Source organism: Thermorhabdus hydrogeniformans (genome assembly GCF_049310025.1).
In the GTDB taxonomy this organism is placed as follows: Bacteria; Bacillota; Thermosediminibacteria; order Thermosediminibacterales; family Tepidanaerobacteraceae; genus JBJYKD01.
The window spans coordinates 57,672-114,646 of sequence record NZ_JBJYKD010000002.1; the positions used below are offsets into that span (position 1 = coordinate 57,672).

70 protein-coding genes and 1 pseudogene (2 of these 71 cut by a window edge) are annotated in these 56,975 nt (G+C 42.7%); 1 reads left to right on the forward strand and 70 read right to left on the reverse strand.

What is annotated here, in order from left to right; genetic code table 11:
* The 9 genes from spoVAC to ACKX14_RS01275 form a co-directional block, all read right to left on the reverse strand.
* Nucleotides 1-286, reverse strand: the 5' portion of a protein-coding gene (gene spoVAC, locus ACKX14_RS01235) for a stage V sporulation protein AC (protein WP_422443851.1). 164 nt of this gene lie to the left of the window's left edge; the window shows 286 of its 450 coding nt (coding positions 1-286); it begins with the start codon at nt 284-286; its stop codon lies off the left edge, out of view.
* 55 nt (nt 287-341) lie between these two features.
* Nucleotides 342-554: a dodecin family protein gene (locus tag ACKX14_RS01240; RefSeq protein ID WP_422443853.1), complete on the reverse strand. Its 213-nt coding sequence runs from the start codon at nt 552-554 to the stop codon at nt 342-344.
* 275 nt (nt 555-829) lie between these two features.
* The gene (gene sigF, locus ACKX14_RS01245; protein ID WP_422443854.1) at nt 830-1,552 is read right to left on the reverse strand and encodes an RNA polymerase sporulation sigma factor SigF; all 723 of its coding nucleotides are present in this window, start codon (nt 1,550-1,552) and stop codon (nt 830-832) included.
* 5 nt (nt 1,553-1,557) lie between these two features.
* Complete coding sequence (spoIIAB, locus tag ACKX14_RS01250; protein WP_422443856.1) at nt 1,558-1,998, reverse strand: anti-sigma F factor; 441 nt, start codon at nt 1,996-1,998, stop codon at nt 1,558-1,560.
* Between the two features lie 4 nt (nt 1,999-2,002).
* Entirely contained in the window at nt 2,003-2,344 is a 342-nt protein-coding gene (gene spoIIAA / locus ACKX14_RS01255; protein ID WP_422443858.1) for an anti-sigma F factor antagonist, read from the reverse strand.
* 185 nt (nt 2,345-2,529) lie between these two features.
* Nucleotides 2,530-3,702 (reverse strand): D-alanyl-D-alanine carboxypeptidase family protein, encoded by a 1,173-nt coding sequence (locus ACKX14_RS01260; RefSeq protein WP_422443860.1) that lies wholly within the window; start codon nt 3,700-3,702, stop codon nt 2,530-2,532.
* A gap of 119 nt (nt 3,703-3,821) precedes the next feature.
* A complete protein-coding gene (gene xerD / locus ACKX14_RS01265; protein WP_422443862.1) occupies nt 3,822-4,709 on the reverse strand; it encodes a site-specific tyrosine recombinase XerD in 888 nt (295 codons plus the stop codon).
* 112 nt (nt 4,710-4,821) lie between these two features.
* Complete coding sequence (gene spoIIM / locus ACKX14_RS01270) at nt 4,822-5,448, reverse strand: stage II sporulation protein M (RefSeq protein ID WP_422443864.1); 627 nt, start codon at nt 5,446-5,448, stop codon at nt 4,822-4,824.
* A gap of 136 nt (nt 5,449-5,584) precedes the next feature.
* Entirely contained in the window at nt 5,585-6,124 is a 540-nt protein-coding gene (locus tag ACKX14_RS01275; protein ID WP_422443866.1) for an NUDIX domain-containing protein, read from the reverse strand.
* A 76-nt stretch (nt 6,125-6,200) separates the two neighbouring features.
* Here ACKX14_RS01275 and ACKX14_RS01280 point away from each other — a divergent pair, with 76 nt between their 5' ends.
* Nucleotides 6,201-6,329, forward strand: a complete 129-nt coding sequence (locus ACKX14_RS01280; RefSeq protein WP_422443868.1) for a hypothetical protein — start codon at nt 6,201-6,203, stop codon at nt 6,327-6,329.
* 14 nt (nt 6,330-6,343) lie between these two features.
* Here the strand turns inward: ACKX14_RS01280 and ACKX14_RS01285 are convergent, their stop codons facing one another.
* The 61 genes and pseudogenes from ACKX14_RS01285 to sigK form a co-directional block, all read right to left on the reverse strand.
* A complete protein-coding gene (locus tag ACKX14_RS01285) occupies nt 6,344-7,066 on the reverse strand; it encodes a copper transporter (protein WP_422443870.1) in 723 nt (240 codons plus the stop codon).
* A 16-nt stretch (nt 7,067-7,082) separates the two neighbouring features.
* Nucleotides 7,083-8,204: a putative cytokinetic ring protein SteA gene (gene steA / locus ACKX14_RS01290; RefSeq protein WP_422443872.1), complete on the reverse strand. Its 1,122-nt coding sequence runs from the start codon at nt 8,202-8,204 to the stop codon at nt 7,083-7,085.
* A gap of 213 nt (nt 8,205-8,417) precedes the next feature.
* Nucleotides 8,418-9,200, reverse strand: coding sequence for a sporulation transcription factor Spo0A (gene spo0A / locus ACKX14_RS01295; protein ID WP_422443874.1), 783 nt, complete (start codon nt 9,198-9,200; stop codon nt 8,418-8,420).
* Between the two features lie 89 nt (nt 9,201-9,289).
* Nucleotides 9,290-10,597: a SpoIVB peptidase gene (spoIVB, locus tag ACKX14_RS01300; protein WP_422444073.1), complete on the reverse strand. Its 1,308-nt coding sequence runs from the start codon at nt 10,595-10,597 to the stop codon at nt 9,290-9,292.
* A 129-nt stretch (nt 10,598-10,726) separates the two neighbouring features.
* Nucleotides 10,727-12,454, reverse strand: coding sequence for a DNA repair protein RecN (gene recN / locus ACKX14_RS01305; protein ID WP_422443876.1), 1,728 nt, complete (start codon nt 12,452-12,454; stop codon nt 10,727-10,729).
* 12 nt (nt 12,455-12,466) lie between these two features.
* Nucleotides 12,467-12,913 carry an arginine repressor gene (locus tag ACKX14_RS01310; protein WP_422443878.1) on the reverse strand — a complete coding sequence of 149 codons (447 nt, stop codon included), beginning with the start codon at nt 12,911-12,913 and terminating at the stop codon, nt 12,467-12,469.
* 29 nt (nt 12,914-12,942) lie between these two features.
* Nucleotides 12,943-13,806 carry an NAD(+)/NADH kinase gene (locus ACKX14_RS01315; RefSeq protein WP_422443880.1) on the reverse strand — a complete coding sequence of 288 codons (864 nt, stop codon included), beginning with the start codon at nt 13,804-13,806 and terminating at the stop codon, nt 12,943-12,945.
* Nucleotides 13,807-14,328, reverse strand: a complete 522-nt coding sequence (locus ACKX14_RS01320) for a PD-(D/E)XK nuclease family protein (RefSeq protein ID WP_422443882.1) — start codon at nt 14,326-14,328, stop codon at nt 13,807-13,809. It abuts the gene before it with no gap.
* Between the two features lie 45 nt (nt 14,329-14,373).
* A complete protein-coding gene (locus ACKX14_RS01325) occupies nt 14,374-15,174 on the reverse strand; it encodes a TlyA family RNA methyltransferase (RefSeq protein ID WP_422443884.1) in 801 nt (266 codons plus the stop codon).
* An 8-nt stretch (nt 15,175-15,182) separates the two neighbouring features.
* Entirely contained in the window at nt 15,183-15,830 is a 648-nt protein-coding gene (locus ACKX14_RS01330) for a hypothetical protein (protein ID WP_422443886.1), read from the reverse strand.
* Between the two features lie 798 nt (nt 15,831-16,628).
* Nucleotides 16,629-17,519: a polyprenyl synthetase family protein gene (locus ACKX14_RS01335; RefSeq protein ID WP_422443888.1), complete on the reverse strand. Its 891-nt coding sequence runs from the start codon at nt 17,517-17,519 to the stop codon at nt 16,629-16,631.
* Nucleotides 17,512-17,754 carry an exodeoxyribonuclease VII small subunit gene (xseB, locus tag ACKX14_RS01340; RefSeq protein ID WP_422443890.1) on the reverse strand — a complete coding sequence of 81 codons (243 nt, stop codon included), beginning with the start codon at nt 17,752-17,754 and terminating at the stop codon, nt 17,512-17,514. Before xseB ends, ACKX14_RS01335 begins: the two co-directional genes overlap by 8 nt.
* Nucleotides 17,738-18,967: an exodeoxyribonuclease VII large subunit gene (xseA, locus tag ACKX14_RS01345; protein WP_422443892.1), complete on the reverse strand. Its 1,230-nt coding sequence runs from the start codon at nt 18,965-18,967 to the stop codon at nt 17,738-17,740. Before xseA ends, xseB begins: the two co-directional genes overlap by 17 nt.
* A gap of 27 nt (nt 18,968-18,994) precedes the next feature.
* Nucleotides 18,995-19,405 carry a transcription antitermination factor NusB gene (gene nusB, locus ACKX14_RS01350; RefSeq protein WP_422443894.1) on the reverse strand — a complete coding sequence of 137 codons (411 nt, stop codon included), beginning with the start codon at nt 19,403-19,405 and terminating at the stop codon, nt 18,995-18,997.
* Between the two features lie 14 nt (nt 19,406-19,419).
* The gene (locus tag ACKX14_RS01355; protein ID WP_422443896.1) at nt 19,420-19,638 is read right to left on the reverse strand and encodes a DUF2273 domain-containing protein; all 219 of its coding nucleotides are present in this window, start codon (nt 19,636-19,638) and stop codon (nt 19,420-19,422) included.
* 11 nt (nt 19,639-19,649) lie between these two features.
* Nucleotides 19,650-20,243 (reverse strand): alkaline shock response membrane anchor protein AmaP, encoded by a 594-nt coding sequence (gene amaP / locus ACKX14_RS01360; RefSeq protein WP_422443898.1) that lies wholly within the window; start codon nt 20,241-20,243, stop codon nt 19,650-19,652.
* Nucleotides 20,240-20,632: an Asp23/Gls24 family envelope stress response protein gene (locus ACKX14_RS01365; RefSeq protein WP_422443900.1), complete on the reverse strand. Its 393-nt coding sequence runs from the start codon at nt 20,630-20,632 to the stop codon at nt 20,240-20,242. The genes amaP and ACKX14_RS01365 overlap by 4 nt, the downstream gene beginning before the upstream one ends.
* An 80-nt stretch (nt 20,633-20,712) precedes the next feature.
* Complete coding sequence (locus ACKX14_RS01370) at nt 20,713-21,261, reverse strand: SpoIIIAH-like family protein (protein WP_422443902.1); 549 nt, start codon at nt 21,259-21,261, stop codon at nt 20,713-20,715.
* 21 nt (nt 21,262-21,282) lie between these two features.
* Entirely contained in the window at nt 21,283-21,876 is a 594-nt protein-coding gene (locus tag ACKX14_RS01375; RefSeq protein WP_422443904.1) for a stage III sporulation protein AG, read from the reverse strand.
* Between the two features lie 2 nt (nt 21,877-21,878).
* A complete protein-coding gene (spoIIIAF, locus tag ACKX14_RS01380) occupies nt 21,879-22,493 on the reverse strand; it encodes a stage III sporulation protein AF (protein WP_422443906.1) in 615 nt (204 codons plus the stop codon).
* A 4-nt stretch (nt 22,494-22,497) separates the two neighbouring features.
* Nucleotides 22,498-23,661, reverse strand: a complete 1,164-nt coding sequence (gene spoIIIAE, locus ACKX14_RS01385) for a stage III sporulation protein AE (RefSeq protein ID WP_422443908.1) — start codon at nt 23,659-23,661, stop codon at nt 22,498-22,500.
* A gap of 12 nt (nt 23,662-23,673) precedes the next feature.
* Nucleotides 23,674-24,060: a stage III sporulation protein AD gene (spoIIIAD, locus tag ACKX14_RS01390; protein ID WP_422443910.1), complete on the reverse strand. Its 387-nt coding sequence runs from the start codon at nt 24,058-24,060 to the stop codon at nt 23,674-23,676.
* A gap of 11 nt (nt 24,061-24,071) precedes the next feature.
* Nucleotides 24,072-24,269, reverse strand: coding sequence for a stage III sporulation protein AC (gene spoIIIAC, locus ACKX14_RS01395; protein WP_120765550.1), 198 nt, complete (start codon nt 24,267-24,269; stop codon nt 24,072-24,074).
* Nucleotides 24,270-24,289: 20 nt separating this feature from the next.
* Entirely contained in the window at nt 24,290-24,811 is a 522-nt protein-coding gene (spoIIIAB, locus tag ACKX14_RS01400; protein WP_422443912.1) for a stage III sporulation protein SpoIIIAB, read from the reverse strand.
* Nucleotides 24,801-25,832: a stage III sporulation protein AA gene (gene spoIIIAA, locus ACKX14_RS01405; protein WP_422443914.1), complete on the reverse strand. Its 1,032-nt coding sequence runs from the start codon at nt 25,830-25,832 to the stop codon at nt 24,801-24,803. The genes spoIIIAB and spoIIIAA overlap by 11 nt, the downstream gene beginning before the upstream one ends.
* Before the next feature lie 103 nt (nt 25,833-25,935).
* The gene (locus tag ACKX14_RS01410) at nt 25,936-26,352 is read right to left on the reverse strand and encodes a CD1247 N-terminal domain-containing protein (RefSeq protein ID WP_422443916.1); all 417 of its coding nucleotides are present in this window, start codon (nt 26,350-26,352) and stop codon (nt 25,936-25,938) included.
* 18 nt (nt 26,353-26,370) lie between these two features.
* The gene (gene efp, locus ACKX14_RS01415; protein WP_422443918.1) at nt 26,371-26,928 is read right to left on the reverse strand and encodes an elongation factor P; all 558 of its coding nucleotides are present in this window, start codon (nt 26,926-26,928) and stop codon (nt 26,371-26,373) included.
* Between the two features lie 31 nt (nt 26,929-26,959).
* Nucleotides 26,960-28,036: a M24 family metallopeptidase gene (locus ACKX14_RS01420; RefSeq protein ID WP_422443920.1), complete on the reverse strand. Its 1,077-nt coding sequence runs from the start codon at nt 28,034-28,036 to the stop codon at nt 26,960-26,962.
* Nucleotides 28,037-28,203: 167 nt separating this feature from the next.
* Nucleotides 28,204-28,311, reverse strand: a pseudogene (locus ACKX14_RS01425) (type II 3-dehydroquinate dehydratase); the annotation flags it as partial.
* Between the two features lie 110 nt (nt 28,312-28,421).
* On the reverse strand, nt 28,422-28,940 hold the full coding sequence (locus ACKX14_RS01430) for a shikimate kinase (protein ID WP_422443922.1): 519 nt from the start codon (nt 28,938-28,940) through the stop codon (nt 28,422-28,424).
* Between the two features lie 275 nt (nt 28,941-29,215).
* Nucleotides 29,216-30,103, reverse strand: coding sequence for a shikimate dehydrogenase (gene aroE / locus ACKX14_RS01435; RefSeq protein WP_422443924.1), 888 nt, complete (start codon nt 30,101-30,103; stop codon nt 29,216-29,218).
* Nucleotides 30,104-30,202: 99 nt separating this feature from the next.
* Entirely contained in the window at nt 30,203-31,084 is an 882-nt protein-coding gene (gene aroE / locus ACKX14_RS01440; protein ID WP_422443926.1) for a shikimate dehydrogenase, read from the reverse strand.
* Nucleotides 31,085-31,439: 355 nt separating this feature from the next.
* Nucleotides 31,440-32,921, reverse strand: a complete 1,482-nt coding sequence (locus ACKX14_RS01445) for a tripartite tricarboxylate transporter permease (RefSeq protein WP_422443928.1) — start codon at nt 32,919-32,921, stop codon at nt 31,440-31,442.
* Between the two features lie 24 nt (nt 32,922-32,945).
* On the reverse strand, nt 32,946-33,431 hold the full coding sequence (locus tag ACKX14_RS01450; protein WP_422443930.1) for a tripartite tricarboxylate transporter TctB family protein: 486 nt from the start codon (nt 33,429-33,431) through the stop codon (nt 32,946-32,948).
* 75 nt (nt 33,432-33,506) lie between these two features.
* A complete protein-coding gene (locus ACKX14_RS01455) occupies nt 33,507-34,541 on the reverse strand; it encodes a Bug family tripartite tricarboxylate transporter substrate binding protein (RefSeq protein ID WP_422443932.1) in 1,035 nt (344 codons plus the stop codon).
* Between the two features lie 162 nt (nt 34,542-34,703).
* Nucleotides 34,704-35,084: a cupin domain-containing protein gene (locus tag ACKX14_RS01460; protein ID WP_422443934.1), complete on the reverse strand. Its 381-nt coding sequence runs from the start codon at nt 35,082-35,084 to the stop codon at nt 34,704-34,706.
* 176 nt (nt 35,085-35,260) lie between these two features.
* Entirely contained in the window at nt 35,261-37,003 is a 1,743-nt protein-coding gene (locus ACKX14_RS01465) for a thiamine pyrophosphate-binding protein (protein WP_422443936.1), read from the reverse strand.
* Between the two features lie 97 nt (nt 37,004-37,100).
* Nucleotides 37,101-37,886 (reverse strand): type I 3-dehydroquinate dehydratase, encoded by a 786-nt coding sequence (gene aroD, locus ACKX14_RS01470; RefSeq protein ID WP_422443938.1) that lies wholly within the window; start codon nt 37,884-37,886, stop codon nt 37,101-37,103.
* Nucleotides 37,870-38,805, reverse strand: coding sequence for an isocitrate lyase/PEP mutase family protein (locus ACKX14_RS01475; protein ID WP_422443940.1), 936 nt, complete (start codon nt 38,803-38,805; stop codon nt 37,870-37,872). Before ACKX14_RS01475 ends, aroD begins: the two co-directional genes overlap by 17 nt.
* Before the next feature lie 312 nt (nt 38,806-39,117).
* On the reverse strand, nt 39,118-39,387 hold the full coding sequence (locus ACKX14_RS01480; RefSeq protein WP_422443942.1) for a MoaD/ThiS family protein: 270 nt from the start codon (nt 39,385-39,387) through the stop codon (nt 39,118-39,120).
* Nucleotides 39,384-41,258, reverse strand: a complete 1,875-nt coding sequence (locus ACKX14_RS01485) for an aldehyde ferredoxin oxidoreductase family protein (RefSeq protein WP_422443944.1) — start codon at nt 41,256-41,258, stop codon at nt 39,384-39,386. The genes ACKX14_RS01480 and ACKX14_RS01485 overlap by 4 nt, the downstream gene beginning before the upstream one ends.
* 318 nt (nt 41,259-41,576) lie before the next feature.
* Nucleotides 41,577-42,503 carry a DMT family transporter gene (locus ACKX14_RS01490; protein ID WP_422443946.1) on the reverse strand — a complete coding sequence of 309 codons (927 nt, stop codon included), beginning with the start codon at nt 42,501-42,503 and terminating at the stop codon, nt 41,577-41,579.
* Between the two features lie 227 nt (nt 42,504-42,730).
* A complete protein-coding gene (locus ACKX14_RS01495; protein WP_422443948.1) occupies nt 42,731-44,140 on the reverse strand; it encodes an aldehyde dehydrogenase family protein in 1,410 nt (469 codons plus the stop codon).
* Between the two features lie 64 nt (nt 44,141-44,204).
* A complete protein-coding gene (locus tag ACKX14_RS01500; protein ID WP_422443950.1) occupies nt 44,205-45,170 on the reverse strand; it encodes a hydroxymethylglutaryl-CoA lyase in 966 nt (321 codons plus the stop codon).
* 473 nt (nt 45,171-45,643) lie between these two features.
* Complete coding sequence (locus ACKX14_RS01505; RefSeq protein WP_422443952.1) at nt 45,644-46,429, reverse strand: IclR family transcriptional regulator; 786 nt, start codon at nt 46,427-46,429, stop codon at nt 45,644-45,646.
* A gap of 319 nt (nt 46,430-46,748) precedes the next feature.
* Nucleotides 46,749-47,312: a hypothetical protein gene (locus ACKX14_RS01510; protein WP_422443954.1), complete on the reverse strand. Its 564-nt coding sequence runs from the start codon at nt 47,310-47,312 to the stop codon at nt 46,749-46,751.
* A gap of 101 nt (nt 47,313-47,413) precedes the next feature.
* Nucleotides 47,414-47,668 (reverse strand): PilN domain-containing protein, encoded by a 255-nt coding sequence (locus tag ACKX14_RS01515; RefSeq protein WP_422443956.1) that lies wholly within the window; start codon nt 47,666-47,668, stop codon nt 47,414-47,416.
* On the reverse strand, nt 47,659-47,961 hold the full coding sequence (locus ACKX14_RS01520; protein WP_422443958.1) for a hypothetical protein: 303 nt from the start codon (nt 47,959-47,961) through the stop codon (nt 47,659-47,661). The genes ACKX14_RS01515 and ACKX14_RS01520 overlap by 10 nt, the downstream gene beginning before the upstream one ends.
* Nucleotides 47,962-47,964: 3 nt before the next feature.
* The gene (gene pilM / locus ACKX14_RS01525) at nt 47,965-48,960 is read right to left on the reverse strand and encodes a type IV pilus assembly protein PilM (protein WP_422443960.1); all 996 of its coding nucleotides are present in this window, start codon (nt 48,958-48,960) and stop codon (nt 47,965-47,967) included.
* The gene (locus ACKX14_RS01530; RefSeq protein ID WP_422443962.1) at nt 48,960-49,244 is read right to left on the reverse strand and encodes a late competence development ComFB family protein; all 285 of its coding nucleotides are present in this window, start codon (nt 49,242-49,244) and stop codon (nt 48,960-48,962) included. Before ACKX14_RS01530 ends, pilM begins: the two co-directional genes overlap by 1 nt.
* Before the next feature lie 39 nt (nt 49,245-49,283).
* Nucleotides 49,284-49,754 (reverse strand): prepilin-type N-terminal cleavage/methylation domain-containing protein, encoded by a 471-nt coding sequence (locus tag ACKX14_RS01535; RefSeq protein ID WP_422443964.1) that lies wholly within the window; start codon nt 49,752-49,754, stop codon nt 49,284-49,286.
* Nucleotides 49,729-50,091, reverse strand: coding sequence for a type IV pilus modification PilV family protein (locus tag ACKX14_RS01540; RefSeq protein ID WP_422443966.1), 363 nt, complete (start codon nt 50,089-50,091; stop codon nt 49,729-49,731). Before ACKX14_RS01540 ends, ACKX14_RS01535 begins: the two co-directional genes overlap by 26 nt.
* Before the next feature lie 9 nt (nt 50,092-50,100).
* Entirely contained in the window at nt 50,101-50,592 is a 492-nt protein-coding gene (locus ACKX14_RS01545; protein WP_422443968.1) for a GspH/FimT family pseudopilin, read from the reverse strand.
* A 49-nt stretch (nt 50,593-50,641) separates the two neighbouring features.
* Nucleotides 50,642-51,379, reverse strand: a complete 738-nt coding sequence (locus tag ACKX14_RS01550; RefSeq protein WP_422443970.1) for a prepilin peptidase — start codon at nt 51,377-51,379, stop codon at nt 50,642-50,644.
* A 46-nt stretch (nt 51,380-51,425) separates the two neighbouring features.
* Nucleotides 51,426-51,749, reverse strand: a complete 324-nt coding sequence (locus ACKX14_RS01555) for a type IV pilin protein (protein ID WP_422443972.1) — start codon at nt 51,747-51,749, stop codon at nt 51,426-51,428.
* A gap of 151 nt (nt 51,750-51,900) precedes the next feature.
* On the reverse strand, nt 51,901-53,076 hold the full coding sequence (locus ACKX14_RS01560; protein WP_422443974.1) for a type II secretion system F family protein: 1,176 nt from the start codon (nt 53,074-53,076) through the stop codon (nt 51,901-51,903).
* A 43-nt stretch (nt 53,077-53,119) separates the two neighbouring features.
* Nucleotides 53,120-54,166 (reverse strand): type IV pilus twitching motility protein PilT, encoded by a 1,047-nt coding sequence (locus ACKX14_RS01565; protein ID WP_422443976.1) that lies wholly within the window; start codon nt 54,164-54,166, stop codon nt 53,120-53,122.
* Nucleotides 54,163-55,848 carry a GspE/PulE family protein gene (locus ACKX14_RS01570; protein ID WP_422443978.1) on the reverse strand — a complete coding sequence of 562 codons (1,686 nt, stop codon included), beginning with the start codon at nt 55,846-55,848 and terminating at the stop codon, nt 54,163-54,165. The genes ACKX14_RS01565 and ACKX14_RS01570 overlap by 4 nt, the downstream gene beginning before the upstream one ends.
* Nucleotides 55,849-55,958: 110 nt before the next feature.
* Nucleotides 55,959-56,168 carry a hypothetical protein gene (locus ACKX14_RS01575; RefSeq protein ID WP_422443980.1) on the reverse strand — a complete coding sequence of 70 codons (210 nt, stop codon included), beginning with the start codon at nt 56,166-56,168 and terminating at the stop codon, nt 55,959-55,961.
* Nucleotides 56,169-56,216: 48 nt separating this feature from the next.
* Nucleotides 56,217-56,738, reverse strand: coding sequence for a YqeG family HAD IIIA-type phosphatase (locus ACKX14_RS01580; RefSeq protein WP_422443982.1), 522 nt, complete (start codon nt 56,736-56,738; stop codon nt 56,217-56,219).
* 54 nt (nt 56,739-56,792) lie between these two features.
* Nucleotides 56,793-56,975, reverse strand: the 3' portion of a protein-coding gene (sigK, locus tag ACKX14_RS01585; RefSeq protein ID WP_422443984.1) for an RNA polymerase sporulation sigma factor SigK. 537 nt of this gene lie beyond the right edge of the window; the window shows 183 of its 720 coding nt (coding positions 538-720); the start codon falls outside the window, past its right edge; the stop codon is at nt 56,793-56,795.

Sequence of the window (56,975 nt, forward strand, 5' to 3'; positions counted from 1 at the left end):
TGATTGGCACTATCGAACCCGCACCCGCCCGTTTACCGATCTTGTCGTAAATCCCCAAGCCTGTCAATAACGCTCCCAAAAATACCATAATAGCGGCCGTAGGGGCTCCCGCTTCTTTCTGGCTCATACCGGTGGAGATAAAAAAATTCATCACCAACTGCCCTACAACACAGATTAACCCGCCGATCAAAAAAGCCATTATTATATTCTGGAGGTAGGGTGGTTTCGGCCGTTTTTGTTTGACAAAATTTTTGTAGTCCTGTTGCTCTTTTGTGAGTTTAGACATGCTGCCCTCCCCTTTTGTTTTTCACTCTAAAAACGAGCACTTTATGTGCCCGTTTTTAGCTTTCTGTAGTTCCGTCGACTTTAAACGCTATGGCCACGTCGGCCTTGTATTCGACAATTTTGCCGTTGTTCACATTGGCGGTGTTATTTAAGACTTCCACCCCCGTGATATTTCTGATGGTTTTACTGGCATCCCTCACGGCATTTTCCACAGCTTCCTGCCAGCTGTTCTTTGATTCTCCTACAACTTCAATAACTTTCACAGTCATCTTAACGTCCCCTCCTCATTTATGGTTACAATTTTATTTTCCCCTATTAGACTGTCCTTATTCTCCAAATACAAGACAAGTTTGGCGCTTTTGGGCACGCGATTTTTGTAAATTTTTACGGCTACAAAAAGGCTTGACGCTACAGCAAATAAAAAAATGAGCACTACAATCAGCGTTTTTCTGTTTAATGAAAGCACGGCATGTATCACCTCTAGTTTATTATTGTATGGCTTGGTTTTTTTTATGCAAAAAAAAAGCCCTGGAAAAGGCTGTTTTTAGGATATAAGTTCTTTTATTTTGTTTAGTATCTTTCGCTCTAATCTGGAAACCTGAACCTGTGTCATGCCCAGGATACCGGCCACTTCCATTTGGGTCTTGTCCTTGAAATACCTCAGTATTATAATCTGGCGCTCTTCTTTGCTTAGCTTTGCAAGGGCTTCTTTTAAAGCTATTCTGTCAAGCCACTGATTCTGCCGGTGTTCATCAGCCTCTATCTGGTCAATGTAGTAAATTGGTGACCCGTCGTCCTGATAGGCTATATCGTTTAGAGAAATCAAAGACTGTTGGGATTCCAAGACCATTACCACTTCTTCCGGTGAAAGCTTCGTCTCCTCGGCCAGTTCATTGATCGTCGGCTCTCTATCCAGCGTTTTTATGAGCATCTCCCTGGCTTGTTGAATTTTCCCGGCCATCTCCTTAAAAGACCTGGCTACTTTTACCGGGCTGTCATCTCGTAAAAATCTGCGAATCTCGCCCATTATCATGGGTACCGCATACGTGGAAAACCTTACGTTGTAATTGAAATCAAATTTTTCGATGGCCTTGAGCAGGCCAATACTTCCTATCTGAAATAAATCCTCCAGTTCATAACCTCTATTGTTGAACCTCTTTACAATGCTCCAGACCAGGCCGAGGTTCAGGGATACCAGTTCATCTTTGGCCTGTTTGTCCCCCTGCTTTGCCCTTTTTAAAAGCTCCATTGATCTGTTTAAATCCATAACCTCTACCTCGTACCCGTACGGTGTCTAAAATTCTTTACCATTTTTACGGTTGTGCCCTTTCCGGGTTCGGATTTCACTTCTAGCTCATCCATAAAATTTTCCATAATGGTAAAACCCATTCCCGACCGGTCCAGTTCTGGTTTGGACGTCCACAGCGGCTGCCTTGCTTTTTCTATATCCTCAATACCTTTTCCCCAATCCTGAACCCAAATGTCGATTCTGCCCTCATATAATTTAGCCTTTATCCTTATTGTACCCACCGTATCTTCATAGCCATGAATAATGCTATTTGTGACAGCTTCGGAAACCGCCGTTTTGATATCCGCCAGTTCGTCCAGAGTGGGGTCCAGTTGAGAAGCAAAAGCAGCCACCACCACTCTGGCAAAACCTTCATTTTGAGACTTGCTTAAAAAATCCACCTGCATTTCGTTCAGTATTTCCATATAATCACTCCTTTAATTTGTCTATGGCTTCCTTTTCATCATTATAGCAGGCTACAATGCCAAAAAGCCCTGCCATTTCAAAGATTCTCTTTACCCGGGCGTTCAAACCGGCTACGGCGACTTTTCCGCCCGTTCTTTGAAGGGCTTTGTAACGGCCTATTATCATTCCAATTCCGGAACTATCCATAAAAGATACGTTCTTAAAGTTGAACAAAATTTTTTTAATAGGAAATTTCATCATATTTTCTTCCATCTGACTTTTCACTAAAAAAGCCGTATAATGGTCCAGTTCACCCCTTAGATTTACTATCATTATGTCTCCCAATACTCTGATGCTTGAGCTCATTTTATCCCCCCTTTACATTACAGCTTATATTAAGTTCTACAACAAAAAGGAAAATCCTGCTAAAATAAAAGAATCTTCCCTTTAAATACCTAAAAAACTGTAAGGTTTTAAAGGGCAGATTCTTTTGGTTCTAATAAATTTTTTTCACGTAAAGGCGAGCGTCAAGCAATTGGCAGCAGCGGGTTTTAAAAATTAATCCATCGGGCCAGCACCCTTTTAAGGATATCAAACATACCCGCTTTTTTTACGTCTTCCGATACCACCAGGTCCGTTTGGCCAACGGTCCGGCCATCTTGTTCCGCTATGAGAATTCCCACTTTTTGGCCCTTTTCAAGAGGGGCGAACAATTTATCCGGAAGATTTACCCTGGTGCTTATGCCCTGTTCCTTGCCCTTTTCTGTCAAAATGCTCAAATCCGACGCCGCCACAATATTTACTTCTTTCAAAACACCTTTTTCTACCGGGATAGCCCTCTGAACCGAGCCCTTTTTTGCAATTACAATCGAATCATAATGTCCAAAGCCATAATCCAGAAGTTTGATCGTATCTTCAAACCGCTGTTTGGAATTCTCCGCATTTAGAACCACGGATATAAGCCTGAAATCGCCCCGTTTTGCCGTGCCCGCAAAACAGAAACCGGCTTTTTGATGGAAACCCGTCTTGAGGCCGTCAAGACCTTCATATTTCCCCAACAATTTATTGGTGTTCGCCAGCATGGTGGCATCTCTTTTTTTATCGGTATGCTCCAGGTAGTCCATCCATACGGTTGACCATTCAAATACTTTGGGGTGTTTCACCAGTTCTTTTGCCATCAGAGCTACATCGTAGGCGCTGGTGTAGTGATTGGGGTCGGATAGGCCGTGGGGGTTTACAAAGTTTGTATTTTTCATTCCCAGGGCTTTTGCCCTGTCATTCATCATTTTGACAAATCCCTCGACACTGCCGCCCAGATACTCGGCCACGGCGACCGATGCATCGTTGGCAGATGCTATGGTTATGCATTTAAGCAATGTCTCAAAGGTCTGTTCTTCTCCAGGCCCCAGAAATACCTGGCTTCCTCCCGTTTTCCATGCCCTTTCGCTGATTTTAATCGTATCGCTCATCTTTACCTTCCCGGAATCCAACGCCTCAAAAGCCAAAAGCAGCGTCATGATTTTCGTAATACTGGCCGGTTCTAATTTTTCATGAGCGTTTTTTTCAAAAAGTACTTTTCCCGTGCCGGCGTCCATCAAAATAGCCGAAGGAGACTTTACGTCTGGTTGGGGTTGGGCCATGGCGGGATTTAAAATACTAAGCAGGTTGAAAATAATCAATCCCGCAATAAGTATTATTAACCTTTTTTTGCTGGTCAGAACCATAAAAAATCTTCCTCCCTTCATCTTTAGTTTTCCATCGGGGAGGAATGTTATGCAATTTAAATTTTGAGACCTTTTTTCAGTGAGGCATAAAGCCATTATTACAAAAAATTTATATCCGCTTACGCCCTGGGATGGGTCCTGTCATACACTTCCTTGATCCTGCTCCTCGTAATATGGGTGTAAATCTGTGTCGTGGAAATATCTGCATGCCCGAGCATTTCCTGGACGGCCCTCAAATCCGCCCCATTTTCCAGGAGATGGGTGGCAAAGGAGTGCCGCAGGGTATGAGGGGTTATTTCCTTATTGATACCGGCCTGCCGTGCATATTTTTTTATGATCTTCCAGAAACCCTGCCTGGTCAGACCTTCTCCCCGGTGATTAATAAATAATATATTTGTCTCCTTGTCTTTGACCAGTTGCTTTCTTGCTTCATTTATGTACCTTTCAAGGTAATTTAAGGCGACAGAGCCTATGGGCACAATCCTTTCTTTTGAACCTTTTCCGAAGCAGCGCAAAAAACCCATTTCAAGATTGACATCTTCAACCCTTATGGAAATCAGTTCGGAAACCCTTATTCCTGTCGCGTAAAGCAATTCCAGCAGCGCCTTATCCCGCAACCCCCATAAATTTGTGACATCAGGTTGGTTTAACAGGTCTTCCACTTCTCCTACCGTTAACACGCGGGGCAATCTCTTTTCCAATTTGGGGGTATCCAGATTAATGGTTGGGTCTTCTTTAATGCGCCTTTCCCGGACTAAAAAGTGGTAAAAGGATTTAATGGCAGCGCAGGCCCTCGATATGCTGCTGCTCGCCTTCCCTTTTTTTTGCATCAAGAGCAAATACGAAACTATAACGGTCCTGGTCGTGTGGTTTATGTCATTTATTTTTTGCAGCTTTAAAAAATTTATGTAACTTCTTAAATCCCTCCTGTAGGCGTCTATGGTATTCCTTGACAGCCCTCTCTCCACCGACAAAAAGTCCAGGAATTCCAAAACCAGGTCCTCCATAAAATATCCTCCCGTTTCCGGTCTTAATAAAATATTCCATAAAGGATTCCCCAATTCCTTCTTAAAAGAAAAAGCTCCCAAAATAATTTGTCTTGGAAGCGCTGTAAATCTTTTACACATACTGGGTTAACATTTTTATAAAAAGCGGGGAAACGTAGCCTTCAATCAAGCCCGCCAGGACCAGCATAATGCTGAAAGTCAAATTGAACAGCATATAACCCATTAAAAGCTGCGTATAGTTTTCCGACGGTAGTTTCCTGCGGTTCTTTAACACCGTAATGGAAAAGGTAATACCGGCTACGCCCATCGATAAAATCGCCGGGATTATGATTATATTTTGCGGTAATATGGACAAAAGCGAAAAAATTATTCCCTTTATTCCCAGTTCGCCTATGAAAAACCCTACCGTAAATCCAAGTACAAACCCGCGAAAAAAAATTAAGGCCAGGATTAGCGGTAAACCTATTACCGTTAGGCCCAGAACGCACAGTGCCAGAGCCGTCTTCAGGTTATTGGACATAGATATATAAAATATCGTGGAAGAATCCACGTCTATATTTTTTATGTTGGCGAAAAATCCGTTGATAAAATCCAGAAGATCTTTCATCTGGTTTTCGGACATCATGTTTACCTCAACGCTTCCAAAGACAATGCCGGATATAAATACGGCGGAGAGCAATGCGTATAATCCTATATTTTTTTTAAAATAATCCGTTAAAAGCCTGGGGAAATAATTCAAAAGGATCCCCTCCCGTCCCATTTCATAAAAATATTTATGCCGGAAGAGAGGGGAATATGCTAAATTAATATCTTCCCGTAAAAACCTCCGCCGACCGATTTGAGCTTCAACTCGCCCTGCCTGCCCTCCATTTTTGTTAAGCCCCTTCTATGAAACGGTAAGCCAGCAGGAGTCCCACTATGGTTTTTGCGTCCCTGATTTGGCCAGTATAAACTTTTTCAATGGCCTCTTCAAACGGAACTTCTTCCATCTGGATGTACTCATCTTCGTCGGCTTCTTTGGGTTTACTCTCAAGATCCCGTGCCAGGAACAGATGCATTATTTCGCTGGAGAACCCGGGAGATGTATAAAAATCGGTTAAATGCCGCAGATCCCGGGCAAAAAAACCGGTTTCTTCCATCAATTCCCTCTGGGCGCATTCCTCTTTATCTTCGCCTTTTTCCAGCTTTCCAGCGGGAATTTCAAGGAGGACGCTCTCCACGGGCTTTCTAAACTGCCTTACCATCAACACTTCTTTTTTTTCGTTCATAGCCACCACCGCCACTGCGCCAGGATGGTCTACAATTTCCCTGGTAGAGGTTTTGCCGTCGGGAAGCCTCACTTCCTCGATCCGCAAGTTCAATATCCTGCCTGAAAAAACGGTCTTGGAGTTTAACGTGGTTTCAAAATACTCCATTTTCTCATCTCCCAATTGTAATAAATTTTTATGGGGCACATATAATATTTTAGGACAAGTCAGGGGGGTGGTAAAGATGGAATACATAATTTTTAAAAACGGATTTTACCTGGTGGGCAAATTTCAAGACATACTCAGATTTTTGAGGGAGAAAGCCAGATTTTACAAGACGGTCAAGGATATGATAAGGTCGGAGCTGAACTGAACCTTTCGCATATTTTACATGGTTTTATCTAACAAAAACGCCATTAGTCTGTACTTGCCCATGATGGTGTCTATATCGTCGATGTATATAAAATTTTTCTGTTCCCTTATTTTTGCGGGGGTTGAACTCGACTTCTGAACCAATGCCACCGCTTTATTGAGTTGGAGTAACCTGTCAGCCATTGCCTCTATGGTCGGGTGGTCCACGTCCCTCACTATGATAAAAAAGTCAGCCGGCTCCCGGGGTATGCCCTCGAATTCGGGGGCTGCAGCGCCCTGAAAAGAATTAAATTGCTTCATGTCTTCCGAATCTAAAACCCCGGCTATTTCTTTATTTAAATTTTCACTTACAATATCGGGACTTACTGCGGTTATATAACAAACCTGGGCTCCCGTCTTTTGTAAATAATTCACAATATCTTCAGAGTCCTTTTGAGCAACCGGTTCCACGATCGCTACCTTTTTCCCCGCCAGTCTGTCTTTGAAGAACATCTCAAAAAATTCTTCCAGAAACTTGTAATCATTTTCTCTGATTTTTTTTATTTTTTCAAGCTCGCGCTCTCTCGTTCTATTTTCATTCTTAAGCTGATGAAAATCCTGCTCGAGTTTATCGATGGTCCTTTTTTGCTGTTCCACCAGGACTTTATCGCTGTTTGCCGTAAAACCTACGGCGATGCCTATCCCCAGCGATAGAAAAACCGCCGTCAGCAAAATCGCAAAATGTTTAAGGTTGTACACGGAAATCACCTCCGGCCTATAACATTCCCAGCATTGACCTTACCTGAAGCAGCATCAATCTCAGGAGATGTTGAAATACCGGGGAGGTGGTGCCCAGGACCAGCAGGGGGAAAAATGCCGCAAAGCAGACTGCGGCTAAGTATTTGATCTTTAAGTTACTTCTGTAGAGCTTATTTACTCCCTTCGCGTCAATCAAAATATGTCCCACTTTTAACCGAACCAGAAATGTGGACGCCATGCCATGCCTCCCTTTTTCCAAAAAGTCGATTATATTTGTGTGAGTGCCCACCGCCACAATCAGGTCGGCCTTTTTTTCGTAAGCTAATAGCAGCGCCGCATCTTCGCTGGTTCCCGGCATGGCAAAGATGTGAGGAGTTAAACCCTTGTTTTGAAGTCGTTCAAGACCCGGCGCTCTGCCGTCCATATAAGCATGTATCACCAGCTCGGCCCCGCACAAAAGACCTCTATCGCTTATGCTATCCATATCCCCCACAATCACGTCGGGTTTTAAGCCGAATTCCAGTAGCGCATCGGCTCCACCGTCCACCCCTATTAAAATCGGTTTCATGTCTTCAATATAAGAAGCCAGAGCCAAAAGGTCTTTTTTATAATCCTTACCTCTAACTACAACCAAAACCTGCCTGCCCTCTATTCTGGTTTTGAGATCCGGGACCGGGAAACTTTCGGATAAAATGTTTTTCTCCATGCGTATAAATTTCATGGTGTTCCTGACGAATTTTTCCAGTTGAATACTATAATTCTCCTTTGACTCATTCATTTTCAAATCGATGAATTTTTTATCGATCAGCTGCCCCTTACAAAACAATTTTTTATTGACAAATATTGAAGCGTCGTCTCCTATTTCTATAAGATCTCCTTCCTTAATGCCGCGGAATCCTCCTTCCACATCGACTATAGGAATGCCGTAATCACATAAAATTTTCGGTCCGTAGTTTAAAAAGGTTCCGCTGATAGACGGTTCAAAGTTTACAACCGCTTTAACCTTATTTTTTATCATTTCTTCGGCCGCCAGTTCATCGATGTCTTTATGGTTGATTACCGCAACTTGACCCGGCTTAATTCTCTTCAAAAGATTTTTTGTCTTTCTGTCCACGACAGCACGTCCGGCAGCAATCATATAAACACCTCTAAGAGGTTACTAAAATTATTATTCCATTTGAGCCTTTAAAAATACAAACGAAAAAAATTATAATATTTATTCAATAAATAAACACCTCTCTTTCGTAACAACGAACAAGAGGTGTTTGGCTGAAAAATTTACAAATGCCGGTTGGAAAACGCCATTTTTAAAACGGCCGACGCATATTGTTAAAACCCCTGATAAATCCGGCTAACAGACTTTCCTTTCCATTCTCAATTTGTCCGAAATCATGGCAATAAATTCGGAATTGGTGGGCTTGCCTTTATCCTTCGGGATGGTATAACCGAACAGATTATTTATGGTCTCAATACACCCCCTATTCCAGGCCACCTCTATGGCATGCCTGATCGCCCTTTCAACCCTGCTGGGCGTGGTGTTGTACTTGTTCGCTATGGTTGGATAAAGAACTTTCGTAACGGCCGAAAGCAATTCCACATTATTGATGACCATATATATGGCCTCTCTCAAGTAAAAATAACCCTTTATGTGAGCTGGAACGCCTATTTCATGGATGATATTTGTAATCTCAATTTCCAGGTTATTCTTCTTTTCTGCGGGGGCTGCAGGCATTTTATGTTTTTTGACAACGGTATTCCCGTCGGCCAGTTCGCGCACACGGTCTATAAGTATGTTTAAATCAAAGGGCTTTACAATATAGTATTCGGCTCCAAGGCTGATAGCCTTTTGCGTAATCTTGTCCTGACCCACAGCCGAAAGAACTACAATTTTCGGCTTTTTGGGATTACTGGCTAATTTTTCTATAACCCCCAGACCGTCGAGATTGGGCATAATGAGATCCAGTATCAACACCTGCGGAGACAGCTCCTCAACTTTTTCCAGGACTTCCAACCCGTCATAAGCCATTCCAATCACTTCCATATCGGCCTCGTTCTGAAAGAACTCACACAGCATGTCACAAAATTCTTTGTTGTCATCGGCTATTAATATTTTGATTTTTTTTGAACCGTTCATAAAAGACCCCCCTACATTTTTGTTAAATTTTAATATTTTTTATATTCGACAAACAATGGAATAATCCTCCTATAATACCAAAAAATGTTTCAAAAATTAACTAAAACCTGATGTTCCGAGTTGAGTTTTGATATTTCCTCCAGCATCCATTCGGCAAAGACTCCGTATCCCCTTGTGGGGTCGTTGACAAACACATGCGTTACGGCCCCAACCATGTAGCCGTTCTGGATGATGGGACTGCCGCTCATGCCCTGAATAATGCCCCCGGTCTTTGCTATGAGTTCCGGGTCGGTAATTTTTATTATCATTCCCTTGCTGCTGGGATACGATTGCTTCATAATTTTTTGTATTTCTATGTCGTATTCCTCGATTTTTTCTCCTTCCACCACCGTCAACATTTTCGCACTGCCTTCGCGGACCTGTGAAATAGGAGCTATCGCCATCATCGGGTAACGGGGGTTTTGAATGGGTTTATACACCTTTCCAAATATACCAAATGAAGTATTGGCCAAAATATTGCCCAGGATTCTTTCTTCGTGGACAAATACACCTCTCTTTTCTCCCGGCTGGTTTTTTCGACCCGGCGTTATTGAGATTACTTTAGCCCGTATAATTTCACCTTCACCCACTTCAATGGCCCTGCCCGTATCGGCATCGGATATTATATGGCCCAGCGCACCGTAAAACCCCGTGCCGGGGTCGTAAAAAGTTAACGTCCCTACTCCTGCCGCGATATCTCTAACCCACAGACCCAACTGGTAAACACCCGTATTACTTTTGACAGCACTGAGTTTGGTTTCAAAGACGCTGTCGTTTCTCTTGACGGAAAGGGTTACAACCCTGTCGCCATCTTCGTTGACCACTTTGGACATATCTTCTGCCTGAAATATTTTTTTATTATTTACCATATATATTACATCGCCGACTTGAATACCGGCTTCCTGGGCAGGGTAATGTCTTTGTCCATTTTGGTCTATTACCGACGCCAGGCCGACGACTATTACCCCGTTGGGCCTGAGTTTCACTCCGACGGAATGTCCGCCGGGAACCACCCTTATTTCGGGCAATACGTGTACCTGCATTTTTTTAACGGGTATAATTCCCAAAAACCTGAATTCCAGGTTGTAGGTCCCGGTTTTGGAAGAATGCAATATCAGCGGATTTTTCAGGTTAACGGTAAGTCTTTTTTCAGGAGAAAAGCCGTTTATCGTCAAATATCCTTTTTGTCTGCATGATAGATTAAAGGTCAAAGGCACATTTAGCTCAATTCTCTGTTCCCTGCCCTCCAAAATTCGAATCTCAGCGGGAAAGTCATAAAAACTGTAAAAATCAAGGGCAAATGCCGCAATTATTATTCCCAGAGCTATTAAGATGCCCAGGGTTTTTTTGGCTCTCATATTTTGCAAGATGTTCACTCCCTGTTCTTAATAAAAAATGGGGTCTGAAAAATAAGATAACCTTTCTGTATGTTTTTATACCGCTGAGGGTAAAGCAAATTTTACAAAAAAAAATAAGCCATAATAGGCTTATCGAGCGTTTTTTATATTGTCGGCCAACTTTAGCATTTCCCTGGCGTGAGCCAGCGTGTTGCCGGTTATTTCGGCTCCACCCAGCATTCGAGCCAGTTCGTTTACCCTGTCTTGACCCCTGATTTCCGAAACTCTGGTATATGTTTTTCCTCCCAGAGTTTCCTTTTTTATTAAAAAATGAGCGTCTCCAAGGCTGGCAATTTGCGGGGAGTGGGTTACGCATAATACCTGATGACTTTTTGCTATCCTTGACAGCTTCTCCCCCACAATCTGAGCTGTCCTTCCACCGATGCCCGCATCAATTTCGTCAAATATAAGGCAGGGTATATTGTCGACTTTCGCCATTATATTTTTTAACGCCAGCATTATCCGGGATGCTTCGCCGCCCGAAACAATTTTTGCCAGTGGCTTTAGCGGTTCTCCGGGGTTTGTGGATATTAAAAATTCCACCCGGTCAAACCCGTCTCTTGTTATTTTATATCTCCTGCCGTTTACTTCTAACCCCGAATCGTCTTCTTCCCACTTAAAGTTAACTGCAAATTGAATTCCCTTCATGCCCAGATCCTGTAATTCTTTAGAAATATCGCGTTCCAACCTGGCAGCTGTCTTTTTTCTTGAATTATGCAGGGCTAGAGCCTTCTCAACAAGAGATTTGTTGGTAATTTTTAACTCTTCCTCCAATTCTGCGATTTCGTCATCGATATTTAAAACATCATCCAGTCTTGCCGCAGCTTCTTCCTTATACTTCAACAACTCCTCAATGCTCATGTTGTACTTTGCCTTTAGCCTGTCCAGCAATTCCAGTCTTGATTGTATCTCGTTTAACATTTCCGGGTCAAATTCCACGGATTCCTTGTAATTTCTGATGGCCGACGCTGCGTCCTGGAGCTCGTAAAGCATGTTTCTTAAAGTCTCGGAAAGAGAGTCTGCGGGTTTAAAATATTTTTTTATTTCTTCCAGATGGCTTATTATTTTGCCCAGATTATCTATAATCGAAGGGGCTTCATCCCCAACATATAATAAGGAATATGCGAGCTCCAGTGCCGCAAAAATCTTCCCGGCGTTTTCCAGCACCCGCCTTTTTTCTTCCAGTTCCTCATCTTCACCGGGTGTTAAACGGGCTTTTTCTATTTCGTCTATTTCATATTTTAATATATCTTTATGTCGGCGGAGTTCCTCGCGTTTTTTAACCAGGTCCTCTACTCTTCCAGCAAAGGTTCGTGACAGTTCATAAATCCGGGTTACATCCTCTTTTGCCGTTAAAACCTCTTCTCCGCCCAGCAGATCAAGAAGTTTCATGTGAGTCTCGCTTTCCAGCAGCGATTGATGCTGGTGCTGGCCGTGAATGTCAATTAAATATCTCCCCAGTTTTTTAAGGACCGAAACCGGTACACTTCTGCCGTTGGCCCTGCAATAGTTCCGGCCCTGTTCGGTTATTTCCCTGGTTATGATAATTAAGCCGTCTTCCGCCTCGATTCCATACTCTTTAAGCAAATCCCCCAAGGCTTCGCCGTCGCAATCAAAAACGGCTTCCACCACGGCACTTTGCTTTCCGGTTCTGATGTATTCGCTGGAGGCCCTTTCCCCGATTATCATATTCACGGCATCTATTATTATTGATTTGCCGGCCCCCGTTTCTCCGGTTAAAATATTCAACCCGCCCTTAAAATCGATCTCCAGGTCATCTATCAAAGCGAAATCTTTGATATGGAGTTTAAGGAGCATGGAGCCGCCTCCTTATCTCATGATGTTTTCAAACTTTTCCATTATCTCTTTGACGGCCGCTTTTGACCTGGCTATTACCAATATGGTGTTGTCCCCCGCAATGGTGCCTATTATTTCTCGCCAATTGAGGCCGTCAATGGCTTCCGCGGCGGCTGATGCAGTCCCCGACAATGTCTTTATGACGATGAGGTTCTCAGAAGATTCCATGCCTATTATAGATTCTTTAAACATTCTGAGAAGCTTATCTGAGATAAAAGATGTTCTCTCGGGTTCAGCATAGCAATAATGTTCATTGTCCCTTAAAACTTTTATCAGCCTCAATTCTTTTATATCCCTGGAGACCGTCGCCTGAGTGACATTGAAGCCCTGTTTTCTAAGTTCTTCGGCCAATTCCTCCTGAGTCTCGATGGGCTTTTCTTTAATTATTTCTCTGATTTTCATATGTCTCTTGGCTTTCAAGTATCCACCTCCTCCGGCTTAAAAATTCATCAATCATTGAGACTGCTTTCCGTCAGCTTTTTTCTCAATACATCATAAAAACTTCTATTTTTTAACCTGATGAGTTTGGTATAGCAATCGGATTTCTTTACTACCACTTCATCGCCGGGAAGCAGTTTATATCCCTGCTGTCCGTCTACCGTCAGCATGATATCTGGATTTTCAGCCACTACCTGCACTTTTATGATATCATCCTTTGAAAGCACGATAGAACGGCTCTGAAGGGTATGGGGGCATATGGGAGTCAGCAACAAGACCTCCACATTTGGATTAATAATAGGGCCTCCGGCGGAGAGGGAATAGGCCGTGGAACCCGTCGGCGTAGAAATTATCAAACCGTCTGAAGGATAGGTATCGATATAGGCGCCGTTGGCGGTGGTCTTCAGCCGAACCAGCCTTGCAAAAGGGCCCTTGGTCACCACCACGTCATTTAAAGCTAGAAATCCGGCCAGCTGGCGGCCTTCCCTAATCACATTGGCTTCAATCATCATCCGCGTATCAATAAAATATTTTTTTGATTTTAACCGCTCCAGATCAACGTATAAATCTGAAAGCTCTACTTCAGTCAAAAAGCCCAGGTGGCCGATATTGATCCCCAAAATGGGAACGCCGTAAGGCGCAAGCCGCCTGGCCACATTGAGTAATGTGCCGTCTCCGCCGAGGGTGACGGCCAGATCCACATCTTTTAACGGATCCTCAAAGCCTTTTGACAGATCGGGCATATCTATGACTTTCGCAGCTTCTTCCGGCAGCAGTACATCGAACTTGTTCTCCAACAGCCAATGAACGATATTGCGGACGATGCCGGTGGAATTTTTTTTGGACAGGTTTGGAAATAAGCCCACCTTTGTCATTTAATCACCTCTTGTCAAAAACCCGACGATAAAACCTAATAACAGGATGCCTGCGTACCACACAAAGCGATGAAGTGAAATCAAAGTTTTCTTCTCAAGGATGGAGTATTCCACTTTTTTTATTTCTTCATTTTCCATATCCACAAGGAGCAAACCATCGGGCCTGTACACCATATAATATTCCAGCAGTTGGCGGCGGGTAGCAGGAAATCTGGGTGAAGGGGCTTTTTCGCCGGTTTTAACTTCCGCCACATAAATCTTATTTCCCTTCTTTACTATAAAATCCGCCTTTACACTGGCCTTATAAGGTCTACCGTCAACCAGAAGGATATAGGATACCTCCTTTTGGAGGTCAATGACTTCAAAGCCCTGCTTCTCAAGCAATTTAGCAGCCCTGATTTCACTTTTTTTGGCCTTCCGGATCTTTCTTTTCAGTTTCGCTTTCCGAAGAAGATTTAAAATAACTACTGTACAGGCCGCTCCCAGAACAGCCCAGAAAAAGCCCACAGCTACATGATCCATTTCAAACCTCTTTTTTACTATTCTATAAAAAATTTAAAATTCCTCTCAAAAAAGTTCCATATGAGCTTCCCGGACAACCTTTTCTACATCGGGCAGCGAACAGGCCGGGCGTTTCTTAAACCAGGCCAGAAATTCTATATTGCCTTTAGGACCTGTAATAGGCGAAAATGTAAGACCCCATACAAAAAAATTTACCTCACCTGCGCTGGAAAAAACGTTTGTTATTGATTTTACATGTAAGTCCCTGTCTTTGACAACACCCTTTTTCCCCACTTCCTCTTTGCCCACTTCAAATTGAGGTTTAATGAGAGTTATCAGATCTCCGTTGTCTTTTAATAAAGAATAAAACGGCTCGAATACCTTTGAAAGAGAAATAAAAGACAGGTCTGCGGTAATAACGTCAGCCAGTTCACCTATATCGTCAAACTTCAGATAGCGGGCGTTCTTTCGCTCCAAAACCATGACACGCGGGTCTTTTCTCAAACGGTAATCCAGCTGCCCGTATCCCACGTCCACCGCGAACACTTTTCTTGCTCCGTGTTTTAAAAGGCAATCGGTAAACCCCCCTGTAGAAGCTCCGGCATCTATGGCCACTTTTTCTTTAACATCGATACCAAAGGTGGACAGCGCCTTTTCCAATTTCAGGCCACCCCTGCTGACATAGGGGATGGTTTTCCCCTTGACGGAAATGGAACTTTCCGTGTCGACCATGGTACCGGGTTTATCCACCAGCCTGTCGCCCACATAAACATTGCCTGCCATTATTTCCACTTTTGCTTTTTCCCTGCTTGGGAAAAAACCTTTTTTTACCAATAATACATCCAGTCTTTCTTTGCAGCCGTTCACCCTATAATTCACCTCCTGGACGTATCTCTTTTTCCGCTTATACCGGCAAGGATGTCAAATCCAAGTCGCTGCTTTATCGTGAAAACGACCAGGGCCACGTTATGCACAACTTTTTTTGAATTATTTATGGCAATCCCTTTGCCGATGGCCTTGCCGCCTATGGTAAGGGTAGATATAATTCCAGCCATTAAAATGCTCAGTGCCGTTTCATTTATATGTTTTGCCATTGCAAGAGCCTTTAACACAATTGCCGCCCCCGCCGCGCCGCTCAGGATACCACAGATATCTCCAACCACGTCGTTGCAGAAATTTGAAACTATGTCGGCGTTTCTTATAAGCTTAACGGCTTCTTTGCCTCCGGGCACCCTGTCGGCCGCCATGGCATGAAACGGTGTTTCGCTGGCTGAGGTAACGGCTATACCTATTATATCAAAGATTATGCCGATGGCAATTATGACCAGTAAAACGAAAATTGAAATAAATATATTAAATCTATCCATTAACGTTTCCGATATAAAACTAAAAAAAACGGATAACACAAAAGCCAGCAAGAACACCCTGTATACCCATCTGGCTTTTATGCTCCCGTTATTCTCAAAGTTTTTTCTCCTATTCGTCATCTCATGTTTATTTTTTTTTCGCGAATCGGAGTTCAAATTTTTCCCTCCGGTATTTTTATCCGAAAACAGGTGGTAGTGAATTGAGTAAATTTTGTGGCTTAGGTCTAGCTGGATTTCCCAGGCAGACATCCCATCGTCGCCGACAGGACGGTTCCCCTTTAAGTCTGCCTCTGCCATGTTGCCACTGGCAGGGCTAGATTACCACTTAGTCCACACTGTAATCCTCAATTCACTTCCTTACGGAACAGTCTAGGAGCTTTCCTCACCAAAATCACTCTTCTCCTAGCCTCTTTTGCAAAAAGGGTTTCAAAGGGTATTCTCCGGAAACTGAATCGGCCAATTCAATTTCCGGCCCAATGCCTTTTTCCACCCTTTCCGCTCAAGGCAGGCTACACTGCACCCAACATCTAATCGAATGCAGGTTAACCCCCCAAGCCGTAACTCAAAATCAACAATCTTGTGTCACGAACTTGGGTCTCCACGGGAGTAGGGTCAACGCCTACATGCCATTGTAGATCGCCCCATCTCCCTTACTCCCAGCACCAACCCCCGACTGGGCGTCGGCAGCCAGCACCAGGAACTTCATCGATGTGCCCTCGACGGATTTTTAGCCCCGCCTTCAGAGAAGCGATTTTGACTAGAATACTGCACCACCTGTTTTCAAGATTCGAAGTTTATTATAGCACAAAAGATACTCCGCTTCAAATCCCCCGCCGGCCGCTACAAACCAAAAAAGATTGCCTTGCGAGATTAAAGAAGATTATGCACAAGTAATATTCTAAAGCTATTTATTGATATTTACTTTTAGGCCGCACCGGTTGACAGTAAAATGTTCTAGTATTGCCTGCTTACAAAAAAGTCTACCAGCTGTACAAAAAAATCGCTGTTTTCATACGCCGAAATTAAATCTTTGGCTTCCGCTGAGAGTCTTTCAACCAGTTCAACCGACCTGTCCAAACCGTAAATGTGCGGAAAGGTGCTCTTTTTGTTTCTCAGATCGCTGCCCACGGGTTTGCCCAGCAGTTTTTCATCACCTTTTAAATCCAGAATATCGTCCACTATTTGAAAAATCAAACCCACCTTCTCACCATAATCTTCCATGATTTTCAGGTCATCGGCAGACGCTCCCGCCAGCCGGGCGCCGGACCAGAGTGAAACCTGTATCAAACATCCGGTTTTATGAAGGTCCATATAAAATAATGTTTTTTCATCAATCATCTCACCCGATGACTCTATATCCACCACCTGACCTCCAACCATGCCGTAACTGCCGGCCGCTGTGGAAACCTTTTCGATGACGTCTATGACGGCTGACGGAGACACGCCTTCTATATGGGAGTTTTGTGCTATAACCAGAAAGGCATGGGTCAACAGGGCGTCTCCCGCCAGCAAAGCTATGGCATCCCCAAAGACCTTATGGCAGGTGAGTTTACCCCGCCTGTAATCGTCATTGTCCATCACCGGCAGGTCGTCGTGTATCAGAGAGTAGGTATGTATCATCTCTATGCCGCAGGCTGTCGGCAGGACCTTTTCATACGGCAAACCGAAAAGCTTTGCCGCCTCGATTACCATGATGGGCCTGATGCGTTTTCCGCCGGCCATGGCGCTGTACCGCATGGCCCTGTGGATTTTTTGGGGAAAAGTATCTTCTCGCGGAAGGTAGTGGTCCAGGGCGGACTCAATTATCCTTGCCTTTTCTGTCAGACTGCGTTCAAATTCATTCAATTTTTTCCTGCCCTCCATCGTAGTCTTTAAATACCAGGTTCCCATTTAAGTCCTTCATAAGAATCTCAATTTTACCTTCGGCTTCATCCAAAATTTTTGAGCATATCTTTGTCAGTGCTATGCCTTCTTCAAAAAGCGTCAGAGCCTCTTCCAGCGTCAAATTCCCTTTTTCCAGCCGTTCAATAATCTGTTCCAGACGATTTATGGCTTCTTCGTATTTATATTTGGATGCCACGCTTAGCCCCCCTTTTTTCGGAACCCTTTACTTCGCATATCAGGTTGCCGTCCGAAAGTAAAACCCTTACCATATCCCGGTCTGCCACATCCTGTATTTTCGTTACAATCTTGTCAGTACCTGCAATCTGGCAGATGCTGTAGCCTCTCTCCAGTATGGACAGCGGATTTAAGGCCTGCAACTTGCCGATGTGATTTTTAAACAACAACCGGCGGCTGTCTATCAAAATCTTAGTTTCTTTTAATAGTCTTTTTGACAGCATATCAAGGGTCAGCCGGAAGTTTACAATAAGATTTCCCGGGCTGGTAAATACTGCGGAGCGCCTGGCATATTCAAGCTGCTGCCTTTTTATGTTTACAAACCCCACGGCGGCATTTATCAATCTTGCCCGCAAGCGCACAATATCGTTTTGCAACCTGCTTTTTTCCGGCACCACCATTTCCCCTGCTGCGGAAGGTGTCGGCGCCCTTTTGTCAGCCACGAAGTCAGCTATGGTAAAATCTGTTTCATGGCCCACCGCGGATATTACGGGGATCTTTGAATGAAATATGGCTCTCGCCACTTTTTCCTCATTGAAAGCCCAGAGTTCCTCGATGGAGCCTCCCCCGCGGCCCACAATGATCACGTCGATGTCTTTAAAACAGTTCATGTCCCTCAATGCCGCACATATTTCGTCGGCGGCTTCTCTCCCCTGGACCAGCACCGGTGCAATCACTATGTCGACATTCGGGAATCTTCTTTTAATGACGGTTAACAGATCTCGAATGGCTGCACCGGTCAGGGATGTGATAAGGCCGATTTTTCGGGGCAAAAAAGGGATCTCCCTTTTTCTGGCCGCATCAAACAGACCTTCTTTTTCAAGCTTTGCCTTTAGTTTTTCGAAGGCCATGTGCAGGGCCCCAATGCCATCAGGCTCCAGGTCCTCCACATACAGCTGGTATTCGCCGGTTTTTTCAAAAACGCTTATCTGTCCCAGGGCTATTACCTTCATGCCATTTTCCGGATAAAAAGGAAGCAGAACATTCTTGCTCTTGAACATAATGCACCGGATCTGGGCCTTTTCGTCCTTTAAAGTAAAATACATATGCCCGGATATGTGGTGTTTAAAATTGGATATTTCTCCTTTTACATAAACATGCCTTAATACCTCGCTGGAATCAAAGAGATTTTTTATTATCTGCGTCACTTCACTTACGGTCAAAACCGGTGTCAATAGCCAGTCCTCCCAGTTTAAAATTAATCAATTAACCGACTTTCCTCTTTCTTTTGCAACCGTCCCGAGGATACCGTTGATAAACTTATACGATTGTTGTTCCCCGTATTTTTTTGCCATCTCGACGGCTTCATTGATGGAAACACTCACCGGTATATCTTCACAAAAGAGCATTTCATAAATGGCCAGCCTCAGTATATTGCGATCCACGGCCGGTATGCGCTCTACCTTCCAATCCACCGAATAGCTTTCTATTATTGAATCTATCATTTTAATATTCGCCAGGACGCCTTTTACTTCTTCAAACATAAATTCTCTTTGAACCTGGTCTACAGGTCTTGTCACGGCTATTTCGGCGGCCTCTTCTATGGTGTTATCACCCAGATCCACTGCAAATAAAATTTTAAAAGCATTTTCTCTCGCGATTTTTCTGCTCAAAAAACAGCACTCCTTTACCTGTTACCGGGAGGTAATATTTTGTCCAGTATATCTCTCAGGCTTTCTCTGCCATCGATGATTTTACCGATATAATACCCTACAATTGCGCATAAAACAATAAACGCGGTTTTCAAAAAGCCAAAGACCAGTATTATTATCCCAATTATAATCCCAAGGATTGCTCCCAGAATCTTCCCGCGGTGTTCCTGCCAGTTTTCGGGAAAAAAGTCCATTCTATCACCTCTTATTTTACCGTTCTCTGTTTATACGGGTTATAAATGTTGTCTACACTTATGCGCACCTCTCTTACCGTTATACCAGCCGTGTTTTCAATATGTTCCTTTACCGCCTTTTGAAGCTCGGAGGTCATCTCCGGAATTATTGCGTCATGAGTCACTACAAGCCGCAGAAATACGGAAACTCCGCCATCGTGTCTTATAACATTTACCTTAACATCTTTCACCTTTTCTATATCCCTTGTAATCTTCAGCACCAGATTTTCAATGGCGGTTAAGGAAATACTGATATTCCCCATATCGCCGCTTTTTACAACGGTCTCTCGACGGCGGCGGGTTTTCAAACCTGAAAATAAAAGCCACAGGCTTGCAACAAGAAACACCAGCCCTACAAGTCCCACTTCCCACCGCCCGTGTAACGCAGCAACCCTTGTCCAAAAATTCTGCAAATCAATCAGGCCGCCGGAAAAAAGGATGGCAGTAACCGAAACAAGCGCCAGGGCCAGCATACAGACAGTTAAAATAATTCTGTCGAAAAGATTCATTTCATGACTCCTTTCAATGGAAATTAACCCCCTGAGCACATCAGGGGGTATTATCACTTTACCCTACCCTCTTCTTCTTTCACGGGTTGGCCGAAATTAACGCCCTGTACGTGGATGTTGACTTCAACCACCGACAAACCCGTCATATTCTCAATAGCCTTCTTTACATTTTCCTGGACATTCCACGCCACCTCAGGTATACGAACGCCGTAGTTCACAATTATGTACAGGTCTACGGCCGCTTCTTTTTCTCCGACTTCAACTTTTACGCCTTTAGAAAGGTTTTTACGGCCAAGTATCTCGGCTATTCCTCCCACGATGCCGCCGCTCATGCCCGCAACACCTTCCACTTCCATGGCGGCAAGACCGGCTATTACGGCCACTACCTCGTCGGAAATCTTTATAGAACCCTTCTCAGTGGAACTTTCTATTTTCTCGTCATCCATTATTTTCTCCCTCCAACATTTAAGTCCAATGATTATTATAGCAAAAAAATCTCCGTATTACAATTAATTCCTCTACTTTCCTACTTTCTTTCTATTATGGTAATTTTGTCAATCGGTATGCCGGTGGTCCTGGTTACAATATCCGTAATCTGGGCCACATCCTTGGGCTGAAGACCCGCGGCTTTTATCACCACATTGGCAACATCGTTGGATAAAAATATAACCGCGTCTTCAAAGCCCTTTGCTTTTATGAGATTTTCAACTATCATTTCCTTCTCCACTTTTTGGGATAACGCAATAAGGTCAGCCTGGGCCTTATCCCTGGATTGCTGGGCGGCGTTGGGGTTGTTTATGAGTTCTCGCAGATAATCGGCTTCCTGGCTTCTCAAACGATCCCTTTCTAATTTATAATCGATAAAAAAATCATTCTGGTTGTCTTTTATTTCTCTTCCAGCGTTGGGAAGTTCATCGCCCCGCGTAACCGAAACCTTTTCGGCTTCCGCCGGACCCGGCGCCTTCTCGTTTACCACTTTCGGATAACCGCCCGCAAACATTAAATAAACAGAAATGATAAATATGCAGGTAAATAATATTATAAGCAGAGTCCTTTTCTTTATTAAGAAGGCCATTTTACTCCCTCCTTTATGGTTTTATTGTGCCAGGACTTTAACCTTGTAAAGCGGGATGTCGAGCAGAGTCGCAGTAGCTTTTGTAATTTTTTCCACAACCGATGAAGACGAAGCCCCCTCGGCCACTATAAGCACTCCCTTTATCTGCGGAGTCATTTTTTTCAATACCAGAGGCTCATCCTCCCCTCCCTTTCGCAATACCACCGCCTGCTTGTTCGACTGGGTTTCTATAATTGTCCTTACCCCCCCTTCATTATCTTTTTCATCGGTGGTTCTCTCACTGCTCTCAACATTAAAAGCCGGCTCCACCTGTGTTTCGTTTTCCAGCGCTATCGCCACGTCCACTTCGCCCACCCCTTTAACTTTTCCCAATATCTCCACCAGTTGCTTTTCCAATTTTGCTTTGTAAGCATCTCCTTCATCAAGCAAATTCTCCTGAATCAATTTGGGATTTTCAGAAGGGGCCCTTGAGATAGGCTTCGAAGGTATGATGAATTTGCTCAACGACAAAAACAAAAATCCCATTGCAAAAAGTGCCAGAAGTTGAGAAATTACCTTATTTTTTGGGTTCTTCAACCATTCGATGAAAATTTTTACTTTATTTTGTTCATCCACGGCTATCCCTCCAATTCCAGAAATATATTTTTTTCCGGAACATCAAACTGAGATTTAATGTATTCTTTCAATTTTGTCAGCTCATTTATGGCATCCCCCGGCGGCGCTTCTCTTTTTGCACCCTTCTTAATGTTTCCGACCTCCACCGAAATTCTCTTCCATCCCGCTTTATCATCACCCGACCTCCGTCGCAGCAAAACCCGCAATGTCGCTATTTTCCCAAAATCCCGGTTATTCCTGTCCTCCACCATTTCAATTTCCACGTCTTTTACCTCAAACGGGCTGTTTTGCTCTATTTGTTTTTTTACATAAAACCTGACATTGTCTACATATTGCTTAAACAGCAGTTCATCGTTGCTGTCTCTGAATCGGGCCGCACGGTCCATTATTTCCTGCTCATTTACAAGGTCGTTTAATTTTAACTGGACCTCCCCTAACGAGTAGTCTCTGTGTAAAAGAATCAGCAGGGGGTTTAAAATAGACATCATCACGATAAGTCCCAGCAAGACCTTAATATATTTTAACAGCCCATTGTCCGGCATTAAAAAATCCATGAATGTGGCAAACATCACCACCAAAATTATCTGTCTTATCCAGAGGCTGATGCTTTCCGGCATATCGTCACCTCATCATTACCGTGATATTCCCGGCGGCCATGATCACTGTTATCGCCACAAAAAACATCAGAGTTACAGATGCCACCGATATAAATACCAGCATCAATGAATTTCCCATGTCGTTCAGACATCTTACAACGGATTCCTCGCCCACCGGTTGGATGACGGCGCCGGCAAGTTTATATATAACTATTATGGATAGTATTTTTACTACCGGGAAGACGGTCAGCAGGAAGACCACCAGCAAGCCTGTGAACCCTATGGCGTTCTTTAATACCAGCGAACAGCTCACTATGGTGTCGACGGTATCGGAAAAAATTCCGCCGACTATCGGTATGAAATTTTTGGATGCAAATTTAGCCGTCCTTATTGAAATTCCGTCGACCGTGGCGGCCGCCGCCCCCTGCACCACGGCTATACCCAAAAAGACACTGAGGAATACCCCCAGCAGGAAAACGCAAATCTGTTTTAAAAAAGATGCAAGAAATGAAACGTGGAATCTATCGGAAATATTATTTATAAGACCTAGTATTGCAGTGAAAAATATAACAGGCAGCAAAATGTCCTTTATCCACGTACTGGCTGCCGTTACCCCCAAAAAGATCAACGGATTAAAAACCGCCACTGAGGTAATTCCGCCGATAGAAGCCAGCAGAGTAAAAATCGTGGGCATTAACGCCTGGATAAAAGACACCATTTGCTCTATTGCTTCCTTTCCGGCGTTTAGAGCCAGCGTGAAACTCTGTATGGCAATAACCATCAGCACCAGATATATAACGCTGTAGGCAACCCTGCCGATATTGTCATTTTCAAAGGCACCTTGAATATTTTTCAACACGGCGCAAACAATGGAAAGAGCTATGAGCTCACTGAGCAAAAAATAATTCGCGGATATTTCCCTGAAAGCATAGCTGATAATGCCGCGCACCAGTTCTTTTAAATTGTAAGTTTGTTTTCCTCTCAGACAATTAATCAAATCATGCAAGTTGTAGCTGGGTATGTAACCTTCGTATTTCGCATTGAGCTGTTTTAAAAAAGAGTTCATATCAGTGGTGTCAATATTTTGAAACTGCTCTTCAACGATGTCATCGCCGGCAAAAGCCGGACAAGGTCTGAAAAAAAATGTCATGGTAATAACGGCGACAAAAACCCATGCAAATTTTTTCAAGAAAATTCCCCCTCAGGGAAGGATTTTTAGAATCAGGTCTAAAACCGCCATTAAAATAGGTAGTGATAATACCATTATTATTATTTTTGCGGCGAATTCGATTTTTGAGGCCGTTGCCGAAGACCCCGCATCCCTGCAGATCTGGGCACCAAATTCCGCAATATAAGCAATGCCTATGATTTTAAATATAGTAGACATGAATACCGTGTCTATGCTGGCTCTTTGAGATAGTTCCTTTAAAATATTTATGACGGCAGCAATTTTATCGAGCATCATTAAGAAAATAATCGCCCCGATAACGATGCTCATTTGTATGGCTATTTCCGGCCTGTCTTCTCTGAGCAAAACCACAAAAATTGTTGTGACAAGACCGATGCCGACTATCTGGACAATTTCCATACAACAGCCTCCTAATAAAGTTGAAACATGGTCTTGACGTTTGAAAACAACTGGCTTATCAGTTGTATAACCATCATCAGCACAATCACCACTCCCACCAGGGTGGTCATCTGAGCCTGTTCCTTTCTTCCCGCTTCATCCAGTACTTTGCTGAGAATGGATATGACAATCCCAATCCCGGCAATTTTAAACAATATATCCACATCCATTCACACACACCTCTTATAATTCAGTATAAAAGTAAAAAGACCATAAGTCCCGTTAACACCCCGAGATATTTCCATAATCTTTCATTTTTCCTCTTCTCCTCTATTGCTGTCATTTCTTGTTGTCTTAAACTTTCCAGTGCCAATTTTATATTTCTTACCTGGTCATCCCTGTCGCTGGCCCCCAGGTACTTGCCAAAAGCCGACAATATTTCTATATCGCCGTCCCTTAGGCCGGCGTTAAAAGAAAAATCCTTTAAGGCTTTCTCCCAGGCTTCCCCTGCGGTATAACCTTCTCTCGCGGACAGGTATTTGGTTGTCTTTAAAAAAAGGTCTGCCACCTCCTTTTCACATCTCCCGCTTATGCTTTTCAGGGCCTCGGGGAGGGGAGAACATCCGTAATTTATCTCTGTTTCCAGCATGGAGAGGGCTGTTTGCAAATTTCTCAATATTTTTGGTCTCTGCTGATACAAACCGGCCACCGTAAAGCCAATCATGGTACAGGAAAAAATAACCAGCGCACCTCCTACCAGTTTAAACAGCATTTGACATCATCCCCCCGCCTTTAGTTCTATCAAACAGTATGCCGAAATCCTCCCCATCAATCACTTTTTCGAGGCTGCCCACGCCCGAGCTGAATCCCAGCACCACCAATCTTTTAAAAAAACGCCGGACTATCAATTTTCGAACCGTAGGCCTTTTTTTTATTTCATCCACATCCGATGCGTGAGCGGTGGTGATAATCGTTACACCCGCGTTTATGGCCTCTTCGATGGCCGTTACATCTTCGGGCCTTCCTATTTCATCGGTGGCGATGATATCGGGAGACATGGACCTGAGTAGCATCATTATGCCGCAGGCCTTGGGGCACCCGTCCAGTATATCGGTCCTCGTTCCCACGTCGTTTTGCGGCACCCCTTCATAGCAACATGCTATTTCCGACCTTTCGTCCACAAGGCCCACTTTGAAGCCCTTAATGTGAAATTTTTCGACCCCGGAGCTGAGCTGTCTGATCAAATCCCTCAGGAGTGTAGTCTTTCCTGCTTTAGGCGGTGATAATATGAGGGTATTATATACCCTTCCTTCTTTATCGATTATGTAAGGTAAAACCTTGTCCGCAGCTCCGGGTATTTCTCTGGCTATCCTTATATTGAAACCCGAAATAAATCTCAATGTTTTAACACCTCCGCCTTCCATCACCGTTTTTCCGGTAATGCCCACTCGATGCCCCCCCGGAAGGGTTAAATACCCGTTTTTTAATTCCTCCTCTATAGCATAAACCGATCCCTGACTTATCAGCTGAAATGTCTTGAACATATCCTCTTTTGAAACGATATACACATTCTGCCCTTTTGTAACCGGATTACCGGCAGCGGTCACCATAAAATCCTGGTTACCTATTACCAGCATCAGCGGCCTTGCCTGCCTCATCCTGATTTCTTCAAGAGAATTTAAAAGTTTTTCGGGGACTTTGCTTAAAATATGTCTTAAGTGCAGGGGGAGTATGGGGAAAATGTCTTTTTCCAGCATCTGAACCGGACTTTTCTGTTTTTTTATATCTTCCATTTCTTGTCCCCCCTTTTTATAAATTTATATTTTCCTCTGCCGCTTATTATGACAGGGGGACAAAAAAAAGAGGGTTTTAAAACCCTCTGAACTTTTACATAACCTACTCGTTTTCTTCCACTTCGTCTACATTGATGGTTTGCCTGCAATTGGGGCATTCGGCTTTTCCGTCTTTTCCTACCAGGTCTTCGTCGATATAAACCGTTTCATGGCAATTGGGGCATTCAATTTCAATGAAATCTCCCTCGTCGAAATCATAATCGTCATAATCTTCATCGTCAAAATCCTCTTCTTCCCCGTCTCCGTAAACATCTTCTTCGAGCTCTTCCAGATCTTCATCGAGGCTTTCGAGGTATTCCTGAGTTTCATCTGCCCTGGCTTCAAGGTCGTCTACAACCCCGGCCATTTCATCAAGGACGTTGATAATTTCCATCATCAGCCTTTTTTCTTTGGAATCTTCAAGCCCCAAACCATCTGCAAGCCCTCGGACATAAGAAATCCTTTCTTTAAGTTCGCTCATTTTTCTGCCTCCTTAAAATTATACTCTGCTTAAATATTCGCCTGTCCTTGTGTCCACCCTGATAACATCTCCAATATTTATGAAGAGCGGGACCTGGACAACGGCGCCCGTCTCCAGTGTAGCGGGTTTGGAACCTCCCGTGGCTGTATCTCCCTTGAAACCGGGCTCGGTCTCGGTGACTTTTAATTCCACAAAGGTGGGCAACTCTATTCCTATGGTAACCCCTTCATAAAACATGACCATAACTTCCATATTTTCCTTTAAATACTTGATGGAATCTCCCAGTTGATCCTTGTTTAAAGGCACTTGCTCGAAGGTTTGTGTATCCATGAAATAGTATGTATCCCCGCTCGAATATAAATACTGCATAGTTTTCCTTTCGATAATCGCCCGGTTCAGTTTTTCACCGGCTCTAAAGGTCCTTTCAAAGACCTGGCCCGTCTTTACATTCTTGATTTTGGTCCTGACAAAGGCGGCTCCCTTGCCGGGCTTTACATGTTGAAAATCGACGATCATAAATACATCGCCATCAATTTCTACGGTTACACCTGTTCTCAAATCATTTGTCGAAATCATTGCAATACCTCCATCCTGAACAAATTGCCTGTTATATGCATATAATATCTTTACTGGCTTTTGTCAGATCCTCACATCCATCCCCGGTTATTACAACCAGATCTTCTATTCTTACGCCTCCAAAACCCGATATGTATATTCCCGGCTCCACGGTTACAACCATACCGGGTTCAAGTTTTGTTTCGCTTTTTGAAGAAAGCCTGGGTTCTTCGTGGATTTCAATTCCAACGCTGTGGCCCAAAGCGTGACCGAAATTTTCGCCAAAACCCCGCTCTTTGATTACATCCCTTGCGATCCTGTCTACATCTTTCCCAAAAATCCCCGGTTTTATATAACTCAAAGCTTTTTTTTGAGCCTCCAGGACTGTGTTATATATATTCAGCTGGTCCCTGTCCGGTTTGCCCAAAAATACGGTTCTTGTCATGTCCGAACAATAGCACGAAAATCGCGCCCCGAAATCCACTGTCACGAAATCGCCGGCTTCGAGCCTCCTGTCTGAAGCCCTGCCGTGGGGCAGCGAACTCCGGGGACCCGAAGCTACAATGGTATCAAAGGCCATTTCTTCGGCGCCTCTTTTTTTGACGAAATACTCAAGCTCACACGCCAGATCCTTCTCACTGACGCCGGGTTTTATGTAGTTTAAGATGTGACCGAAGGCCTCGTCGGTAATTTCCTGAGCTTTTTTTATCATGTCTATTTCACACTCTTCTTTGACAACTCTCAGCTTTTCCACCATTCCGTCGGTTATCTCCGGTTGCACGGCTTTTAGATGTTGCTTGAGTTCTTCAAAGGCTTTTACGGTCAGATGGTGACTTTCAAATCCTACTTTTTGGGCCCCGGCCGATTCCAAAATCTCGGCGCAGGCTTTGAAAGGCGAAACTCCCGGTTCAAGTTCTATAATATTATAATCAGGAGCCTGATCCGCGGCCTGCTCGGCGTATCTGAAATCCGTAACAAGGGATGCCACCTGCCTGGTTATGATTATAACTCCTTCTCCCCCCGTAAAACCGCTCATGTAAAACAGGTTTTCAGGCTTGCTTATTATCATCCCATCCAGATTGCCGTCATCGAGTTTTTTTCTCAGCTTGCTCAACCTCTCTCCATACATCTCCAACCCCCCTGCTTTCAAAAACTTCTTTTACAGCCAAAGCGGCGGTTCGTACGCCTTGCCTTCCAGTCCTCACACAGCACTCTGACCCGTAACGGTGATTCTCCAGAATTCTTCTAGGGCAAATATTTCACTCAAGCGAACTTACCAGCGGGAATGTTCCCTTCCAGGGCATCTCCGATAGCCATGCTATAGTGAGTATATCCTGCCGCGTTTATTATTATTCCATCATAATTTTCCATGCACTTTTGGCTTTCGTCTACTGGGCTTCCCTTATTGTGGATTGAAACAAGCCCACCGAGATACCCATGGTCGCAGCCTTTCATCCATTTCACACAAAAAAACTCACAAATTATATTACCATATTTTTCACTTTTTGAATAGGTCAAGAACTAATTTTTTTAAAAAGCTCCACTATTTCCTGTGATACCTCTTCAATGTTTTTGCCGGTAACATCTATTGAAAAATCACAATATTTTTTATATAATTCGCACCGCTTTTCGAAAAGTTCCTCTAATTCTAAACTACTTTTCCCCACCAGCAAAGGCCTGCTATAATCTCTTCTAACACGCTCTAAAATTATGTTAAGAGGTGCTTTTAACCATATCGTAATGCCTGTTTTTTTCAGTGTCTCTATATTGTCCGGATTTGTTACAATACCACCACCTGTGGCTATCACCGTATTTAAAGAATCAGAAATTTCCTTTGTAATTTCACTTTCTTTTTTTCTGAAATATTGTTCGCCAAATTTGGCAAAAATCTCCGATACGGTCATCGACATTTTTTCTTCAATTAAAAAATCCGTATCGATAAAATTCATTTTTAAAAGCGATGCAGTTTTTTGGCCAACAGAAGTTTTACCGGCTGCCATAAAACCGATGAATATAAGATTTGATTTATCCATAATCTTTCCTCCAGAAACTTTATCTATATTTTATTCATCGGTTTGGTAACAGTCAATATATTTCTTGTTTGGAGTTAATTATCAGAAAATAACTCCTTTTTGTAAATCAATATCGGCAGCAGGAAAGATGGGAAATAAAAAAACCTCACCCTCTACGATCGAATTCATCAGGGTGAGGAAAAAACAAAAACAATCCACAATACTAATATACATTTGAAACCGGCCCATGAAGGAAACGAGTTTGACCAAACCCTGGTACACCTGCATGTTCCTTTCTAATCATTGATACACTCCCTGGAATCTCTTTTTAAATTCCTGTTCACCACTTCGAACATGGAACCCAAAGGAGGTTTCAGACCTGTCCATAGTCTGAATGCTTCTGCCCCCTGGTTGACAAGCATTCCAACCCCAGTTAGAATAGAACACCCCTTCTTTTCAGCAGTGTTCAGCAACCGGGTCTTCAGCGGGTTATAAATCACATCACAAACCAAAAGGTCGGGTCTCAATATGGTCTCGGCAACGGGCATTTCTTCAGTATTGGGATACATGCCCACCGATGTAGTATTTATTATCACCTGGCAGCTTTCTGCAGCCCGGCTCAATTCATGACTTTCCAGGGGTAGCGCTTCGGCCACTCCGTTTAAGATATTGTTTACATCGCGGGTCAAGGCTTCGGCTTTTTCAAAGGTGCGATTGGTTATAAAAATGTGTTTTGCACCTTCAAAGGCCAGAGTTACGGCCAGGCCCCGTGCGGCGCCTCCCGCCCCGATTATTAAAAAAGAGGCGTTTCTCGGGTCAATACCCCTTTCATTTCTCAAAGAGCGGATAAAGCCAGGACCGTCGGTATTGTAACCTATTATTTTATTATCTCTAACCACCAGAGTGTTTACCGCTCCTATAGCTTTGGCCAGCTCATCGATTTCGTCAATATATTTTATTACTTCGGTCTTATAGGGCATAGTTACATTGGCGCCACAGAAGTTGTATACCGGCATATTTCTTACCGCCCTTTCCAAGTCTTCAGGTTTAATCTGGAAGGGCACATAAATAAAATCAATGCCGCATATTTCAAAGGCAGTATTTTGCATTAATGGTGAAAGTGTATGCCCCAGAGGATTGCCAAAAAGGCCCACGATTTTAGTATTTGCCGATGGGATTCTCAATTTTATACCTCCCTGCTCGTACTTTTCCGTAAGCTATAGAAATAACTTTATAATAAAAGCTTTTTGAAATCAATCATTGAAAAATTCATAAAAATGGAATTACAGACTCTCATAGTTTTTTTGCCTCTTTATAAGCTCCTTATTCACTATATCATATAATTTTTCAACGGGTGGTTCAATTCCAGTCCAAATTTTAAAAGATTCCACACCTTGATTAACCATCATTCCAACGCCTGTCAATATTTCACAACCTTTGCTTCGAGCTATTTGCAAAAGTTTAGTGTGTATGGGATTGTAAACTATGTCGCATACAATCATCTTCTTATGTATTACATCTTCATCTACAGGCACTGCGTTTATATCAGGATACATCCCCACTTTTGTGGTATTAATCAAAATATCGACGTTATTATTTATTTTTTTAAGTTCATTAGATTCAAGTTTTATTGGAATGGCGCAATGTCTGATGTTATTTATGTCTATTACCAGATCAACAGCTTTATTAAAAGTTCTATTAGCTATATATATATTGCCCGGTTCGCACATGGCCAGAGTTATAGCCACAGCCCTTGCAGCACCGCCACAACCTAGTATCAATATATTTTTATTTTTAGGGTCCACCTTTTTCTCTTGCTTTAATGATCTAACAAAACCATCTCCATCTGTATTAAAGCCTTTAAGTTTATTATTTTCAAACTTTATTACATTAACTGCACCTATTAATCTCGCTTTATCATCTATTTCATCAAGGTATTTTATAATTGCTGTTTTAAATGGGGATGTAACATTACCGCCAATGAAATTTAAATACTTTATACTTTTTATTACATCCTCAAAATTCTCTGGTTTAACTTCAAAAGGAATATAAAGGTAATTCAAATTCAACATTTCAAAGGCCGAATTATGCATCATCGGTGAAAGCGTAAAAGACAGCGGATTCCCGAAAAGCCCCAAAAGTTTTGTATCTACAGAAATATTCATTTTATATTCCTCCATTCTTTTTATATTCCTCCATTCTTTTTGCAGTAAAGCTATTGTAATGTAGAGTCCACTTTGCCATTATGGCGAAAAAGCTTAACCAGGAGTCTTTCGCCCGTGTTTTGAGGATGTCTGTGTGGCGTTGGGCTGATCCCGGACATTAAGTTTAGCGCCATCGGACGACAGCAGACCTGTCAGGTCGGGATACAGCCCAATGATGTTAAGGTTTGCATTCGGATGGGAAAATCGCCATTAATAACTTCATAGACAAAAGGCATATTTTCTTGGTATTTGTGGTATTTGCAGCATATCTCGGACAATGCTTCGTTATTTACTCAAAATCAAAAACGTTCAATTCTTAACTTGTTTTTACATCCTTAGCTTTCGTTTGACTGATAGTCATGAAAATCATAAATATAAGCAGAACTAACGAAATCGGATTTGTAAATAAGCTTGTTATAAAACCCCACATGCTGTTATGTTCCATTGATAAAGCTCTTCGGAAATTCGTATCGATTATGGGGCTTAAAATTACTCCTAAAATCATTGGAGCGACAGGATAATCATACATCTTCATGAAATAGCCCAATATTCCAAACCCTATCATCCAATAAATGTCAGTAACGTTGTTATTGATCGAATAGCTGCCGATAATGGAAAGCACGATAATAATCGGTATAATTATCGCCTTAGGTATTTCGACTATTTTACTAAAAAGTCTTAGTCCCGTCATGCCAAAAATGTATAAAAATATATTTGACAATACTAAACACCCTACTATTACCCAGAAAAATTCCGGCTGTTCCCTCATCAACATAGGCCCGGGCCTTAAACCGTGAATGATCAACGCACCTATTAATATGGCGGTAACCGAATCGCCCGGAATCCCCAGAGTCATCATTGGTATATAGGCTCCGCCTATTGCGGCATTATTGGCGGCTTCCGGAGCAATTACCCCTTCGTATGCTCCCTCCCCAAAGGGACGCGATGGATTTTTGACCGTTCTCTTGGCATGATCGTAGGCAATTAACGCAGCAATATCCCCACCTGTACCCGGAAGCGCTCCAATTAATGTCCCAATCGTTGAACATCTCAGAGTAAGTGGCAGGTTTTTTAAGATCAATTTAAGATTTGGAACTATTCTATCTACTTTTTGCTTTACAGGCTCAACCTTCTGGTGCAACTGGTACAAGCTTTCCGATAACCCAAACAAACCGATCATGACAACAACAAAATTTATTCCGCCTAAGAGACTGTAGTTTCCGAAAGTTAACCTTGGTTGACCTGTCACAGGGTCCATGCCAACCAACCCAACTACAATACCCAAAAAGGCTGTAATTAAAGCTTTAATTAATGAACCGCGGCTCAGGCTCCCCACAAGGAATAAGCCCATAATGGCCAACAGGAAATAGTCTCTTGGGGCGAAATTCGTAGCTAGCTTTGAAACAATCGGGGAAGCAAGCGCCAGAACCAATATTCCAAAGAATTCACCGATCACAGATTCTGTCGTGCTTAGCCCCATAGCAATACCAGCTTCCCCTAATTTTGCCAGGGGATAACCGTCAAAGCCAGTGGCAACTGCCGCGGGAGCACCGGGAATATTCAAAAGAATGGCCGATCTGCTGCCGCCATAAACACCGCCCGTATAAATGCCCACCATTACTGCCAAAGCAGGCAATGTGTCCCACGAAAAAGTAAAAGAGATTAACAGAGAAACCGCCATGGTTACCGAAAGTCCCGGAATAGCGCCGATATATATCCCCACAAATACGCCTGCAGCAACATATAATATTAATTCCGGATTCACGAAAGGTACAAGAAATCCCTCAATACCCGTCATTCTTCCTCTCTCCCGTAAAATTATTTATGGTAGAATAACTTGAAATAGATATGCAAAGATTACTACAATTGACACTAATGTACCAAGAGATATTATAAATTTTTGAACAGGTTTATTTCTGTCAAACATGAGCATTGATATATACAGGAATAAGAAAGTTGCAAGTTTAAAATGCAATATTTCTAATACAAAAGCATAAAGTATAACCAGAACAAGAAGGATAATTACATCCCTGGAGAACAGGTACCGAAGCGCCTCAAAGGGCTTTTTTTCTGTATCGTTCCCCCTGATATAATGAATGATGAGAATACTAATCATAATAATACTCACAGCAGATATTATTTGGGGTATGAATCCCGACTCATTGTATAATCCCTGCATGATGCCTTTTAGTTTTAATGATTCAATAAAAAACGCTCCATTAATTATAAAAAGTAATAAAAGAAAATATAGTTCACCTGGATTTTTTTTAGTTCGCTGCAGTTCAAACTGCTCATTTTTTTCCTCCATATTGAAACCCTCCGTTTAACCCTATCTTCGTAAAGTCGTAAAGCAGGGGGGAATCCCGGATTCCCCCCCTTTTCCTTACTGGGCAGGTCTAGGTATGCCAAATACTTCCGGAGACTCTTTAGCATCGCCAGCATCGTAAATCAACCACGCCATCTGTGACTGCCATTCCTTCATATAATTTTTGGCTTCTTCTCCAGTGATGCCCATTGGGATTAAACCATTTTTCTGGCAATATTCCTGGAACTTAGGATCCTTAAAGGCGACATGGAAGGCATCTCTTAATTTTGTCACAGCTTCTTCAGGGGTTCCTTTCTTAACAAAGACTCCATAGAAAAAGCCCGCAGTTTTTAGAAGCTGTTTATATTGTGGTTTTATCACACCCATTGCCGGTACATCAGGAATAGCCTTAACAGGTTCATTGGTCATCACTGCCAAAGCTTTCAGATCACCGTTCTTTATATACTGGGTGGCAGCCCCGATAGCCAGGCCTGTAACATCAATCTGTTTGCCCATCAGTGCTGCAATGAGAGGGCCATCGCCATCAAAGGTAACTTTATTAAAGGTAATGCCTTCCATCTTCTTCAAGATGAGGGAGGTTACATAGGGTTGACCACCCACACCGCTTATTCCCATATTTATTTTGCCGGGATTCTTTTTGGCTGCATTGATCAGATCATCGATAGTGTTATAAGGAGAGTCCTTAGGTACAACGATAACAGTCGATCCCCTGACTGCAATGATAATAGGTTCAAAATCATCATAGCTTAGTTTGGATATACCAAGCACCTGGTACAGTTGGGGGTTTTCAGCATTAAAAAGCAGGGTATATCCGTCAGCTTTTTGGTCAAAAACATACTGTGTAGCAATAGAGCCGGTAGCGCCTGTTTTATTAGATAAAATAATGGGTTTCCCAAGCTCTTTTTCTGCTACGGGCGCAAGGAGTCTTGAGACGCTATCCGTACCGCCACCGGCACCCCAGGCAATTATTCCGTTTATGCTCTGAGTGGGGTAGGTTTCTTTTTTTGCCTGCTGGGAGCCGCAACCTGCCGCTATTATACTGGCTAACACCAGTATTAACACGATACCCGTGAACTTTTTCATATTAATCATTATAAAACTCACTCCCTTTTAATTCTAGATTGGCGCTTAAACTTTTTCCTTTTTTGTATAATTCAAAACTTTAATTTTAAAAAAAATACAATTTTATACCCACAGAATGGATATTTTTCAGCAATACAATCGGTCTTTTATGCAACACATAGTACGAAACTACTAGGCTTTGGCTGGAGGCAGTTCAGTCTGGGGCGTATATACCCACAGCAGCCATAATGGCTCGTCCCCTATACTTATATGTTGGTGGTATTCTCCTTCGGGTATAAACATTACATCATATTGTTCCATAATGGTTTCGTTTCCATCTTTATCAACGGCCTTTGCCCTTCCTTTAATAATAAAGTCAATTTCTTCAGAGTTTGGATGGTTATGCAATTGACATCCTTCACCGGGCTCAAAGATAGTTACGCCCATGCAAAAATGCTTTGAACCCACCAGTTCTTTGGTTACCAGTCGAAAGACCTTTCTTCTCATACCGGGGTCTTCAAGCCCCAACCAGATTTCTTCTGCATCTTTAAAAGTCTTCAAAAATTTCGCCATCTTATTTCTAACCTCCTGATAGTCTCACTAGTTATGTCCCCAACAATAACGCCGAAGAATGTTTTTTAATGATTTACAGTCGTTTTTTATCTCCCCCCTTCTACAGAATCTTATCTTGGCACTTTTCGGTGTAAACTGGCCAACAAAACAGTGTACTGCGGAAAATCGTTTTCTTCCTATGCTTTCTTCCGTGGTTTGTATATGTCGTTGATATTCCAGCATCCGGAAGTGGGGACCGGTTCGTTCAACATGGGAACGTCAATAAGATAGGGTTCATCGGAGTCAAGAGCTTCTTTCAATGCTTCTTTAAATTCCGAAGCCTTTGTGATCTTTTTACCCTTTACGCCATAAGCCATGGCCACAGCAGCAAAATCGGGATTGTACGGCTTACCTTCTTTCATAAACTTTGTTCCGTAAGTTGTCTTATAATGGCTGTACTCCAGACCCGCGATGGTCCCGAAGGCGTAGTTGTTCATTACAACCCATACTACCGGTATATTCATTTCAACGGCTGTAGCCATTACTGACGGTTGGGAACTGAAAGCTCCGTCTCCTATAAGGGCCATGATTTTTTTGTCGGGCTGTGCCAGTTTAGCTCCTAGAGCTGCTGCGGGGCCAAAACCCATGGTGCAAAGACCGCCAGGAGTGAGAATGGTTCCAGCTTTGTAAATAGGGAATTGCTGCCCAACACCGTTTTTATTCCAGCCCACATCGGTGACGATTATGCCGTCTTCCGGTAACACTTCACGTACTTCGGCCAAAATTCTCTCGGGTCTCAGTGGAAAACTGTCGCTTTTTACGTATTTTTCATTTTCCATATTAAATTTTTTGCGATTTTCTGCGATAGCCTGTCGTAATTCGGGCCTGCTAATTCCCTCAGGTTTTAAGTCTTTCGCCACTGCCAAAAGCACTTTTAAAGCGGCTTTTACATCGGCTACAGCCCCTATCTCAACGGGGTAATTACGGCCTATTTCCTGCGGGTCTATGTCAATGTGAATGAGTTTTGTAGGAGGTATGTTAAAAGTGACATCTCGATACCATGAACTACAGTCTGCCTCCGAGAATCTGGTTCCCAGGCCCAGAATGACATCCGCATTCCTGCTCATCTCGTTGGTAAAAGCCGTACCCCAAAAGCCCGTCATTCCTACGGTCAACGGGTGAGCATCGGATATGGCACCTTTGCCCATGAGGGTATATATAACCGGAATATCCAGAAATTCTGCGAATTCTTCCAGTTCCGAGCTGGCATCGGCAGTAATGATACCACCGCCTGCGTATATCATGGGGCGCTCGGCATTAAGTAAAAGTTTGACAATATCCTCAGCGATATCCGGGTCCAATGAAGGTTTATTAATTTTAGGTGTGTTTACTTTGGTGCGCTCAAAGTATTCGGTGGATATTTCTGCAGAAAATATATCCATAGGAACTGAAATAAGCACCGGCCCGGGCCTACCAGATACGGCCAGAGTGAAGGCCTTATCCAGGACCTCGGGAAGCATTTCCGGTCTATCTATCCTCCAGGCTCGCTTTACGAAGGGACGGTATATCTCAAACTGACCGGCATCAAGATGCATATTTACTTCCTGGTGGGGGTGTTTTCCGTAGTAATAGCTGGGGACATCTCCGGCGATAACCACCATTGGTATGGAGTCCAGGCTGGCATTGGCCACACCTGTGGTTGCGTTTGTCAAGCCCGGCCCCAGATGGACCATCAAAACCGCGGGGGTTTTGGAAGCGCGGGAATACCCGTCGGCAGCATGTGCTGCTATTTGCTCGTGTCTTACCGAAACGAATTGTATTTTGCTGTCCTTTAAGGCATCGAGCATAGCTATGACGGTATGACCGCAAAGGCCAAAGATATACTTTACGCCGCGCCTTTCGAGATAATCAACTAATTGATAGGATACAAGTTCCTTCACTTTTTTTGCTCCTTTCTTGTGTAAAAAATTTCTTACATTTTTCTTGTTATTATTGGGTAATTGTGGTAATATATTAATATAACATTATAATATTCGTTTACTTTGTCATTGCGTTTCTTTCAAGAATTTGCATTCCGAGACGCAATTCCGATATTGGAATTTGCCCTGGAGCAGAAGCCTTATCACCGACTGCAAAAGTTAAATCTGAACCGAAAAGCCAGCCGGCCATTCGAGTAATTACTCCGAGCCCCCCCATGGACATAGTGATGATGGGGGGTGCGGGCATTTCCATGCGGGCTCGAAGCGTGGCGATGAGGAGGTTCAGTACATCTTCTTCATTTTTGGGCATGACGGCAACCTTTACAATGTCGGCTCCGCTTAAAATCTGCTGCCGAATCTTATCTAACAAAAAGTCTACCGAAGGTGTTTCTTTGAAGTTGTGATAGGAAAGGATCAAGGCTACACCGTTCTTTTGAGCCGAATCTTTTATATCCCTGATATTTGCTTCCCCGCTGATGAGTTCTATGTCTACCACATCGATCTTTCCTGTAGCAATTACCTGTTTTACGATATCATAGCGTATCGAATCCTCCACCTGTTTAAAGCCGCCTTCCAGGTGACTGCGGAAAGTAAATATTATTGGAATTTCACCAGCATTAGCCCTTAGAAACTCCAGGGCTTTTTTCACTCTTTCAATGTCACAGGCTCCATCGTAGTAATCCACCCGCCACTCAATGATGTCCGGCGAAAGCTCAACAATTTTCTCTACTTCATGCTTAAAGCCTTGCTCCTCGGACGCCACCAGTGGTATACACACCAGGGGCTTATCGCCACCGAGAACTTTATTCCGAAGAACAATCGGGGTTTTAGCCTGTAGTCTCACAATGAGAACCCTCCTTTTCCTTATTTTTATTGCCATACTTTTCTTCAATAATCGCCTTGGGTAAAAATCTTTTTTCCAATTCAATTATTTCCGGAAGCCCTACCAATTTAACGAATTCTGGAAAATCTATCAGTAAATCCCGGTCTTCTCTGGTGGTTCCCTTTTCTTTTAACACTTTTAAGGCGTTGTAAACCCCCCGGGCGGCGGCAAATATGGTGGTTAAAGGGCAGGATACCCGAGCAGCTCCGAATTTTTCCAGTTGCTCAATGGTAACCAGGGGCGTTTTCCCACCTTCCAGCATGTTGATGCTGACAGGAGCATCGATAGACTGTATAACGCGCTTAATATCTTCCACACTGTTCGGCGCTTCCACGAAAATTAGGTCGGCGCCGGCCTTGGCATAAGCATTTCCCCGCCGGATAGCTTCTTCCACGCCTGCAACTGCGATGGCATCGGTGCGGGCATTTATTACAAAATCCGGGTCCGTTCTGGCGCTGACAGCAGCTTCGATTTTTAAAACTGCTTCTTCCAATGGGATAATCTGTTTTCCTTCCATATGGCCGCATCTTTTAGGAAATACCTGATCTTCCAAATTTATGCCCGCAGCCCCCGCCTGTTCAAACTCCCGAACGGTTCTGATGACATTAATGGCATTTCCGAAACCGGTATCCCCATCGGCCATAACAGGGATGTCCACCGCCTGTACTATGCCCCGGGTGTGATTCACCATTTCAGTCATGGTAACCAGGCCCACATCCGGTACACCCAAAAGGGATGCCGCAAATCCATATCCAGAAGCTTGGACCGCCTTAAAACCCAACATTTGCGCTATTTTAGCACTAAGTGCATCGTATACTCCTGGCATTACGAGAATTTCAGGATCATTTATGAGCTTTTTTAGCAGTGTCGTCTTTCTCATTTATTCAATCACCCCGGCAGTAATTGTGGCTTTATATACGATACACGGCTGCCATCATCTCCTTATTTCCATTCTACGGAACTTTTATCCTTTGTATGGAACGATTTAATTTTACCATTACTTCAGCTAGTATGTCAATACTTAAAAAAGTATATAAAATATTTTTATTATCTTTATTTCAAAGTATCATTTATATTAGATTATCATTTATTTCATAGTACATTTATTATAATCACGGTATTATAAAAACTAAATAAAAAAAAGACTTCACCGTATAGGGCAAGTCTAAAACCATGAAACATCAATGCCGGTTCATCCCGCACTAAAAGGGACCATTAGAGTCACTCTGGCATCGGGTGCCAGTCTGTAATCAAGGGAAGACACCAATTGACCGTTAACTGCCACGTTGACACTATAACCGATAAGCCTTGAACTTTTGGAAAAATATCTATCGATCTCGGGGAATTCCTTTCTGATATAATCCATCAGTTCCGCAACAGTGGAGACCTTTTCAGGATCTATCTCCACATATCTTTGATCCGTCATCACCTGAAAAATTGATAGGAAATTTACTTTAATCATTTATTTTCACCTTCTAACAAATCATATAGCCCCAATCGTTTTAGTGTCTGAGGTAAAGGAACCCCCTCTTCATTCCAGCCCATGGTCTCATAGTATATGGCGAGCATTTTCTCAAAGGCATCTTTTTTCAGGCTTTTCCCCCGATTAGGACCGTCCACCGGCGGTTCAAGGAGCCTGTAAGACACACTATCGTCTTCTTTTGTATGACCATTTTTAATATTGAAAAGTCGAAGCAAATTAATTACTCTTTCACCTATCTCTAGAGCTCCGTCAATGTCTATATTCCATCCAGTGACAATATTGAGCGCTTCCAGCTGGGTTACCATCCCTTTTTTGCCACGGCAGGTGTAAAAGCACAGGCCCAGGCAGTCTTCAAATTGGCGCTTGCAGCTGCTTATGGCTTCAGCCCGAGGTATCCCTTCCAATGAAAATCCCACAGGTTCAGTTATACCTATGTCAGGAGATGCTTTGTCAGTAAGGTCTATACCCTGTTGCGACCCCATTTGAGATACGGCCTGGGTAAAAATTGTTCCCCAACGGGTTCTCAGATCATGAACATGCGGCGCATAACCGCGTTTTACGTATACCGCCCTATTTAATGCATCACCGCCGATCCAACGGGCTGTAGAAACTATTCCATCGGCAATGTATTGTCCCACCCCCTCTCGATGGGCTATTTTCCACAGGAGTTTCATTACATTTTCCGCATTTCCCCATTCCATAGTTAGACCGTCGAGTCTCGTTTTGTCCAGCAATCCTTTTTCATAACATTCCATGATTAAAGACACAATAAATGTGGCTTCCTTTAGGTCCATTCCCAACCTATCAGTAAAATCGGTGATTTTCATGGCCGTACCCGGATCTTTTACACCGATATTGGGGCCCCAGCCAGCCAGGTCTTCATATTCCGGTTCTTCAAAGATATTTCCCTTATATGGCCCTTCGGTAACAGTCATCCGCTTGCAGTGATCCAGAGGACATCCGTAACATGAATTTCTGAGTGCAGGGAACTTCTTTCTTAAATAAATACCATCCATTTTATCCACTGCATCATATTCATTGGTGGTAAGATTTTTTACCGGTACCCATCCCAGAGAGTAATATGATGAAAACAATCCTGCACTGCCCAAAGTGTCTATCACCTTTCCTGTCCCGTGACTTTTAATGTCTTCCACCCATTCTTTAATAAGTTTAACAAATTTGCTGCGGTTATCCCCCAACCTGTACCGATTTTTCCCGGAAACGACCACGGCTTTGAGGTTTTTGGACCCCATGACGGCGCCTACACCGCCGGATGCCGCCACATGTCCTCTGCAATTAAAAATACCGGCAAATCTAACTCTGTTTTCTCCTGCAGGGCCTATACACGCCACTTTTGCATTTATTCCTTGACCGCTATGACGTTTCACTAAAATCTCTTCGGTTTCAAATGTTTCCTTTCCTGCTAAATCCGATGCATCCAGTAACCTTACCTCTCCGTCTTCAATTGCCAGATAAACCGGGTGGTCGGCCGAACCATAAAATATAAGAAAATCATAACCCGCTCGCTTTAAATGAGGGCCAAAATGACCGTTGGATTGGGCTGATACGGCAAACCCCGATAGCGGACTTTTCGTTACTATCGAGTAATTTCCCGACCCGGGGGCTCCGCTGCCAGTCATAGGGCCGGTGGCAAAAATGAGACGGTTGTCTGGATGAAATGGATCTGTAAATTCAGGCAGTTCTTCATACAAAATACGGATTCCGTAGCCTGTCCCCCCGATATATTTCTCCAACCAATCCAAATTCACAGGTTCTTTTTTGATTTCACCGGTAGTAAGATTTACTCTCAATTGTTGCCCCGTATAGGCCGGGGGATATTGTATCTTCACACATTCTCACTCCTAAAAACCAGCCCTACTTTTGCGAATCCGGCTTAAGCCGCATAAACCCTATTTTTCTGCCTGCACCATCCATTTTGTTAACCGGGCCGATCGAGAGGTACCTTTTCTTGCAGTCGGGGAAGCATTGGCTGCATTTAAATTCCCGTGAAAAATAATTTTCTCGGCCTGTTCTTTTATTACCCCCTGAACTCCATCCAAACTGAATCTGAATAAAATTCGGCCTAATTTTAAATTTTGATACATTTATTAATATTTGGAAAAGCGCCCCTCTGTTAGACTTTAACCAAATGATTATGATTATTAAAACTAATCCTGAGATAGCATGACCTTTTCGGTGTTTTTTTCATTGCCGTAAGTAGTTACCAAAAGAACACCGGTGAATATCAGCAAGCCCCCTAAAACATGGTATAATCTGAGACTTTCACCAAAAAGGACTATGGATATGGCTGTTGTATAAATGGGGATCAGATATAAGAAGATACCAACCTTATTAGCTGAAATCTTTTTCAAAGCACTGTTCCAAAATTGGTAGGCTAACACAGAAGGGAATATGTTTAATGATATAACGCCCAGTACATGAACGATCTTTATCCGACCGACCCATGACCAGTTGTATGCAATGTTCTCCAGCAAAACCATAGGGAGTGTAATAATAAGACCTCCCAACATCATCAATGTGAACATGGGCCTTTCCGGTAACCCTGAAGCTTTGTTTTTGTACAGTACAGTATGAATTGACCATGACACAATACTACCGACCATGAATAAGTCTCCAGGGTTTATTTTCAGGCTTACAATCAACCCCACCTTACCTTGAAATATGATGCTAAGAACACCGGCTAATGAAAGCACAAACCCAAGAAATTGAACCCTGGTCACCTTTTCATGGTATAAGATATATCCAACAAAAGCGATAAGAACGGGGTTGAAGGCATTGATAAAGGAAGTGTTTATGGTTGAGGTAAAGCGAACTGCCTGGTAAACGCTTATCGAATTTAAACAATACCCCGTTGCGCCAAGTAGCAGAATGAGAGGCCACTTGGTTATAAATAAATTTTTATCGGTCTTGATTTGTTTCCAACTCACCGGAAGAAAAAAAACGAAAGGCAAAAACCAGCGTAAAAAACTCGTCGTTATCGGGGGAATTACGGCAGATACTATTTTACCGATAATGAAATTAAAACTCCAGAAAAGGCTGGCTAAAGCCAATAAAATGTAAGGCGATATATTCATTGAAATCTTCCTTTTATACACATAAGACTCAAAAGGACAAAAAATTTAATAAACCCAGATTCTTATATATTTCTACCATCCATTTGTTATGTTAACAGAAAATGATTCAATAAGCAATAGCCGTCATACTAAAATGGCACCTGTGGAACTCCTCCACAGATGCCTTGCTTGCGGTTTTCGGTTAAAGTGCCTACTTTTACTTTCCCTTCAGCATTATACTTTTCTTTTTATTCTTCCAGACTCGGATCATAAAACTCTCCAAAGAGCTCCTGATCCGAGGGTCTGTCTTCGGGAATAGGCCGCGACACCCAGGTCGTATTCATGTAATGTTTGAGGCAGATGTTCTCGGAAACTATATTTCCACCAAAGGTTCCGCACCCCATACTCGACGTCATCGGCATTCCATTTGTAAAGGAACCGGCATTGGCTCTCGATTGGGGCTGGCGGACCATGATCCGACTTACAGGAGCTGCAAGAGCTAGCCGGTGAATGTGTTCGTCATTGAATGAATAAATCCCTACGGAGTGCCCCTTGCCTCCAACCTCAAGGATGTCAAGTGCCATTTTTATTGCATTATCAAAACCCTTATACTTGTAAACGGCAAGAAGGGTCGTCAGTTTTTCGCGGCAGAATGGATATTCTTTCCCGATGCCGTCTCCCATTACTATAATAAATTTTCTATCGGCGGGAATGCTGAATCCCGCAATCTCAGCCAATTTTTGGGGGGATATGGCTACTGTATTGGGTGTCCTGTGACCCTCCTCATCCCACATGACTTTGCGAAGTTTAGCCTTTTCCTCTTCGTTGGCGAGATACCCTCCTTCTTTGACAAGCTGATCTAACATCCTGTCAAAAATGCTTTCTTCAATGATGAGATTACCGTCTGCAGAACATCCAGAACCGTAGTCAGATGTCTTGCTGAGCATGGTGTTATGAGCAGCTTCTTCAATATTAGCCGTCTCGTCTATAATCATAGTGGCGTTTCCTGCGCCGACACCGTAAGCAGGCCTTCCTGAACTGTACGCGGCCCGTACCATATTTTGCCCGCCCGTAGCAATAATAAGATCAGCTCTTGACATTGCCGCTTGGGACATGGCAATGTTTACATTGACAAGGCATTGAAGGATATCGGCAGGTGCACCTTCCCGTTCCAATGCTTCGCGCATAAGCCGGACAGTCTCATAAGTTGTCTTTTTTGTACGGGGATGAGGAGAGAAAATCACCACATCCCGGGCCTTTATAGCGTATATGGCCTGCCCTGCCGGAGTTAGTTCGGGGTTCGTAGCCGGAACCAGTGACACAATAATTCCAGCCGGTTTTGCATATTTTACAATTCCCTTTTCCGGAATTTCCTCGATGATACCTACGCTCTTCTGGCGCAGAGCATCCCTCAGAACTCCCCGGATCTTAAAACGTTTATTCATTCTTGTAACAGGATCGCCCATGCCGCTTTCTTTTATCCCCATGTCTACCAAGCGTTGGAAAGTTTTTTTATTTGCCGTAGCCCAGGCAACAGCCTGGCACAGACGGTCTACCCTCGCCTGATCGTAAGTCTCGATAACGGCGAAGGCTTTTTTCGCCCGTTCAAAAACTAAATCAAGTTCTTGCTCCTGTTCTTTAGTGAGTTCAGCGCTCATAATTTTTAACCTCCCAAAAATATAAAATATATTTTTAAAAGAGCTACACAGATGGTGCAGCCTTTTACGACCCGGTCTCTTTTTTCTGTTCTTCACAAACTACGTCGCCGCATTTTCCAGCCTTAAGGATGAAGCTCGATGTGTCATGCCCGATCAGTTGCTGGACATAGCGACCTATGGAAATCGCCTCATCCAAATCATATCCGGTTTCAATACCCATTTCATGACACATATATATTAGATCTTCAGTAGCAATGTTTCCCGATGCACCAGGCGCAAAAGGACACCCTCCGATTCCTGCAAAACATGAGTCATAACGATCAATACCGGCGAGCATCCCAGCTACAACATTGGCAAGACCCATTCCTCTGGTGTTATGAAAATGTAAATTCCAGGTCACATCTGGAAATTGTTCCTTAGCCTGCACGCAATATTCATAAACCTGGCGGGGATTGGCCATGCCGGTTGTATCAGACAGCGATATTTCTCTAACACCGATCTCGACAAAAGATGAAATCAATGAAAAAACCTGCTCCAATGGAATCTTTCCTTCCCCAGGATAACCAAAAGCGGCGGAGATAGCTCCTGAAAGTGTGATACCATGAGCGGCGGCGTATTCGGCACATTCAGAAAAACTTTTTATTACCTCTTCAGGAGTCCTTCTAAGATTACTCAAAGAATGTGCCCGGCTAGCTGACACGGTTAGTTTGGCTTTTTTTATTCCTGCTGCCTCCGCTCGTTCTAGGCCGCGAACGTTCATTACCAGTGCACGGTACTCTACTTGCGGCAATCGTTTAATACGCTTAGCGACTTCATCTGTGTCCGCCATTTGCGGAACGGCTTTTGGATGAACGAAGGAGCCGATCTCTATGATTTTCGCGCCTGCCAGAGCGGAACGTTCTATTAGTTCGACCTTTTGCTCTACCGTCAACATTATCTTTTCATTTTGGAGACCATCCCTTGGGCCCACTTCACAAACAACAATACTTTCAGGACATCTTAATTGATTTTTCCATATAATGGGATTCATATCTCTCCCTCCCTTCGTTTAAACTTCATAAAGTATTTTAGTTCCATTGTACGGTATCTAATACCTCTTAACGGAACTAATTAAATATTATCATCTTTTTAATTAACATGTCAATACTTAAAAAATTTTTTTATTTAATTTAGTCTAATCATTAAAATACAAATGAGCGATTAATATTAATCGATACAGTGTATAATATAAATAAATTATAATTATTTTAATATTTTGATAATTTTTGACACAATGATGGGACACTACAGCCCGCTCTATACGCTGTCACAGTAATAATCGCCGGAAAAGATGACCCCAACAAATTATCCGAAATGGCAAATCTGTAAAAAACGGGTAAGAAAACTAAAGTGTGCTTTGCGGGCCTAATTTCTATGAAGAGCAAAAGTGCAATATGATAATCTTCAGAACAGGCCAATGAGATGATGGGTATATATATAGCCTTATATATTTTACATGAACACCTAATTATGGTTGTCGGGACAAATATATCCCAGTTTACGGGAAATGGCCGTGGCAGCCTCCTTTACCTGACATCCGAATTGTTTGATTTTATCCTCAGTAAACCTGAAAGACGGCCCCGATACGCTCAGGCTGGCTATCATTTTTCCAGAAACATCGAATACAGGAGAAGCCACCGCGGATACCCCCTGCTCTCTTTCTTCAATGCTTACGGCATAACCCTGTCGACGTATTTTTTCTAGCTCTTTCTGCATCATTTCCTTATCAACAATGGTGTTTTTTGTAAGCGACCTAGCGGTTTCCATAATCTTAGCTACGTCTTCAGCATCCATATATGCCAAAAAACTCTTGCCGCTGGCTCCAGCCCAGAGTGGAAACCTATCGCCTATCTTTGCAGAACGCTTGAGAGACAGCGGGCTTTCCACCTGTTCAAAGCATACACGCTGCTCTCCTTCCTTAACATAAAGGTTCACTGTCTCACGGGTGGTTTCTCTTAATTCCTTCATAATAGGCAATGCAACATTTCTAAGATCCAAGCCCTGTCTGGCTACGAGCCCTAAATAATACAGTTTCGGCCCCAGTTTATACTTTTTAGTCACGTAATTCCTCTCAAGAAAACCTTCGTTTTCAAGGGTTGCCAATAATCTTGAAGTAGTAGATTTAGGTAATGATATTTTCTTACAAATTTCTATCAGAGACATTTCCTGCTGCTCCCAGCTGAAGCACAGAAGGATGGATAGTGCACGCTGTACTGAACGAATACCATTTTCTTCCGATTCCCTTACCAAAAACTATCACCTTTCATTTTAATTTATTCTAAGTTAAGTTTTAATTATGGATTGTTTCCAAAATGATATGAAGCCATCATATTCCAAAACAAAAAAGTTGGCTCACTTTTAATCTTAACGTATCTGCCGAATACTTTCAAGGTATATTTTAGGCGAACGAGGAGTAAATAAGGCTAATTAAATTCCGGGTAATGAATCTTGTCAATGATGGCTTCAAGATGCCCACTTGCAGCCAAATTTTAATTGACCCACGCCGATAAGCGAGTTGTGGCGTGTTGTGTTAGTCGTTTTTGTCCAAATAATCAGGAGGACGACATGTTTAATGAGCTTCTTTTCCAAAAGGCATATAGTAAAGATTAACTTTTATTCCAAGAGTCCATAAAGGGGAAACCCTTGAACCGGCCCGGACGGAAATGTTCTCGTTCAAATTTATATCTTTCCCTTTTGATGCGGTAAAATCCACTTCCCGGATCTCCATAGCCCTGGGATAGAGTTCAAGCTCCTTTAAAAAATTCAACAGCGCATAGTATTCTCCTTCAACCTCTATAATAACGGGCAGGGTTTTTAAACCGGCGGCGTTATCACCGCCTTCATCAACATCTTTACCATTTTCATTCTCGTTGACATTTTCTCCTTGAGGTTGAACCAGTTTGATTTGAACTTTATTAGCGTCAGCCCATTTTTCCATGTCTACAATAAAAGTTGTAATCCGGTTTACGTCTGGCAACCTTTCCACCAGTATTTTTTGTTGTTCAACAACCTGACTGCCATCTTTTTTCGAAACAATAGGATGTAGTTTCTGCTCCTCCGCCAGCTGCATTCTTAATTCCTGCAGCTGCCGGTTGTTATGCAGCAGGATTTCAAGACGCTGACCGATTATCAAATAAATTACCCACAAAAATAAGAATAAAGCCAAAAATACAAGCATCTTTTTTTCTCTTTGCGTAAGTGGGCGGTTAAGCTTTAAATCTATTTTCAACCCTATCAGTCCTTTGCGATAGATCCGGAAATTTCAAATGAATACGAAAAAGAGGCATCGCCGTTTTCTTCATACCTGGAATAATTCAGATTAATGTTGGATATACTTTCAATTTGCTTTAATTCTTCCATCATATGTGCCACATAGATGTTTTTTGAGGCCAGGCCTTTAATGGAAAGTTTTCTACTATCGTCAATCTTTAAGGATAATATTTTAACCTCCGATGGTTTTTTTGAGAAAATTTCCTTTATCAGAGCCACGACCACTCAAACTTTTTTTCATTCAGTTCGAGATAAATCTTTCGCCTTTGTTCCAGGTTTTTTATCATTGATTCGGTTTTTTGATTCTCACTGATCTTCAGGCGATACCCGCTCAGTTCGCTGCGGACTCTCCGGATTTCATCGGCGGTCTGATCTATTTTACTATTGATCTGGAACATGAAATATGCAATCAACAAAATTGAAAAAAATGATAAGATAAAAATAGCGAATCTAAAATTTCTTTTTGATTTTTCTTTTAAAATGTCCGCAGGAATCAAATTTAGCTTATGCATATGCTATCCCCTTAAAGCAAAACCGATTGCGTTAAAATACTCCATGTAATCGATGTTGCCAGAATTGTCAAGACTTTTGAGTTGAAATCCCATATTGTTTGCCGAAACCAGCTGTATGTTAAAGTAATCAGCAAAAGCCCGGCTCCAGCACCACAACTTGCCACCGTTTCCCGCCAGAACGGCGTAATTTATCTGCTTGCCTTTATTCTGGATCGAATAAAAGTCAAAAAACCTGGATATTTCAATCATCAGTTCCTGTAATGCCGCCATAACCTTTTCCTGAATCTTTTCTCTGTAGGGACCTGGATCTATTATAACCTGTTCTGCCTTAAGTTTGTCCATGGAAAGCAATTTTGCGACTATTTCCACCAAATTGCTCCCGCCAAAATCTACGGTTCGATTTAAAAATGCCCGGCCTTTTTCCACAACGGTAATCTCTGTATGCGACGAACCCATATCTATTACCGCAACCACGGAATTTTTTTCTTTTTGACTCAGCAGCCTGGCCGCGGCCAGGGGGTATACGTCCAGGACCGACAGGTTAAGTCCGGCATTCCTGGCAATTTTGATATAATCCATAATGTACTCCCTGTCGGCTCCGGCGATAAGCACCCGGCAGTTGTCGGATTGCTGTTCGAGCAATTCAAAATCATAGACAAAATCTCCATTGAACATTGTTGAAAATTCACGGGCTTCCCAGTAGACGGCTTCTTTTAGCTCTTTCATATGCAACCTCGGAAACTGCAGGTTTCGAAAAACCACCCTGTGGCCGTCCACCCCCATCACGCATTTATTGCATGAAAAGGCTTTTTTGATCTCCTGTAAGCATTTGGTCAATATCTCTTTATCGCCGGTTTCCGAAAAGGTTGTGCGCATTAAAGGGTTTTTTATCTTGTAAAGGCCTTTCACCGCCCATTTTCCGCGGCTTTCAATAAGATGGGCCGCCTTTATAGTATCTGTTCCCACATCTATTCCCACACATCCCCGCGCAAAAAACATTATTTCACCCCGAACTGCTTATGGTGAGGATGCTTTGACACTATTTCCATGGCATTTAAAATCTGTATTATTACATCTGTGCGAAACTGACTGCTTAAAATGCCGGATTTTGCATAAATCTCCCCTTCTTCGGTTACCACGTATTTTGTGGGTAAATGGTTTAAGGTAATGGCGGCGACATCGAGGCGACACCGGTCGCATTTACAAAATTGTTTTTCTTCCAACATCTCGTCGAGCAATTGAAATACGACGTCTTCCATATAGTTTTTGAGCTTTAATCTCATTTTTACTCACCTCAAACTTACGTGTTTAACCGGACAAAACTATTGAATATAGGCACCAAAAGGAGTAGCTTTTGTTTTAATCTCTATGGCTTTATCTCCCTCTTCGGCGGATACAAGTATCTCTATATAATTTTTATCTTCAGGGCGAACAAAGGTCAGTGTTTTTAATTTAGCCACCGGATTTTTCCCATCGTTTCTTACCCGGTACAGCACTCCGTTTTGCAAATAATAATCCACATTTTCACCGTTCGGCGTTACAATCCTAATGTAATCCCTAGAAAGTATATGTACCTCTCTGGCCAGTCTGATAGAAGAGGAGAGTTTCATAACCGCCTGACGGGCATTTTGCTGCATTTCAATATCCTTCAGATCCCTGTCATAAGCCCTTGTCCCGAAACCGTAAAGGGAAAAAGCCGCGGTAAGAACAAGGCATAGCAGCCCTACAGAGACAACCAGTTCTATCAAAGTAAAACCGTCCTTTGCTTTAATACCTCCCCCGGTAGGTGACAAGCGTTACCCCCCTGCCTTTCCTTACCACTTCAACGGATATTTTTAACAAATTATCCCCTTCATCCTCTATGAGAGTTTTTCGAACATAAATTCTACCGCTGCACTCAACGTTTTCTTCGACAACTTTTGCAGTTTCTTCCCTTACCCTGTTAAAAGAAATACTTTTCAAATCCTCTATTTTGGCCTGGGCAAGGGCAGTGGCAATCGTTATATCCGCGCTTTCCTCATTCGAATGCAAGCTTTGAGTAAAAACACCCGCAAGAGGTGCCGCAACAAGCGCCAGGATGGCCACCGCAGCCATGACTTCTATCAATGTAAAACCGCCTTCATTTTTCATAATTTTTCATCACCGTTCCGGCGGAATTTTGCTTATGCGTACCCGCCCGGTAGCCACGGTCACTATCACATAAAGCCTTTCGTTCTTGTTTTTTAATGCAACAGTTCCGGCCTGGACGGGAGCTCCAGATGCCGAAAAAATCAGGGTATTTTCGTTTCTGCTGTTATTAAAATTGGTGGTAAAACTCGTCCACTCAAAATTAACGCCTTCGGGTAATTTAACCACCTTCCCCTGAAAACCATTAAGAGCGCTTTTTATTATGTAATAATCCCTTTTATTCATATCGAACAATATTTTATATGGAACGCCTTCCGATATGGCCTTTTGTTGGACCATTCGAATGTTGTGAGAAAGCTGCTGGGCGGCCACATTTAACCTGTAATTATCCACCGTTTTCTTAAAATCCGGCAAAACGATCGAAGACAAAATCCCCACTAAAGCAACAACCACCACTATTTCAATCAGAGTAAAACCCCTGTCGGGCAGCACTTTTTTAGCCATAGTCAGCACGTCCCACCGCGATTTAGACTCTTTACGGCTAACGTTTTAATCAAAAGCCGATGAAATCAAAATAAATTCTTAGTAATTCATCCCCCCGCAAAGCCGCCACAATTGACGCATATCCCAAAAAGGGGCCGAAAGGAATCGGGCTTTTCATATTTTTCTTTTTAAACAGCACAAGACCAATTCCGACTAAGGCTCCGCTGGCAAAAGAAATAAACAGCAATAGGAGTAATAACTTTTGTTCTAAAAACAGGCCCAAAACCGCGGCGAACTTAACATCACCGGCTCCCATACCTCCGCCGGAGATGACGTATATGAAGCTTAAAATCAAAAAACCCAGAACCGCTCCAAACACGGAAGCCTGCAACCTGTTGGCCAAAAGGCCGTAAATACAACCCGTGATGAGGCCGAATATGATGACCGAGTTAGGTATTATTCCGTAATCAAGGTCAATGAACGATACGACCAGGGCCATGCAGCCGAGAGTTGCGTACCTGAAAAAATCCAAAGAAAATCCATATTTAATAAAAAGTAACGAAAAAAATAAGCCTGTAAAAAGTTCAACAAAAAGATATCTGAAAGAAATGCCTCTTTTGCAGGTAGAGCAGCGGCCGCGAAGAATTATGAAGCTTATAATGGGAATTAATTCCCATGCCTTGAGCCTTTTTCCGCAAAAAGGACAGTGGGAGGGGGGAAATGCTATGGACTCCCCCCGGGGCAGCCGGTAAATCACCACATTGAGGAAACTTCCGATTATGGCTCCAAACATAAAAGCATTAATCAAAAGATTCACTCCAAGTATTGTAAATGAATATTTATCATGTTTTTCCTTACTTTTTAGTTAATGTTCCATCCTCGTTATCATAAGTATAATTATCCTTTATATTTTGAGGTATCTCATCAATATAGTCATTTACCAAGTCGTCTAATTCATCAGGATATTCCCCGTTTTCCGCATAGTATCTTTCCAGCGCATTTTTTATAATCGCCAAATTTGCTTGTTCGGCACTATCTTCAGCATCTTTTTTTACCCCTATTACTCGGGGTACGGCTATAGTCGCCAGTATTCCCAGCACCGCAACAACCACAATAAGTTCGATTAATGTAAAGCCCTTTTCTTCCTTATGCAATCTTTTTGCCATCTTTATGAACACGCTTTTCACCCCCTTTTCTGTCTATTTTTATTCTTAGTTTATCTTAGGCGGCTGTATTGTTCGCCTAAGGTAAAATGTTCCTGTACTGTTTCATTTTTGAAAGCTTATGAGAGTGAAAATAATATGTAAAATTTTGCAATATATAGATGCACTAGTACAAATTATATATGCTAAACATGGGGATTACAATAGAAACAACAATGAATCCAATTATTAATGCCATTACTATTATCATGGCGGGTTCAATCAGCGACAAAAGCCTTTCTTGTGCAATCTCTATTTCAGTCTCGTAAAAGGCCGCGGCCTTATACAACATTTCTTCCAGTGAACCGGCCTCTTCTCCCACCCTGATCATTTTAACCATCATAAGCGGGAAAACGTCACTGCCAAGGGCCTCAGCGAAGCCCCGGCCATTTCTAAGATTCCCCCTCGCCTTTTCCAGAGTTCTTTTGAAAACATGGTTTCCCAGGGCCCTTTCCGCTACCTCTAAAGACCTCAACAGAGGAATACCGCTTGAAATCAATATAGCCAGAATCCTGCAAAAATTGGCTGCAACTATTTTCTTTTGCAGAGGGCCAAATATAGGTACGGAGAGCTTGATATAATCTATCTTGTAAGCTCCTTCAGGTTTTGCCCTGTAGCCGCGATACATCAAAATGATAAAAGCTAAAAAAACCAGAAAATAAATAAATATCTTCCCAATATTGGCGCTAATAGTAAGCAATAACCTGGTTAAAGGGGGAAGCTCGGCTCCCGATTGGCGGAACAAATCTGCAAAAATAGGCAGCACGTTTGTTACCAGAAAAGATACTACCAAAAAGGCTACTGCACTTAAGATAATTGGATAATTCATTGCACTTTTAATCTTTTCCCTTTGCTTTGAAAGGTTCTCAAAATGAGCGGCCATTTTTTTCAAAACTTCATCTAAATGCCCCGTTATCTCCCCCGCTTCCAACATGTACACCAGCATTTCAGGGAAAACTTCAGGATAATTTCGACAGGATTCAGCAATGGTAAAACCCCGCCTTATATCCCGGACCATGCTTTTAATTGTCCTCTTTAGCCTGGAACTGGTTGTTTGCTCCTCTAAAGTGGCAAGGCACTCTATAACGGGTATACCCGCTTCAACCATTGTAGCAAATTGGCGGCAGAAAACAGCCATATCTTTTAATCCTACTTTAAAGATATTATCCCATAATGATCTTAATAAGCTTTTTTTGTGTTCCTCCTTAATCACTGCCGGAAAATAACCGTTTCTTTTTAACATTTCAGCTACTTCAGAGCTGTTTTCAGCTTCATATATCCCCTGAATTGTATCTCCAGCCAAACTTTTACCTTTATAATAAAATAACGCCACCTTTCATCAGCCCTTATACAGAATGCTCTTTCAAGGCATTTTCAAGAGTTTCTCTGGATATTAAATTTTTGTTGAACAAATTGTATAGAGCCTGTTCCATAGTCTGCATGGCATATTTCATACCCGTCTGCATGACAGAATAAAGCTGATGAGTCTTTCCTTCCCTTATAAGATTTTTTACGGCAGGAGTAGCCACCATTATCTCTACCGCCGCCGCCCTTCCTGTATTATTTTTAAGGGGAACCAATTTCTGAGCTATTACTCCCTGCAGCACATCTGCCAGTTGTACCCTTATCTGTGACTGCTGGTTAGCCGGGAAAATATCCATGATTCGCTCTACTGCACTTACGGCGCTGGCCGTATGCAGTGTAGACAATACGAGATGACCCGTTTCGGCGGCAGTAATGGCAGTAGCGGTCGTCTCCAGGTCTCTCATTTCTCCGATGAGAATCACATCGGGATCTTCCCGGAGAGCTGCTCTGAGTGCCTGTACAAAAGAGCGTGTATCTTCCCCCACCTCTCTCTGGTGTATAATACTTTTTCTGTGTTTGTGGAGGTATTCTATGGGATCCTCTATGGTTATGACATGACAGCTTCTTTCATTGTTTATTATATCAATCATCGCCGCCAGGGTGGTGGATTTCCCGCTTCCCGTGGGCCCGGTGACCAGTATTAGGCCTTTTTCGATTTTTGTAAAATCCCGCACAACTTCCGGGAGCCCGAGTTCTTCCAAAGAAGGTATTCTATCGGGTATTACCCTGATGGCAATGGCCGGAGTGCCCCGCTGGCGGTATAAATTGATCCTGAATCTGCCAAGACCCGAAATGGAGTATGCGAAATCAATTTCCCCTTTTTCAACGAATATTTCCTTTTGCTCTTTATTTAAGAGCAAATCAGTCATCTGCTGGAGATCGGTGGGTGTAAAACTTTCTCCTTTACAAAATACCAGTTTCCCATTAACTCTGTAAACAGGTGGCAGGTTTACCGAAATATGGATATCCGATGCCTTTTCAATTAAAGCCTGTGATAATATATCAACTAATCTTGTTTTTTCTATCATGTTTCATCATCCGCAAAAATTACTTTCATTATTTCATCCAGGGTCGTTATCCCCTTTTTGACCAGGTTTATCCCGCTCTCTTTTAAGCTTCTATACCCTAATTCTGAAGACATCTTGGTGAGCTGCTGAATCGATGCTCTTTTTGCAATCAGTTCCCTGTGAGCGGGTGAAATCAGCAGTACTTCGCCAATGGCAGTCCTGCCCCTGAATCCAGTATGATTACAGAAATTACACCCCCTGCCGCGATAAAGAACAGTTTCTTCCATGCCAAGGGCTATTTTTTCTCTGTCGCTTGCTTTATACGTTTCCCTGCAGTAAGGGCATATCGTGCGAACCAGTCTTTGAGCTATGACTCCTACCAGACACGACGCCACAAGATAGGGCTCAATACCCATATCTATAAGCCTCGTAATAGCCCCCGAAGCATCGCTGGTATGTAAAGTTGAAAAAAATAAATGTCCGGTTAAGGCAGCTCTGATGGCTATATCAGCTGTTTCAGAATCCCTGATTTCCCCCACCATTATTACATTAGGGTCCTGCCTCAAAATGGACCGCAAACCTCCGGCAAAAGTTATGCCGGCCTTAGGATTTATCTGAACCTGGTTAACTCCCGGGAGTATATACTCCACCGGATCTTCGAGAGTAACGATGTTTTTCGAAGGGCTGTTAATGGCATTCAACATCGAGTAAAGGGTGGTAGTTTTCCCGCTGCCTGTAGGCCCCGTAACCAGTATCATACCGTAAGGGTACTTGAGCATCGCCTGGAGAATTTTTAACTCCTGTTCGTCAAAGCCCAATTGATCCAAAGACAAAAGAGTGTTTTTTCGATTAAACACCCTCAAGACCACTTTTTCACCGTGGATTGTGGGAAGAGTTGATACTCTCAAATCAATCCCCGCATCATCAGCCGAAATTTCAATATGACCGTCTTGAGGGACTCGTTTCTGGGTAATATCCATTCCCGCCATTATTTTTATTCTTGTAACAACCGAATGGAGTAAATTTTTGGGCCAGTTTATCACTTCATGGAGCTCCCCATCTATGCGGTACCTTACGCGGATGTCTTTTTCCTGCGGTTCAATATGTATATCGCTGGCGCCTTCCTTTATGGCCCTCTGTATAACAGTATTTACCAAGCGTATAACGGGAGCTCTTTCTTCCTCATCATTCCGCTCGAAAGTTGCTGCAGCAATCTCGTCTTCTATCTCGTCTTTCATCTCCTGAAGGACTTTTTGAATTGAGTCTTTAGATGAATAATACCGGTCAATGGCCCTTTCAATTTCCTCCCGGGTGGCAATAGCCGCTTTTATGTCCATCCCTGTTATCATTTTAAGATCATCGATTGCAAGTATATTTAAAGGATCGCTCAGGGCCACTACCAGTTTGTTGTCTTCTTTTTTCACCGGAATGGCTTTATATTTTCTGGCTATATGTTCGGGCAACAATTTTACCGTTTCAGGGTCGATGATAACTTTATTCAAGCCTATATAGGGTATACCCAACTGCAACTCCAGGACTTTTATTATTTCCTTCTCGGTAATAAATCCTTCATCTATAAGGACTTCCCCTAACCTCTTGCCGCTTGTTTGCTGTATTTTCAGAGCTTTTTCCAATTGTTCCCTTGTCAGCAATCCTCTCTCCAGTAATATATCCCCCAATCTCTTTTTCACGTTTCTCGCCATTTTTATACCCTCTCTGCCTGTCCTTTTGCTATAAATTATAAATTCAACAAGACACATTAAATTCCTGCTTTTATTGACATATTGTACAAAAAAAGAAGCCTGTTCTGGCTTTATTTAATAAAATACAGTCTCATTTGTGGAATTTTGTGATTCTGCCCGGCGGTAAAACCCACATCCATAAGCCGGTAATTTTTAAGGGTTGGATTTTTTTCTTTCAGCTCTTTTACAATTTTTTTAAGTTCCATAATCATCATTAAAGGATCCTGCAGGCTAAATTCCAAGTGGCGGGGAAGTGTCTTACTGATCGTCAACAATTCCACTGAACATCCCCCCTCCAAATAGGGATACCAATGAAGACATGTGAACGTTCAGGTTGTTTTATTGTTCATATTATGCGTATTTTTTTCCATACTCCTCAAAACAATGCGCTCGAACTTCCGCATTAATCGTGTCCAGAAAAATTCTCTATCGCTTATGGGTTTTACCAGTATGGCAAACATGCCCAATCTTTTGGCACCAAAAATATCCGTAAAAATCTGATCACCTACTACTGCGGCCTGGTCGGGCTTTACTCCCAGAATTTTTAAACCTCTGAGAAAGGCTGCTTTGCCCGGCTTAACGGCCCCTGTCACCGCCGGGATATCAAGTCTTTCGGAGCAAAAATTTATTCGACTGGCCTTATTGTTGGATATGATGCAAAGAGCAATACTTTCATCTTTGCAGGCTTGAATCCAATTCCTAAGTTTGTCGTCCACATGGTTGGAATTCCATGGCAACAAGGTATTGTCAAGATCGATCAGAAGCCCCTTTATTTTTTTTCTTTTGATGAACTTCAGGTCCAGCTGGTATATATCTTTTATATAAAGATCAGGCCAGAAAAATTTAATCATCTTCAACCTCGTTTCGCCCAAGAATTTTTAAATATATCTTATACGAAAATATATCTATTTGCAACTGTCGGGATAGAGTTCCTTGAACAGTTTTTTTATGGCCCTTTTTTCTATTCTTGACACGTAAGACCGGGATATCCCCAGAATCTTGGCTATTTCCCTCTGAGTTTTACTTGATCCGTTTAAAAGTCCGTAGCGAAGTTCAATCACCTTTTGTTCACGGCCCTTTAAAACCGT

What these genes read in the sequence shown, in the direction of transcription:
- ACKX14_RS01240 (WP_422443853.1), bottom strand. Translation starts at nt 554, where the DNA reads ATGACTGTGAAAGTTATTGAAGTTGTAGGAGAATCAAAGAACAGCTGG.
- sigF (WP_422443854.1), bottom strand. Translation starts at nt 1,552, where the DNA reads ATGGATTTAAACAGATCAATGGAGCTTTTAAAAAGGGCAAAGCAGGGG.
- spoIIAB (WP_422443856.1), bottom strand. Translation starts at nt 1,998, where the DNA reads ATGGAAATACTGAACGAAATGCAGGTGGATTTTTTAAGCAAGTCTCAA.
- spoIIAA (WP_422443858.1), bottom strand. Translation starts at nt 2,344, where the DNA reads ATGAGCTCAAGCATCAGAGTATTGGGAGACATAATGATAGTAAATCTA.
- ACKX14_RS01260 (WP_422443860.1), bottom strand. Translation starts at nt 3,702, where the DNA reads ATGGTTCTGACCAGCAAAAAAAGGTTAATAATACTTATTGCGGGATTG.
- xerD (WP_422443862.1), bottom strand. Translation starts at nt 4,709, where the DNA reads ATGGAGGACCTGGTTTTGGAATTCCTGGACTTTTTGTCGGTGGAGAGA.
- ACKX14_RS01275 (WP_422443866.1), bottom strand. Translation starts at nt 6,124, where the DNA reads ATGGAGTATTTTGAAACCACGTTAAACTCCAAGACCGTTTTTTCAGGC.
- ACKX14_RS01280 (WP_422443868.1), top strand. Translation starts at nt 6,201, where the DNA reads ATGGAATACATAATTTTTAAAAACGGATTTTACCTGGTGGGCAAATTT.
- steA (WP_422443872.1), bottom strand. Translation starts at nt 8,204, where the DNA reads ATGATTGCTGCCGGACGTGCTGTCGTGGACAGAAAGACAAAAAATCTT.
- spo0A (WP_422443874.1), bottom strand. Translation starts at nt 9,200, where the DNA reads ATGAACGGTTCAAAAAAAATCAAAATATTAATAGCCGATGACAACAAA.
- spoIVB (WP_422444073.1), bottom strand. Translation starts at nt 10,597, where the DNA reads ATGAGAGCCAAAAAAACCCTGGGCATCTTAATAGCTCTGGGAATAATA.
- recN (WP_422443876.1), bottom strand. Translation starts at nt 12,454, where the DNA reads ATGCTCCTTAAACTCCATATCAAAGATTTCGCTTTGATAGATGACCTG.
- ACKX14_RS01315 (WP_422443880.1), bottom strand. Translation starts at nt 13,806, where the DNA reads ATGACAAAGGTGGGCTTATTTCCAAACCTGTCCAAAAAAAATTCCACC.
- ACKX14_RS01320 (WP_422443882.1), bottom strand. Translation starts at nt 14,328, where the DNA reads ATGGATCATGTAGCTGTGGGCTTTTTCTGGGCTGTTCTGGGAGCGGCC.
- ACKX14_RS01355 (WP_422443896.1), bottom strand. Translation starts at nt 19,638, where the DNA reads ATGGACTTTTTTCCCGAAAACTGGCAGGAACACCGCGGGAAGATTCTG.
- ACKX14_RS01365 (WP_422443900.1), bottom strand. Translation starts at nt 20,632, where the DNA reads ATGGATGACGAGAAAATAGAAAGTTCCACTGAGAAGGGTTCTATAAAG.
- ACKX14_RS01370 (WP_422443902.1), bottom strand. Translation starts at nt 21,261, where the DNA reads ATGGCCTTCTTAATAAAGAAAAGGACTCTGCTTATAATATTATTTACC.
- spoIIIAF (WP_422443906.1), bottom strand. Translation starts at nt 22,493, where the DNA reads ATGCCGGAAAGCATCAGCCTCTGGATAAGACAGATAATTTTGGTGGTG.
- spoIIIAD (WP_422443910.1), bottom strand. Translation starts at nt 24,060, where the DNA reads ATGGAAATTGTCCAGATAGTCGGCATCGGTCTTGTCACAACAATTTTT.
- spoIIIAC (WP_120765550.1), bottom strand. Translation starts at nt 24,269, where the DNA reads ATGGATGTGGATATATTGTTTAAAATTGCCGGGATTGGGATTGTCATA.
- spoIIIAB (WP_422443912.1), bottom strand. Translation starts at nt 24,811, where the DNA reads ATGCTGTTTAAACTGGTAGGAGGTGCGCTGGTTATTTTTTCCTGTACC.
- spoIIIAA (WP_422443914.1), bottom strand. Translation starts at nt 25,832, where the DNA reads ATGGAAGATATAAAAAAACAGAAAAGTCCGGTTCAGATGCTGGAAAAA.
- ACKX14_RS01410 (WP_422443916.1), bottom strand. Translation starts at nt 26,352, where the DNA reads ATGAGCGAACTTAAAGAAAGGATTTCTTATGTCCGAGGGCTTGCAGAT.
- efp (WP_422443918.1), bottom strand. Translation starts at nt 26,928, where the DNA reads ATGATTTCGACAAATGATTTGAGAACAGGTGTAACCGTAGAAATTGAT.
- ACKX14_RS01420 (WP_422443920.1), bottom strand. Translation starts at nt 28,036, where the DNA reads ATGTATGGAGAGAGGTTGAGCAAGCTGAGAAAAAAACTCGATGACGGC.
- ACKX14_RS01430 (WP_422443922.1), bottom strand. Translation starts at nt 28,940, where the DNA reads ATGGATAAATCAAATCTTATATTCATCGGTTTTATGGCAGCCGGTAAA.
- aroE (WP_422443926.1), bottom strand. Translation starts at nt 31,084, where the DNA reads ATGAATATTTCTGTAGATACAAAACTTTTGGGGCTTTTCGGGAATCCG.
- ACKX14_RS01445 (WP_422443928.1), bottom strand. Translation starts at nt 32,921, where the DNA reads ATGACGGGTATTGAGGGATTTCTTGTACCTTTCGTGAATCCGGAATTA.
- ACKX14_RS01450 (WP_422443930.1), bottom strand. Translation starts at nt 33,431, where the DNA reads ATGGAGGAAAAAAATGAGCAGTTTGAACTGCAGCGAACTAAAAAAAAT.
- ACKX14_RS01455 (WP_422443932.1), bottom strand. Translation starts at nt 34,541, where the DNA reads ATGATTAATATGAAAAAGTTCACGGGTATCGTGTTAATACTGGTGTTA.
- ACKX14_RS01460 (WP_422443934.1), bottom strand. Translation starts at nt 35,084, where the DNA reads ATGGCGAAATTTTTGAAGACTTTTAAAGATGCAGAAGAAATCTGGTTG.
- ACKX14_RS01475 (WP_422443940.1), bottom strand. Translation starts at nt 38,805, where the DNA reads ATGAGAAAGACGACACTGCTAAAAAAGCTCATAAATGATCCTGAAATT.
- ACKX14_RS01480 (WP_422443942.1), bottom strand. Translation starts at nt 39,387, where the DNA reads ATGATTAAAGTAAATTTCCTATCAATTTTTCAGGTGATGACGGATCAA.
- ACKX14_RS01490 (WP_422443946.1), bottom strand. Translation starts at nt 42,503, where the DNA reads ATGAATATATCGCCTTACATTTTATTGGCTTTAGCCAGCCTTTTCTGG.
- ACKX14_RS01495 (WP_422443948.1), bottom strand. Translation starts at nt 44,140, where the DNA reads ATGAGCGCTGAACTCACTAAAGAACAGGAGCAAGAACTTGATTTAGTT.
- ACKX14_RS01500 (WP_422443950.1), bottom strand. Translation starts at nt 45,170, where the DNA reads ATGAATCCCATTATATGGAAAAATCAATTAAGATGTCCTGAAAGTATT.
- ACKX14_RS01520 (WP_422443958.1), bottom strand. Translation starts at nt 47,961, where the DNA reads ATGCATAAGCTAAATTTGATTCCTGCGGACATTTTAAAAGAAAAATCA.
- pilM (WP_422443960.1), bottom strand. Translation starts at nt 48,960, where the DNA reads ATGTTTTTTGCGCGGGGATGTGTGGGAATAGATGTGGGAACAGATACT.
- ACKX14_RS01530 (WP_422443962.1), bottom strand. Translation starts at nt 49,244, where the DNA reads ATGAGATTAAAGCTCAAAAACTATATGGAAGACGTCGTATTTCAATTG.
- ACKX14_RS01540 (WP_422443966.1), bottom strand. Translation starts at nt 50,091, where the DNA reads ATGAAAAATGAAGGCGGTTTTACATTGATAGAAGTCATGGCTGCGGTG.
- ACKX14_RS01545 (WP_422443968.1), bottom strand. Translation starts at nt 50,592, where the DNA reads ATGGCTAAAAAAGTGCTGCCCGACAGGGGTTTTACTCTGATTGAAATA.
- ACKX14_RS01565 (WP_422443976.1), bottom strand. Translation starts at nt 54,166, where the DNA reads ATGATAGAAAAAACAAGATTAGTTGATATATTATCACAGGCTTTAATT.
- ACKX14_RS01570 (WP_422443978.1), bottom strand. Translation starts at nt 55,848, where the DNA reads ATGGCGAGAAACGTGAAAAAGAGATTGGGGGATATATTACTGGAGAGA.
- ACKX14_RS01580 (WP_422443982.1), bottom strand. Translation starts at nt 56,738, where the DNA reads ATGATTAAATTTTTCTGGCCTGATCTTTATATAAAAGATATATACCAG.